At 71.6% G+C, this 57,298-nt stretch carries 53 protein-coding genes (1 of these 53 cut by a window edge); 28 read left to right on the top strand and 25 right to left on the bottom strand.

Annotation, left to right across the window (positions count from 1 at the left end; genetic code table 11):
- The 3 genes from IDM40_RS10770 to IDM40_RS10760 all read right to left on the bottom strand — a co-directional run.
- Positions 1-786, bottom strand: partial view of a TRAP transporter permease gene (locus IDM40_RS10770; protein WP_193121814.1) — the 5' portion only. 1,425 nt of this gene lie to the left of the window's left edge; 786 of the gene's 2,211 nt are visible here — the first part of the coding sequence; the start codon lies at positions 784-786; its stop codon lies beyond the left edge, outside the window.
- A gap of 66 nt (positions 787-852) precedes the next feature.
- Positions 853-1,362 (bottom strand): DUF1850 domain-containing protein, encoded by a 510-nt coding sequence (locus IDM40_RS10765; protein WP_193121813.1) that lies wholly within the window; start codon positions 1,360-1,362, stop codon positions 853-855.
- Between the two features lie 4 nt (positions 1,363-1,366).
- Positions 1,367-2,368, bottom strand: coding sequence for a TAXI family TRAP transporter solute-binding subunit (locus IDM40_RS10760; RefSeq protein WP_193121812.1), 1,002 nt, complete (start codon positions 2,366-2,368; stop codon positions 1,367-1,369).
- 218 nt (positions 2,369-2,586) lie between these two features.
- On the opposite strand from IDM40_RS10760, the gene IDM40_RS10755 reads away from it, so the two are divergent.
- Positions 2,587-3,588: a TAXI family TRAP transporter solute-binding subunit gene (locus IDM40_RS10755; RefSeq protein ID WP_193121811.1), complete on the top strand. Its 1,002-nt coding sequence runs from the start codon at positions 2,587-2,589 to the stop codon at positions 3,586-3,588.
- Here IDM40_RS10755 and IDM40_RS10750 read toward each other — a convergent pair.
- The 3 genes from IDM40_RS10750 to glpD all read right to left on the bottom strand — a co-directional run bounded on the left by IDM40_RS10750 (position 3,566) and on the right by glpD (position 7,503).
- Positions 3,566-4,942, bottom strand: coding sequence for a sensor histidine kinase (locus IDM40_RS10750; protein ID WP_193121810.1), 1,377 nt, complete (start codon positions 4,940-4,942; stop codon positions 3,566-3,568). The two genes, IDM40_RS10755 and IDM40_RS10750, sit on opposite strands and share 23 nt — an antisense overlap.
- A 5-nt stretch (positions 4,943-4,947) precedes the next feature.
- A complete protein-coding gene (locus IDM40_RS10745; RefSeq protein WP_193121809.1) occupies positions 4,948-5,670 on the bottom strand; it encodes a response regulator transcription factor in 723 nt (240 codons plus the stop codon).
- Positions 5,671-5,781: 111 nt separating this feature from the next.
- Positions 5,782-7,503: a glycerol-3-phosphate dehydrogenase gene (glpD, locus tag IDM40_RS10740; protein WP_193121808.1), complete on the bottom strand. Its 1,722-nt coding sequence runs from the start codon at positions 7,501-7,503 to the stop codon at positions 5,782-5,784.
- Positions 7,504-7,714: 211 nt separating this feature from the next.
- On the opposite strand from glpD, the gene IDM40_RS10735 reads away from it, so the two are divergent.
- Positions 7,715-8,098 carry a SpoIIAA family protein gene (locus tag IDM40_RS10735; protein ID WP_193121807.1) on the top strand — a complete coding sequence of 128 codons (384 nt, stop codon included), beginning with the start codon at positions 7,715-7,717 and terminating at the stop codon, positions 8,096-8,098.
- 74 nt (positions 8,099-8,172) lie between these two features.
- Here the strand turns inward: IDM40_RS10735 and IDM40_RS10730 are convergent, their stop codons facing one another.
- From IDM40_RS10730 to groES, 6 genes are all read right to left on the bottom strand, one after another.
- Positions 8,173-9,021, bottom strand: coding sequence for a lytic transglycosylase domain-containing protein (locus IDM40_RS10730; protein WP_193121806.1), 849 nt, complete (start codon positions 9,019-9,021; stop codon positions 8,173-8,175).
- Between the two features lie 115 nt (positions 9,022-9,136).
- Positions 9,137-10,243 (bottom strand): GuaB3 family IMP dehydrogenase-related protein, encoded by a 1,107-nt coding sequence (locus IDM40_RS10725; protein WP_193121993.1) that lies wholly within the window; start codon positions 10,241-10,243, stop codon positions 9,137-9,139.
- Positions 10,244-10,420: 177 nt separating this feature from the next.
- Positions 10,421-11,911, bottom strand: a complete 1,491-nt coding sequence (guaB, locus tag IDM40_RS10720) for an IMP dehydrogenase (protein WP_193121805.1) — start codon at positions 11,909-11,911, stop codon at positions 10,421-10,423.
- A 282-nt stretch (positions 11,912-12,193) separates the two neighbouring features.
- Positions 12,194-12,748 (bottom strand): sigma-70 family RNA polymerase sigma factor, encoded by a 555-nt coding sequence (locus tag IDM40_RS10715; RefSeq protein WP_193121992.1) that lies wholly within the window; start codon positions 12,746-12,748, stop codon positions 12,194-12,196.
- A gap of 305 nt (positions 12,749-13,053) precedes the next feature.
- Positions 13,054-14,655 carry a chaperonin GroEL gene (gene groL / locus IDM40_RS10710; protein ID WP_193121804.1) on the bottom strand — a complete coding sequence of 534 codons (1,602 nt, stop codon included), beginning with the start codon at positions 14,653-14,655 and terminating at the stop codon, positions 13,054-13,056.
- A 120-nt stretch (positions 14,656-14,775) separates the two neighbouring features.
- Positions 14,776-15,084, bottom strand: coding sequence for a co-chaperone GroES (groES, locus tag IDM40_RS10705; RefSeq protein WP_017616062.1), 309 nt, complete (start codon positions 15,082-15,084; stop codon positions 14,776-14,778).
- Between the two features lie 228 nt (positions 15,085-15,312).
- On the opposite strand from groES, the gene IDM40_RS10700 reads away from it, so the two are divergent.
- The 3 genes from IDM40_RS10700 to IDM40_RS10690 all read left to right on the top strand — a co-directional run bounded on the left by IDM40_RS10700 (position 15,313) and on the right by IDM40_RS10690 (position 20,074).
- Positions 15,313-16,566, top strand: coding sequence for a class I SAM-dependent methyltransferase (locus IDM40_RS10700; protein ID WP_193121803.1), 1,254 nt, complete (start codon positions 15,313-15,315; stop codon positions 16,564-16,566).
- Positions 16,567-16,911: 345 nt separating this feature from the next.
- The gene (locus tag IDM40_RS10695) at positions 16,912-18,984 is read left to right on the top strand and encodes a coiled-coil domain-containing protein (protein ID WP_193121802.1); all 2,073 of its coding nucleotides are present in this window, start codon (positions 16,912-16,914) and stop codon (positions 18,982-18,984) included.
- A 265-nt stretch (positions 18,985-19,249) separates the two neighbouring features.
- A complete protein-coding gene (locus IDM40_RS10690; RefSeq protein ID WP_328806988.1) occupies positions 19,250-20,074 on the top strand; it encodes a hypothetical protein in 825 nt (274 codons plus the stop codon).
- A 56-nt stretch (positions 20,075-20,130) separates the two neighbouring features.
- On the opposite strand, the gene IDM40_RS10685 is transcribed toward IDM40_RS10690, so the two are convergent.
- Positions 20,131-20,391 (bottom strand): Txe/YoeB family addiction module toxin, encoded by a 261-nt coding sequence (locus IDM40_RS10685; protein ID WP_193121799.1) that lies wholly within the window; start codon positions 20,389-20,391, stop codon positions 20,131-20,133.
- The gene (locus tag IDM40_RS10680) at positions 20,388-20,639 is read right to left on the bottom strand and encodes a type II toxin-antitoxin system Phd/YefM family antitoxin (RefSeq protein WP_193121798.1); all 252 of its coding nucleotides are present in this window, start codon (positions 20,637-20,639) and stop codon (positions 20,388-20,390) included. The genes IDM40_RS10685 and IDM40_RS10680 overlap by 4 nt, the downstream gene beginning before the upstream one ends.
- Before the next feature lie 128 nt (positions 20,640-20,767).
- Between IDM40_RS10680 and IDM40_RS10675 the strand changes: the two genes are divergently transcribed.
- Positions 20,768-21,079 (top strand): hypothetical protein, encoded by a 312-nt coding sequence (locus IDM40_RS10675; RefSeq protein ID WP_193121800.1) that lies wholly within the window; start codon positions 20,768-20,770, stop codon positions 21,077-21,079.
- A 56-nt stretch (positions 21,080-21,135) separates the two neighbouring features.
- Here IDM40_RS10675 and IDM40_RS10670 read toward each other — a convergent pair whose 3' ends face one another.
- Positions 21,136-21,396, bottom strand: coding sequence for a Txe/YoeB family addiction module toxin (locus IDM40_RS10670; RefSeq protein WP_193121799.1), 261 nt, complete (start codon positions 21,394-21,396; stop codon positions 21,136-21,138).
- Entirely contained in the window at positions 21,393-21,644 is a 252-nt protein-coding gene (locus tag IDM40_RS10665; protein ID WP_193121798.1) for a type II toxin-antitoxin system Phd/YefM family antitoxin, read from the bottom strand. The genes IDM40_RS10670 and IDM40_RS10665 overlap by 4 nt, the downstream gene beginning before the upstream one ends.
- A 128-nt stretch (positions 21,645-21,772) precedes the next feature.
- Between IDM40_RS10665 and IDM40_RS10660 the strand changes: the two genes are divergently transcribed.
- Entirely contained in the window at positions 21,773-22,084 is a 312-nt protein-coding gene (locus IDM40_RS10660) for a hypothetical protein (protein WP_193121797.1), read from the top strand.
- A gap of 156 nt (positions 22,085-22,240) precedes the next feature.
- Positions 22,241-24,199 carry an aconitate hydratase gene (locus IDM40_RS10655; RefSeq protein ID WP_193121796.1) on the top strand — a complete coding sequence of 653 codons (1,959 nt, stop codon included), beginning with the start codon at positions 22,241-22,243 and terminating at the stop codon, positions 24,197-24,199.
- A 9-nt stretch (positions 24,200-24,208) separates the two neighbouring features.
- Here the strand turns inward: IDM40_RS10655 and IDM40_RS10650 are convergent, their stop codons facing one another.
- The 6 genes from IDM40_RS10650 to alr all read right to left on the bottom strand — a co-directional run bounded on the left by IDM40_RS10650 (position 24,209) and on the right by alr (position 29,399).
- Entirely contained in the window at positions 24,209-25,171 is a 963-nt protein-coding gene (locus IDM40_RS10650) for a zinc-binding dehydrogenase (protein ID WP_193121795.1), read from the bottom strand.
- A gap of 281 nt (positions 25,172-25,452) precedes the next feature.
- Positions 25,453-26,487 (bottom strand): tRNA (adenosine(37)-N6)-threonylcarbamoyltransferase complex transferase subunit TsaD, encoded by a 1,035-nt coding sequence (gene tsaD / locus IDM40_RS10645; RefSeq protein ID WP_193121794.1) that lies wholly within the window; start codon positions 26,485-26,487, stop codon positions 25,453-25,455.
- A complete protein-coding gene (gene rimI / locus IDM40_RS10640; protein ID WP_328806998.1) occupies positions 26,484-26,954 on the bottom strand; it encodes a ribosomal protein S18-alanine N-acetyltransferase in 471 nt (156 codons plus the stop codon). Before rimI ends, tsaD begins: the two co-directional genes overlap by 4 nt.
- The gene (tsaB, locus tag IDM40_RS10635) at positions 26,951-27,628 is read right to left on the bottom strand and encodes a tRNA (adenosine(37)-N6)-threonylcarbamoyltransferase complex dimerization subunit type 1 TsaB (RefSeq protein ID WP_193121793.1); all 678 of its coding nucleotides are present in this window, start codon (positions 27,626-27,628) and stop codon (positions 26,951-26,953) included. The genes rimI and tsaB overlap by 4 nt, the downstream gene beginning before the upstream one ends.
- Before the next feature lie 11 nt (positions 27,629-27,639).
- Positions 27,640-28,146 carry a tRNA (adenosine(37)-N6)-threonylcarbamoyltransferase complex ATPase subunit type 1 TsaE gene (gene tsaE / locus IDM40_RS10630; protein ID WP_193121792.1) on the bottom strand — a complete coding sequence of 169 codons (507 nt, stop codon included), beginning with the start codon at positions 28,144-28,146 and terminating at the stop codon, positions 27,640-27,642.
- Between the two features lie 125 nt (positions 28,147-28,271).
- Positions 28,272-29,399: an alanine racemase gene (gene alr / locus IDM40_RS10625; protein WP_193121791.1), complete on the bottom strand. Its 1,128-nt coding sequence runs from the start codon at positions 29,397-29,399 to the stop codon at positions 28,272-28,274.
- Between the two features lie 91 nt (positions 29,400-29,490).
- Between alr and IDM40_RS10620 the strand changes: the two genes are divergently transcribed.
- The 4 genes from IDM40_RS10620 (at position 29,491) to IDM40_RS10605 (ending at position 32,852) form a co-directional block, all read left to right on the top strand.
- Positions 29,491-30,138, top strand: a complete 648-nt coding sequence (locus IDM40_RS10620; RefSeq protein ID WP_193121790.1) for a DUF6069 family protein — start codon at positions 29,491-29,493, stop codon at positions 30,136-30,138.
- Positions 30,139-30,428: 290 nt separating this feature from the next.
- Entirely contained in the window at positions 30,429-31,274 is an 846-nt protein-coding gene (locus IDM40_RS10615; protein ID WP_193121789.1) for a hypothetical protein, read from the top strand.
- Positions 31,275-31,383: 109 nt separating this feature from the next.
- Positions 31,384-31,812 (top strand): hypothetical protein, encoded by a 429-nt coding sequence (locus IDM40_RS10610; protein WP_193121788.1) that lies wholly within the window; start codon positions 31,384-31,386, stop codon positions 31,810-31,812.
- A gap of 113 nt (positions 31,813-31,925) precedes the next feature.
- The gene (locus tag IDM40_RS10605) at positions 31,926-32,852 is read left to right on the top strand and encodes a hypothetical protein (protein ID WP_193121787.1); all 927 of its coding nucleotides are present in this window, start codon (positions 31,926-31,928) and stop codon (positions 32,850-32,852) included.
- Positions 32,853-32,883: 31 nt separating this feature from the next.
- Here IDM40_RS10605 and IDM40_RS10600 read toward each other — a convergent pair whose 3' ends face one another.
- Entirely contained in the window at positions 32,884-34,116 is a 1,233-nt protein-coding gene (locus IDM40_RS10600) for an ROK family transcriptional regulator (protein ID WP_193121786.1), read from the bottom strand.
- Between the two features lie 115 nt (positions 34,117-34,231).
- Here IDM40_RS10600 and IDM40_RS10595 point away from each other — a divergent pair, with 115 nt between their 5' ends.
- The 16 genes from IDM40_RS10595 to IDM40_RS10520 all read left to right on the top strand — a co-directional run bounded on the left by IDM40_RS10595 (position 34,232) and on the right by IDM40_RS10520 (position 54,508).
- Entirely contained in the window at positions 34,232-35,383 is a 1,152-nt protein-coding gene (locus IDM40_RS10595) for a Gfo/Idh/MocA family protein (protein ID WP_193121990.1), read from the top strand.
- Positions 35,380-36,990 (top strand): sugar ABC transporter ATP-binding protein, encoded by a 1,611-nt coding sequence (locus tag IDM40_RS10590; RefSeq protein ID WP_193121785.1) that lies wholly within the window; start codon positions 35,380-35,382, stop codon positions 36,988-36,990. The genes IDM40_RS10595 and IDM40_RS10590 overlap by 4 nt, the downstream gene beginning before the upstream one ends.
- On the top strand, positions 36,987-38,090 hold the full coding sequence (locus tag IDM40_RS10585) for an ABC transporter permease (protein WP_193121784.1): 1,104 nt from the start codon (positions 36,987-36,989) through the stop codon (positions 38,088-38,090). The genes IDM40_RS10590 and IDM40_RS10585 overlap by 4 nt, the downstream gene beginning before the upstream one ends.
- Positions 38,087-39,145 (top strand): ABC transporter permease, encoded by a 1,059-nt coding sequence (locus IDM40_RS10580; protein WP_193121783.1) that lies wholly within the window; start codon positions 38,087-38,089, stop codon positions 39,143-39,145. Before IDM40_RS10585 ends, IDM40_RS10580 begins: the two co-directional genes overlap by 4 nt.
- Before the next feature lie 5 nt (positions 39,146-39,150).
- Entirely contained in the window at positions 39,151-40,350 is a 1,200-nt protein-coding gene (locus IDM40_RS10575; protein WP_193121782.1) for a substrate-binding domain-containing protein, read from the top strand.
- Complete coding sequence (locus tag IDM40_RS10570; protein WP_193121781.1) at positions 40,351-41,250, top strand: sugar phosphate isomerase/epimerase family protein; 900 nt, start codon at positions 40,351-40,353, stop codon at positions 41,248-41,250.
- A 173-nt stretch (positions 41,251-41,423) separates the two neighbouring features.
- Positions 41,424-45,530 (top strand): ThuA domain-containing protein, encoded by a 4,107-nt coding sequence (locus IDM40_RS10565; RefSeq protein ID WP_216630618.1) that lies wholly within the window; start codon positions 41,424-41,426, stop codon positions 45,528-45,530.
- 84 nt (positions 45,531-45,614) lie between these two features.
- A complete protein-coding gene (locus IDM40_RS10560) occupies positions 45,615-46,346 on the top strand; it encodes a hypothetical protein (RefSeq protein ID WP_193121780.1) in 732 nt (243 codons plus the stop codon).
- Between the two features lie 56 nt (positions 46,347-46,402).
- Entirely contained in the window at positions 46,403-47,557 is a 1,155-nt protein-coding gene (locus IDM40_RS10555; RefSeq protein WP_193121779.1) for an inositol-3-phosphate synthase, read from the top strand.
- A 61-nt stretch (positions 47,558-47,618) separates the two neighbouring features.
- Entirely contained in the window at positions 47,619-48,494 is an 876-nt protein-coding gene (locus IDM40_RS10550) for an SCO3242 family prenyltransferase (RefSeq protein ID WP_193121778.1), read from the top strand.
- A complete protein-coding gene (locus tag IDM40_RS10545) occupies positions 48,491-49,363 on the top strand; it encodes a sugar phosphate isomerase/epimerase family protein (protein ID WP_193121777.1) in 873 nt (290 codons plus the stop codon). Before IDM40_RS10550 ends, IDM40_RS10545 begins: the two co-directional genes overlap by 4 nt.
- Entirely contained in the window at positions 49,360-49,995 is a 636-nt protein-coding gene (locus IDM40_RS10540; protein WP_328806987.1) for an EboA domain-containing protein, read from the top strand. The genes IDM40_RS10545 and IDM40_RS10540 overlap by 4 nt, the downstream gene beginning before the upstream one ends.
- Positions 49,995-50,867, top strand: coding sequence for a TatD family hydrolase (locus IDM40_RS10535; protein WP_193121776.1), 873 nt, complete (start codon positions 49,995-49,997; stop codon positions 50,865-50,867). The genes IDM40_RS10540 and IDM40_RS10535 overlap by 1 nt, the downstream gene beginning before the upstream one ends.
- Positions 50,864-52,027 (top strand): metabolite traffic protein EboE, encoded by a 1,164-nt coding sequence (eboE, locus tag IDM40_RS10530; RefSeq protein WP_193121775.1) that lies wholly within the window; start codon positions 50,864-50,866, stop codon positions 52,025-52,027. The genes IDM40_RS10535 and eboE overlap by 4 nt, the downstream gene beginning before the upstream one ends.
- Positions 52,028-52,059: 32 nt before the next feature.
- Positions 52,060-53,460: an alkaline phosphatase family protein gene (locus IDM40_RS10525; protein WP_193121774.1), complete on the top strand. Its 1,401-nt coding sequence runs from the start codon at positions 52,060-52,062 to the stop codon at positions 53,458-53,460.
- Between the two features lie 43 nt (positions 53,461-53,503).
- Positions 53,504-54,508 carry a sugar phosphate isomerase/epimerase family protein gene (locus IDM40_RS10520; RefSeq protein ID WP_193121773.1) on the top strand — a complete coding sequence of 335 codons (1,005 nt, stop codon included), beginning with the start codon at positions 53,504-53,506 and terminating at the stop codon, positions 54,506-54,508.
- A gap of 73 nt (positions 54,509-54,581) precedes the next feature.
- On the opposite strand, the gene IDM40_RS10515 is transcribed toward IDM40_RS10520, so the two are convergent.
- Both IDM40_RS10515 and IDM40_RS28100 read right to left on the bottom strand, forming a co-directional pair.
- Positions 54,582-54,833: a hypothetical protein gene (locus IDM40_RS10515; RefSeq protein WP_193121987.1), complete on the bottom strand. Its 252-nt coding sequence runs from the start codon at positions 54,831-54,833 to the stop codon at positions 54,582-54,584.
- 1,376 nt (positions 54,834-56,209) lie between these two features.
- Positions 56,210-57,298, bottom strand: a 1,089-nt coding sequence (locus tag IDM40_RS28100; protein ID WP_407939957.1) for an HNH endonuclease signature motif containing protein, incomplete at its 5' end; no start/stop codon positions are given.

The raw sequence follows: 57,298 nt of genomic DNA, 5'->3' as shown, positions 1-57,298 counted from the left end.
CACGAACGTGACGACCACGCCGAGGGTCATCCCGTAGATACCGTCGTTGCCCAGGTAGCTGTGGGTGGCGATGCGCTGGATCGTCGCGCCGGTGTGCCCGAATTCTCCGGGGATCAGCGGTCCGAGCCAGGCGTAGTACATGAACAGCACCACGAGGATGACCATCACCCAACCGACCGCACGCCGGGTGGCCTCCAGGAGCACCAGGATCGCGAGCAGGCCCATGATCCAGTCGATCTCTTCGTAACCGCCCGCGCGCGAGGCCAGCTCCGCCTGGAAGACGATCGGGTAGAGGCTGGTGACCACGGCCAGCCCGATCGCGGCGGCGTCGATGACCAGCCCGATCACTCCGCGCGTGCGGTTGCCCGGGGTGTCGAGGACGCCGCCGTCCTCGTCCTTGGCCATCTTCAGCGGCGGCATGATGAGGAAGACCAGCAGCATCACGAACATCAGGTGCACGAGCCGCTGCTGGCGGGCGTCGACCCCGGCAGCCAGCGCCACGTAGAGCTGGAACGCGGTCAGTGCGGTGGCCAGCACGAGCACGAGGACGCCCACCACGTCGGCGGAGCGCCCGGCTCCCCAGCGTTCGGCGGCGATGCGGCGCCAGACGGGAGGGAGTTCCTCGTCGCGCCCCTCGACGTCGGGGAGGGCATCGGCGGAGGTCCCGGTCGTGTGGCGCCGGGTCCCGAACGCGGACCCGTGGGTGGCTTCCGCGGTGTCGGTCCCCTCGTCGGGGGCGGGGCCCTCGGGTACCTCGCCCCGGTCCTGTCTCGGGCTGTCGGTCATGATCCACCTCGGGTGGTTCGGCGGTTCGGGTCGTACGGGGGGCGGGGGTCGGGGGGGTCGGGGGGGTCAGCAGTCGGGCCGGGGCCCGCCGTCGAGCCAGAGGCGCAGGGTCGAGACCCGGACCGGTTCCACGGTGACGCGCTGCCCGGCCAGGCAGGGGGACAGCTCCACCTCGGTGCCGGGGACCCGGAGCCGGTGGTCGACCTCGGACGACCCGACCCTCAGCACCAGCTCGGGGCCGATGTCGCGGTCGAGGTCCTCCACGACCCACCACCGACCGTCGGCGCGGCCGTGTCCCTCTCCGGGGATCTGCCCCATCCCGGCACCGAACTGCCGGAGCCGGGTGGCGTCCACGACGAGGTGGCCGTCCTCGACGACGAGGTCCTCCTCTATGGGCAGCCCGTCGATGGAGTGTGTGTAGGCCACGGTCAGGGCCTCTCCCTCGGCGAGCGGCAGGTGGCCCAGGGCCCGGCCCTCGTCGCTGACACGCAACGCGGGCCGGGCCGGCCAGAGCAGGAGCGCCACGGCGGCGACGGCCACCGTCAGCGCCCCGGCCCGGATCCACCGGCGGCGCACGGTGTTATTCCTGCACGCCCTCGGGGACCTCGACGTCCTGCTCCTCGTAGAAGCGCTGGGCGCCGGGGTGCACCGGAACGGGGGCGTTCTCGATGGTCTCGGGCACCAGGTACTCCTCACCGGGGGCGTAGGCGCCGATGACGTCGTCGATGTTGTCGTACATGGCCTTGGTGATCTCGTAGGCCTGGTCGTCGTCGAAGTCCTCCGAGACCACGAGGGCGTTCCAGGTGGCGACGGTGGTGACGTCCTCGTCGACGCCCGGGTAGGTGCCGCCCTCGATGGTGTGCTCGGTGTAGTCGCCGTCGCCCTCGACGATCTGGTCGAGCTCCTCGTCGCACATGGGGATCATCGAGATGTCGTCGGTGGTCCCGAGTTCGACGATGCCGGAGTGGCCCTCGCCGACGACCCAGGAACCGGCGTCGAGCTGGCCGTTCTGGAGCGCGGTGGCGGTCTCGGCGTACCCGAGCTGGTCGAGCTCGATGTCGCCCTCGTCGATGCCGAGGCTCTCGAAGACCTGGTTGGTGGTGGTCTCGTTGCCGCTGCCGATGTCGCCGACAGAGTAGCGGGTGCCCACCACGTCGGAGAAGCACTCGTATCCCTGGGACTCGGCGATGGAGTCGAAGGTGACGGCGTGGAAGACGTTGGGGTAGAGCACCGCGAGCGTGCGGGTCTGGATCTCCTCGCCCTCGAAGTCGGCGGTGCCGCTGATGGCCTGGTCGGCGGAGTCACCCTGGACGATGGCCAGGTGGGCCTCGCCGGAGTCGATGAGGCGGATGTTCTCCACGCTGGCGCCGGTCGCCTCGACGGAGGCCTGGTGGCCCTCGAACTCGTTCTCGACGATCGTGGCCAGGACCCCTCCGATGGGGTAGTAGACGCCGCTGGTGCCCCCCGTGGCGATGCTGAGGTTCTCGACGGGGCCGTCGGTGTTGTCGGCCGGCTGTGAGCAGGCGGAGAGAAGGAGGACGCCGGCGGGGATCGCGGCGGCCTTCAACAGGGAGCGACGCATGGTCTGGGTCCTCTCGGAGGGGCGGGGTGTCCTGACGGGGGATGTGGCGCGTGCCACTCCGCTGTCGGAAACCTAACCGTCACGTGCCCGTCATCCGTAGTCCCCGCGCGGGGATTTGAGCCTCTTCTGAGGTGGCCGGCCCGCCGTCGCAGCGCAGGCGACGTTCGAGGTCAGGGCCGGTTCAGCCGGCCTCTTGCCCGACACCCTAGAGTGGCGCCATGCAACGGGCCCCCTCCCGCCGAGCCGGCAGAGTGATCCTGCTGGCCTCCACCGTGCTCGTGCTCTCCCTGGTGCTGACGCTGTCCCACCCGGAGGGCGCGCGAGTGCTGCGCGTCTCGGTCGGCACGGGCGGTGCCGGCGGGGTCTACCAGGTCTACGGCGACGGGCTCGCCGAGGTCACGGCCGACTTCCCCAACACCGAGGTCTCCACGCAGGTGACGGGCGCGAGCGTGGAGAACCTGGAACTGGTCGCCCGCGGCGAGCTCGACGCCGCCTTCACCCTGGCCGACGTCGCGGCGCTGTCGGTGGAGGGCGAGGCCCCCTTCGACGAGCCCCTGCCCGTGGCCGCGGTCGCGCGCCTGTACGACAACCACACCCACGTGGTGGTGCGGGAAGGCTCCCCCTACGAGGAGGTCGCCGACCTGGAGGACACCCCCGTCTCGGTGGGGGCGCCCGGTTCGGGGACCGAGATGATGGCCGAACGCCTGCTCGACGCGGCCGGCGCCGAGGAGGTGGACCGCCGCCGCCTGTCGATCGAGGGCTCCGCCGAGGCGCTGTCCGAGGGCCGGATCGAGGCGTTCGTGTGGTCGGGCGGGCTGCCGACCCGCGCGGTGGCCGACCTGGCCGAGGAGACGCCGATCCGCCTGCTCGACCTGGCCCAGCACGTACCCGACCTGGTGGCCGAGCACGGGGAGTACTTCTCCGAGCTGGCCGTGCCCGCACACACCTACGCGGGTGTGCCCGCGGTGCGCACGATCGGCGTTCCGAGCCTGCTCGTGGTGGGTGCGCACATGCCCGATGACGACGCCCGCGACCTGACCCGCGTGCTGTTCGAATCGCGCTCGGACCTGACCGGGATCCACCCGGTCGCGCTGCACCTGGACGCACGCTCGGCGATCGCGACGCTGCCGGTCCCGCTGCACCCGGGGGCCGCCCGGTACTACCGCTCGGTCAAGTACGCACACGACCCGTGGACGGTCACGGCGTCCCCGGGAACCTGATCCGCGCGTCGATGCCGTGCGGTTCGGCGGGGCGCAGCGTCAGGCCGCCGCCCTGCATCTCCAGCAGGGTGACCACGATCGACAGCCCGAGCCCGGAACCCCCGTGCCCGCCGTCGCGCCAGAACGGCCGGGTCGCCTCCGCAAGCTGCTCGGGCGGCAGTCCGGGACCGTCGTCGACGACCCGCACCGCGCCCGTGCCCTCCACCAGCACCCGGATGTGCACACCCTCGCCCCCGTACTTGAGGGCGTTGTCGATGAGCGCGTCCAGGGCCTGGTCGAGGGTGCCCTCAACGCAGTGCACCGTGGCCACGGCCTCGCCGGCGCACTCCAGGCGGGCCCCGGCGCGTTCGGCGATGGGCAGCCAGGCGGCGACACGGTCCTCGGCGGCCTCCCGGACGTCCTCCTCGACCAGGGAGTGCTCGGAGTCCTCGGTGCGGGCCAGGGTGAGCAGGCTGTCGCAGATGCGGGTGAGGCGGTCGACCTCGTCCAGGGCGAGGCGGTGCTCGCGGGTCCCGGCCTCGGGCAGGTGGCGGCCCAGGGACTCCACACGCAGGCGCAGCGCCGCGAGGGGGTTGCGGACCTGGTGCCCGGCGTAGGCGACGAAGGTGCGCTGGCTCTCCAGCATGGAGGAGATCTTGTCGGCCATCCGGTTGAAGGACTCCCCCAGACGGCGCAGTTCCATGGGCCCGTCCCCGGCCCGGACCCGCGCGTCGAGGCTGCCCTCGCTGACGGCGCGGGTGGCCTCGTCGAGGTGGTCGATGGGCCGCAGCACCCACCGGGTCAGGGGCCCGGCCGCGGCGATGCCCACGACCAGCACCGTCAGCGCCACGATCCACACGCCCATCCACTGCAGGAGGATCGCGCGGCGCAGCCCTCCGGTGGGCGACGCGGTCACGACCACACCCACGACCTCGCCGGAACCGACCGGTTCGGCGACCACGAGCGGGTCCGTGCTCCACGGCCACACGACGGCGTCCGTGCCGAGCCGCGCCCCCGCCAGGGCGGTACGCACCTCGCCGGGCAGGTCGGCAGGGTCGCCGCCGACGATCTCCTCCAGGCCGGTCCCCTCGAGGCCGTCGCGGGAGGAGGCCACGAGTCGGCCGTCGCGGTCCAGGACCACCCCGGCCACGCCGTAGAGCTCGTCGTAGGCGGCCAGTTCCCCGGAGAGTGTTCCGACCGAACCGGTGAGCACCGTCGGTTCGGCGAGCCCGGACAACCGGGCGGTGTCGTTGATGCGGTCGAGGAGCATCTCGGAGGTGCCACGGGCGGCGATGCTGCCGCTCAGCGGCCAGGCCAGCCCCAGGCACGCGACCACGAGCAGGGTCACGTACACCGTGGTCACACGCCGGCGCATCGTGGTCAGGACCGCCCGGTACGGACGGGCCCGGAGGCAGCGGTGGGGGCAGCAGCGTCGGCGGGGCCGGCCGCGGCGATCCGGTACCCCACGCCCCGCACCGTCTCGATGAGCCCGGGGACGCCGAGCTTGGAGCGCAGGGTCCCCACGTGCACCTCGAGGGTGCGCAGCGTGCCGGGCCAGGTGGTGCGCCACACCCGCAACAGGAGCTGTTCACGGGAGACGACGGCGCCCTCCTCCCGCACCAGGACCGCCAGCAGGTCGAACTCCTTGCGCGTGAGCTCGATGGGCCCCTCGGCCCCGGACACGGTGCGCGCGTCCAGGTCGAGGCGGAGGGGCCCCACCCGCACGGCCGGGTCGTGCCGGGGCCGGGTTCGGCGCAGGACCGCCTCCATGCGCGCGCAGAGCTCTTCGATGGCGAGGGGTTTGACCACGTAGTCGTCGGCCCCCGACCTCAGCCCGCGGATGCGTTCGCGCTGGCGGCCTCGGGCGGTGACCATGATGATCGCGGTGTCGCCGAAGTCGTGCCGGTCGCGCAGGCGGGCGCACAGCTCGATGCCGTCCATGTCGGGCAGGCCCAGGTCGAGCAGGACGACGTCGACCGGTGCGGCCTCGAGGGCCCCTGCGGCTGTGCGCACCTGGGCGACCTCGAAGCCGCTGGTCTCCAGCGCTCCGGCGAGGGCGTCGGCGAGGCGTACGTCGTCCTCGACGAGCAGCACCTTGATCATGGCGTCCGGATCCTCCGGTTACGTGGTGCGGTGTGTCGTTACCGCACCCCAGGGCGTGTTTCGTGCACACACTAGCCATGACCTGTGCCGTGGGCCACACGCGGCCCCGGATCAGCCCCGGCGGACCTCGGCCTCCGGGACGATCTCCGGGGCGCCGTGCTGTACGGCGTCGGCCTCCTGGTCGGTGTCCTGCTCCTGGGCGGCGCGCTCGGCCTCGATGCCCTTGCGGTAGTACTCGACCTCGCGCTCGACCTGCTCGTCGGACCAGCCCAGCGGTTCGGCCATGAGACGCGCGGCCTCCTCGGCGGCGGCGATCCCGCGGTCCCAGGTCTCGAACGTGATGCGGGTCCGGCGGGTGAGCACGTCGTCGAGGTGGCGGGCGCCCTCGGCCTCGACCGCGTAGACGATCTCCGCGCGCAGGTAGTCCTCGGCGGCCTCCAGCGGACGGCCCAGGTCCGGGCGCTCGCGCACCATCTGGAGCAGGTCGCGCGTGGCGGTGCCGAACCGCCGCAGCAGGTGCGTGACGCGGGAGACGTGCAGCCCCGAGTCGCGGGCCAGCTGGTGGCGCTGGTTGACCAGGGCCTGGTAGCCGGAGGCACCGACGAGCGGCAGCCGGTCGGTCACCGACGGCGGCAGGGCACCGCCCAGCCCGTGTGCGACGGCGTCCACCGCGTCCTTGGCCATGACGCGGTAGGTCGTGTACTTGCCGCCGGCGATGAGCACGAGGCCGGGAACCGGGTGGGCGACCGTGTGCTCGCGGGAGAGCTTGGACGTCTCGTCCGACTCACCCGACAGCAGCGGACGCAGGCCCGCGTAGACGCCTTCGACGTCGTCGCGGGTCAGCGGGGTGCGCAGGACCTTGTTGAGATGGTCGAGCACGTAGTCGATGTCGGCACGGCTCGCGGCCGGGTGCGCCTTGTCGAGGTCCCAGGCGGTGTCGGTGGTGCCGATGATCCAGTGGCGACCCCACGGGATCACGAACAGCACGCTCTTCTCGGTGCGCAGGATCATCCCGGACGAGGCCTGGATGCGGTCGCGCGGGACCACCAGGTGGATGCCCTTGGAGGCGCTGACGTGGATCTGACCGCGCCCGCCGACCATCTCCTGGATCTCGTCGGTCCACACACCGGCGGCGTTGACGACCTGGCGGGCGCGGATCTGCTTCTCCTCGCCCTTCTCCAGGTCCTCGACGGTCGCGCCGACCACGTGCTCGCCCTCGCGCAGGAACCCGACGGCCTGCACGCGGGAGGCGATGTGCGCGCCCAGGCCCGCGGCGGTGCGCAGGACCGTGCTCACGAAGCGGGCGTCGTCGACCTGGGCGTCCCAGTACTGGACGGCGCCGGCCACGGAGTCGCGCTTGAGCGCGGGGAACACACGCAGGGCGCCGGACCGGGACAGGTGCCGGTGCGAGGGGAGCCCGCGGTTGTTGCGGGAGGTGTGCGCGAGCGTGTCGTAGAGCGTCACGCCGGCGCCGATGTAGAAGCGTTCCCAGTGGTGGCTGAACGGGAACAGGAACGGCACCGGGCGGACCAGGTGCGGCGCGATGGTGGTCAGCAGCAGCCCGCGCTCCTGGAGGGCCTCCTGCACGAGCTCGAAGTCGAACTGCTCGAGGTAGCGCAGCCCGCCGTGGATGAGCTTGCTGGATCTGCTGGAGGTGCCGGAGGCGAAGTCGCGCGCTTCGATCAGCCCGACCGAGAGACCGCGCGAGACGGCGTCGAGGGCGATCCCCGCGCCGACGATGCCCCCTCCGACGACGAGGACGTCGAGTTCCTCGTCGGACATGGACGCGAGAGCTGCGTCCCGGCCCTTCGGTCCAAGCCACGTGGTCGCCATGCGGAAGTCCCTTCGATTCGACAGGTGTCCTGGAGGGCGCATACCCGCCGCGGGCCCCGTCCACCGGACCGTTCGACATCAGGCTACCCACGCCCCAGAGACCCCATACGACACACACGCTGCTGACCTGCGGCGACACGCGGGACCTGTGTCGGACCCCACCCGCACCGGGGCCCGCTTGGGCCCGGGAGCCCGCGGGTAACCAGCGGACATGTACCGGAAGTTGGGCAGCAGCCACGACAACGTCCTCGCCTACCAGGTCGAGGGCAAGATCTCCCAGGCGGAGATGGACGGCATGCTGGGCGAGGTGCGCGAGGAGGTCGACGGGCACGGGCGGGTGCGCCTGCTCCTGCGCCTGCGCGGGTGGCCGCACGCGGAGCTGTCCACGCTGCGCGAGCGGTTCCAGTTCCTGCGCGAGTACGGGGACGGGGTGGACCGGATCGCGGTGGTCTGCGACGAACGCATCCTCGGGTTCCTGGCCGACGCCGCCGACCGCGTCAGCGGCACGGACCTGCGCTCGTTCCGCGGCGGCGACGAGGACGCGGCGTGGGCGTGGATCGAGGCCGGTGCGGAGGAGCAGGACGGCGCCCGTTGACGCCGATCGGCCCGTAGGCCCAGGGCGTCCCGCAGCCCCGGCGGACCCGCAGGCCCCGGCGGACCCGGAAGGCTTCAGGAGGCGTCGGCGTAGGCGTGTGCGTAGGCCAGCACGTCGTCCACGTACTCGCCGGAGCGGTTGTAGGCCAACACCGCGGCCTCCCAGTCGTCGGCGGCGGTGAGGTCGCGCTGGTCGGCGCACAGGTACCGCGCGGCGGTCAGGGAGGCGTCGTCGATGTTGTGCGGGTCGGGTTCGCCGCCCTCCAGCGACTCGCCCCAGCGCTCCCAGGTCGCCGGGATGAACTGCATGGGGCCCACGGCGCGGTCCCACTCGGTGTCCCCGTCGTACTCGCCGTTGTCGGTGTCGGGGATCGCCTCGGTGTTGTTGGTGCCGTCCAGCGGGATCCCGATGACGTCGACGGTCGTGGTGCCGTCCTCGCCGATCTCCCCGCCGGCGAACGTTCCGTGCTGGGACTCCACGAACCCGATCCCGGCCAGGGTCGGCCAGGACAGTTCGCAGGAGGGGGTGTCGGCGTTGACGACCAGCTGGGCGCCGGCGTAACCCTCCACGGCACGGCGCGGGATCCCGGTGTCGTCGGAGACCTGGTCGATCCAGGCGTCGTCGGGGCGGGTCGCGGCGCTGTCGGGGGCGGCCTGTTCGTCGGCGTCGCCCTCGTCCTCGCCGGCGACCTCGGCCCGGTCCGGCGGACCGTCGATCTCACTGCGCGGCGGGGTCTCGATGGTGCCGTCCGAGGGTTCGACCGGCGCACCCGTGGGGGCTTCCCACTCACCCATGGCGGTGGAGACGCGGTCGACCACGAAGAGCACGCCCCCGGTGAGCACGAGGCACACCGCGAGGGTCACGCAGGCCGCGACGACCGGTCCCCGTCCCTTGCGGGCGGTTCCGGATGCACTGCCACCCATGCATGTCCTCCATCGAAGGGTCGTCCCCCGGGCTCTGACACGAAATCCCGCCCATGCTCGCACATCGGGCGCCCCCCGATGGTCGGGGGACGCCCGATGGACACGAACCGTGAGATCAGCCGTGGGGGTTGACCACGACCTCGACCCGCTGGAACTCCTTCAGGTCGCTGTAGCCGGAGGTGGCCATCGTGCGGCGCAGGGCACCCATGAGGTTCATGGAGCCGTCGCTGGTGGAGGCCGGCCCGTGCAGGATCGACTCCAGGCTGCCGATGGTTCCGACCTCGACGCGGTGGCCGCGGGGCAGCTCCTCGTGGTGGGCCTCGCTGCCCCAGTGGTAACCGCGGCCGGGCGCCTCGGTGGCGCGCGCGAGCGGGGAACCGACCATGACGGCGTCGGAGCCGCAGGCCAGGGCCTTGGCGATGTCGCCGCTGCCGGTCATGCCGCCGTCGGCGATGACGTGCACGTAGCGGCCGCCGGACTCGTCGAGGTAGTCGCGGCGGGCTGCGGCCACGTCACCGATGGCGCTGGCCATGGGCACGGCCACACCGAGAACGGAGCGCGTGGTGTGGCCCGAGCCTCCGCCGAAGCCCACGAGCACACCCGCGGCGCCGGTGCGCATCAGGTGCAGGGCGGCGGTGTAGGTCGCGCAGCCGCCGACCACGACCGGCACGTCCAGGTCGTAGATGAACTGCTTGAGGTTGAGCGGCTCGGCGCGGCCGGAGACGTGCTCGGCCGAGACGGTCGTTCCGCGGATGACGAAGATGTCCACCCCGGCGTCGACGACCGCACGGTGGTACTGGGCGGTGCGCTGCGGCGACAGGCGGGCGGCGGTCACCAGGCCGGTGCTGCGGATCTCCTCGATCCGGCGGCCGATGAGATCCTCCTGGATCGGAGCGGCGTAGATCTCCTGGAGGCGCTTGGTGGCGGCCTCCTCGTCGAGCTCACGGATCTCCTGGAGCAGCGGCTCGGGGTCCTCGTAGCGGGTCCAGAGGCCCTCGAGGTCCAGCACGCCCAGACCGCCCTGCCGACCGACGGAGACCACCGTCTCGGGCGAGGCGACACTGTCCATGGGGCTGACGACGAGCGGCGTCTCGAACCGGTAGGCGTCGATCTGCCACGCGATCGACACCTCTTCCGGGTCACGGGTCCGTCGGGCGGGCACGATCCCGATCTCGTCGAGCTCGTAGGCCCGGCGCCCGTTCTTGCCCAGCCCGATCTCCACCTGAGCCAACGCTTCGATCCCCTCTGACGTGTGTCGCCGGCCCTCGGGGCCGACGCAGGATTGCGCTGGTGAGTCTATCGGTCCGGGAGAAGGGAACGGCCGGGCCCGGTACACACAGCGGCAGGCGCCCGCCCCGTTCCCGGGACGGACGCCTGCCGTGATGAGTGCTGGGGGCCGTCAGCGCGTGTTGTAGTTGGGCGCCTCGACGGTCATCTTGATGTCGTGCGGGTGGCTCTCGCGCAGGCCGGCGCTGGTGATGCGCATGAGCTGGCCGCGCTCGGTCAGCTCCGGGACCGTGCGGGTGCCCGCGTACCACATGGACTGGTGCAGGCCGCCGGTGAGCTGATGCGCGACGGCGGAGAGCTGGCCGCGGTAGGGCACCTGGCCCTCGATGCCCTCGGGGATGAGCTTGTCCTCGGTGGAGACCTCGGCCTGCGCGTAGCGGTCCTTGGAGAAGGAGCGCCCGCGCATGGCGCCGAGCGAACCCATGCCGCGGTAGGCCTTGTACTGCTTGCCGTTGATGAAGATGAGCTCGCCGGGGCTCTCCTCGACGCCGGCGAGGAGGCTGCCGAGCATCACCGTGCTCGCGCCGGCCACCAGGGCCTTGGCGATCTCACCGGAGTACTGGAGGCCGCCGTCGGCGATGAGCGGGACCCCGGCGGGGCCGCAGGCGCGGGAGGACTCGAGGATCGCGGTGAGCTGCGGGGCGCCCACACCGGCGACCACGCGGGTGGTGCAGATGGAGCCGGGGCCCACGCCCACCTTCACGGCGTCGGCGCCGGCGTCGACGAGGAGCTGGGCGCCGGCGCGCGTGGCGACGTTGCCGGCCACGACGTCGGCGCGGGAGTTGGCCTTGAGCTTGGAGACCATGTCGGCCAGGCCGCTGGAGTGGCCGTGTGCGGTGTCGACGACGACGAAGTCGACCCCGGCCTCGACCAGGAGCTTGGCGCGCTCCTCGGCCTCGGCGCCCACCCCGACGGCGCCGCCGACGACCAGGCGGCCGTCGGCGTCCTTGGTGGCGTCGGGGAACTGCTCGCTCTTGATGAAGTCCTTGACGGTGATCAGGCCGCGCAGCCGGTTGCGGTCGTCCACGAGCGGGAGTTTCTCGACCTTGTACTTGCGCAGCAGCTCGAAGGCCTGCTCACGGGAGACGCCGACCGGGGCGGTGATGAGGCCCTCGGTCGTCATGACGTCGCGCACCGTGCGGGAGCGGTCGTCCTCGAAGCGCATGTCGCGGTTGGTCACGATGCCGACGAGCGTGCCCGTGCCGTCGGTGACAGGGACACCGGAGATGCGGTAGTGGGCGCACAAGCCCTCCACCTGGGCGAGGGTGTCCTCGGGCTGACACGTGACCGGGTCGGTGACCATGCCGGCCTCGGAGCGCTTGACGAGGTCGATCTGGTCGGCCTGGTCCTCGGCGGAGAGGTTGCGGTGGAGCACGCCGGCGCCGCCCTGGCGGGCCATGGCCACGGCCATGCGCGCCTCGGTGACGGTGTCCATGGCGGCCGAGAGGAGCGGGATGCGGAGCTGGATGTTGCGGGAGAGCTGCGTGGTGGTGTCGACGTCCCCCGGCTGGAGGTCGGAGTAACCGGGCACGAGGAGTACGTCGTCGTAGGTCAGTCCCGGAGGGAGCAGCTTGTCCCCGTAGTCGCTGTACTCCTGGACCATGACACAACCTCCGCTATCCGGCGTTCACTCGGCGGCAGCCCCGCGTGTCGTCTCATACTAGGACGTTCACCGGTGCTCCCCAGGTGAAACCGGATGTTCGACCGATCACTTCGGCGAACGTGCGTGTGCGGGCACTGTACGGACACACGAATGACCGTCGGCCGCCGGTTCGCGACGGGGGGTCAGCGGCGGGCGGGGGCGGTGCGGCCGAGGCGGCAGTAACCGCGGGGGCCGGTGGGGCGGGAGGGGCAGATGCGCCGGGAGCGTGCGCGGCGGGGCGGCTCAAGGGAGGAGGCGTTGCGCCACGGCCACCTTCCGAAGCCGAGCAATAGCCCGGTGCTGGGCAACCCGTACCGCTCCTGCCGACATTCCAAGGACATGTCCCGTCTCATCTGCTGTCAGACCGACGATCACTCGCATGACGAGCAGTCTTCGCTGCTGGTCGGGGAGCTCGTCGAGTAGTTCTCTGGCCTTCTGGGCCTCGATGACCCGGACCGCCGCCTCCTCCGGGCCGGGACCGTCGTCCGCGCGTTCGGGGAGCGTGTCGGTGGGCACCGTCTCCACCCGGCCCGCCACTCGGAGGGTGTCGGCGACCTTGTGGGCCGCGATCCCGTAGACGAAGGCGGCGAAGGGGCGGCCCCTGTCCTCGTACCGGGGCAGGGCCGAGAGCAGGGCGACGCAGACCTCCTGCGCCACGTCGTCGGAGTGGTGGGCGAGTCCGGAGACCCGGGCCAGTCTGGCACGACAGTAGCGGACCACCATCGGGCGGACCTCCCGGAGGAGGGTGTCCATGGCCCCGTCCTCACCCGCAACAGCGCGTGTTCCCAGGTGGTTCAGGCCCTGGTCGGGCGCGGAGGCCTCTCCGGCCCCGTGCGCTCCTGGCCGCTTCGCGGCAACGCCACCGTGGGCGCCTGCATCCGTCACGTCAGAAATGATGCCCCGCGTGCGGGACCCGACCGCTCCAATGGCACGCATCGGAATGGTTACGTTTCGCAAAAACCACCCGAAACCACCCACTGGAACCCTGTCGATCGTGTGTTCCCCGTGGTAGTGGACGGGGCGGGACACCCGGAGGTGCCCCGCCCCTGATCACTGTGCTCTGAGACGTCACAGTGCTTCGAAGCCTTCAGCGGCTGCCGCCACTAGTGGCTGTGCCCGTGGCCTTCCTCGTCCTCCTCGGGCTTGTCCACGACCAGCGCCTCGGTGGTCAGGAGCATGCCCGCGATGGACGCGGCGTTCTGCACGGCCGAGCGGGTGACCTTGACCGGGTCGAGGATGCCCTTGGCGGTGAGGTCCTCGTAGGAGTCGGTCGAGGCGTTGTAGCCGTGGCCGACCTCCAGCTCGGAGATGCGGTGCGTGACGACGTAACCCTCGGCGCCGGCGTTCTCGGCGATCCAGCGGGCGGGCTCGACCAGCGCGCGGCGCACGATGTCGGCACCGGTCCGGGCGTCGTCGTCCAGGCCCAGGCCCTCCAGGGACTTGGTCGCGTGCACCAGGGAGGCGCCGCCGCCGGCGACGATGCCCTCCTCGATCGCCGCGCGGGTCGCCGAGATGGCGTCCTCGAGGCGGTGCTTCTTCTCCTTGAGCTCGACCTCGGTGGCCGCGCCGACCCGCAGGACGGAGACGCCGCCGGCCAGCTTCGCGAGGCGCTCCTGGAGCTTCTCGCGGTCCCAGTCGGAGTCGCTGTTCTCGATCTCGCTGCGGATCTGGCGGACGCGGTCGTCGACCTCGCTCTGCTCGCCGGCACCGTCGACGATCGTGGTGTCGTCCTTGGTGACGGTGATGCGGCGGGCGCGGCCGAGGGTGTCCAGGCCGGCGTTCTGCAGGGTCAGGCCCACCTCTTCGGCGATGACCTGGCCGCCGGTGAGGACGGCGATGTCCTGCAGCATGGCCTTGCGGCGCTCGCCGAAGCCGGGCGCCTTGACGGCGGCGACGTCGAGCGTGCCGCGCATCTTGTTCAGCACCAGGGCACCCAGGGCGTCGCCCTCGATGTCCTCGGCGATGATCAGGAGCGGCTTCTTGTTCTGCAGGACCTGCTCCAGCAGCGGGAGGAGGTCGTTGAGGCTGCTGATCTTGCCCTGGTGGATGAGGATCAGCGCGTCGTCCAGGACCGCCTCCTGGCGGTCGTTGTCCGTGACGAAGTACGGGGAGACGTACCCCTTGTCGAACTGCAGGCCCTCGGTGAAGTCGAGGTCGAGCCCGAAGGTCGGGGCCTCCTCGACGGTGATGACGCCGTCCTTGCCGACCTTGTCGAAGGCCTCGGCGATGAGCTCGCCGATCTGGTCGTCCTGGGCGGAGTTGGTCGCCACGTAGGCGATGTCCTCGCGCTCCTCGATCGGCACGGCGCGCTCGACCAGGGTCTTGGCGACGTGCTCGGCCGCGGCGTCGATGCCCTTCTTGAGGGACATCGGGGACGCACCGGCGGCCACGCTGCGCAGGCCCTCGCGGACGAGGGACTGGGCCAGCACGGTGGCGGTGGTCGTGCCGTCGCCGGCGGCGTCGTTGGTCTTGGTGGCGACCTCCTTGACCAGCTGGGCCCCCAGGTCCTCGTAGGGGTCGTCCAGCTCGATCTCACGGGCGACGGTCACACCGTCGTTCGTGATGGTGGGGGCGCCGAACTTCTTGTCGATGACGACGTTGCGGCCGCGCGGGCCCAGCGTCACCTTGACAGCGTCGGCGAGGCGGTCCACGCCGCGCTCGAGCGCACGGCGGGCATCGTCCTCGAACTCAAGAATCTTGGCCATGGGTGTGACTCCTCGTCGGGCCGGTGGTGAGAAGAAAGAAAGCATCCCGCCCCGCCCGGCAGAGGGCCGACCGGATGCGGGATGCGTGATCCGTGGTGCGGCGCGTGGCGCCGCAGCGGCTTACTTCTCGACGACCGCGAGGAGGTCGCGCGCGGAAAGAACGAGGTACTCCTCGCCCTCGTACTTGACCTCGGTGCCGCCGAACTTGCTGTAGAGAACGACGTCGCCGACGTTGACGTCGAGCGCGACGCGGCTGCCCTTGTCGTCGAGCTTGCCCGGGCCCACGGCCAGGACCTCGCCCTCCTGGGGCTTCTCCTTGGCGGTGTCCGGGATGACCAGGCCGGACGCGGTGGTCTGCTCGGCTTCCAGGGTCTTGACCACGACGCGGTCCTCGAGCGGCTTCAGCACGGTCTTGGTGGCGGTCGACACTGTGTGACCTCCCCCTTCACAGGTTCTGGTGACTTGCACTGCGGCCCGCGGGGACGCGGACCGTCTACGAGAAAAAGGGGCGACCGCGGCGGCCTGTCGTCGCGGGTGCCAGACCGGCCTCGTCGCGGTTAGCACTCTACCCCCGAGAGTGCCAGAATGGAAATGTGACCGTGATCCCCGACCGGGGACCCGCTTCCACCACCACAGACACCGCCCACGGGGGGATCCATGCACGCGGCCGCGTTCGAGGCGTTGCTCACCGAGGCGGGGCGGGAGGTCCTGGGAGGGATCGACCCGGCTGAGGCGGCGAAGGACCGGCTGGCGGTCGCCTCGCGTCTGCGCACGGAGCCCGCCGTCACGGCGCTGGCCCCGGGCCTACCCGTTTCCGACCTGGTCAACGCACTCCTCACACAGATCACCCTCCGTGAGCGCGCGCGGGCCAAGTTCGGGGACCGGGCGGCCTCGATGTTCTTCACCCCCGACGGCGCCGAGCAGGCCACCCGGGCGAGCGTGGCCGACTACCGGGCCGCGCGTACGGCCGCCGCGGGCGTGGAGCTCCCCGGTTCCCACCCGGCCGGGGACCTGTGCTGCGGCATCGGCGCCGACCTGCTCGCCCTCGCCGAACGCGGGGTTCCGGTCGAGGGCGTGGACCTGGACCCGCTGACGGTGGCGGTGGCGCGCGCCAACATCGCGGCGCTGGGCCTGGAGGACCTCGCCTCGGTACGGCAGGGCGACGTCACCGCCGTGGAACCGGGGCGGTACCCGGCGCTGTTCTGCGACCCCGCGCGCCGGGGCGGGCGCGGGCGTGTGTTCGACCCCGACTCCTACTCCCCGCCGTGGGGCACGGCCGTGGAGCTCGCGCAGGGGTCGGAGGCGGCCTGCCTCAAGGCCGCGCCGGGGATCCCCCACGAGGTACTGCCGGAGGACGCCGCGGCCGAGTGGATCTCGGTGGACGGCGAACTCAAGGAGGCCGCGCTGTGGTTCGGGGCCCTCTCCGGGGGCCCGCGGCGGCGCGCGACGGTGCTGCACGAGCGCCCGGGCCTGCGCGAGCGCGAGGGGGAGATCGCCCACGTGGAGGCCGACCCCGACGCCGGACCGGCCCCGGTGGCCGCGGCCCGGCGGTTCCTGTACGACCCGGACCCGGCCGTGGTGCGCTCGCACCTGGTCGCGGAGGCGGCGGCGAAGGTGGAGGGCGCCCTGCTGGACGAGCGCATCGCCTACTTCACCGCCGACCGGGCCGAGGTCTCCCCGCTGTGGCGGGTGCTGGAGGTCGACGCGGTCATGCCGTTCTCCCTGAAGAAACTGCGGGCGGCCCTGCGCGAACGCGGGGTCGGGACTCTGACGGTCAAGAAGCGCGGGTCGGCGGTGGACACCGAGCGGCTGCGACGCGACCTGAAACCGTCCGGCCCGGAGGCGGCGACGGTGGTCCTGACCCGGGTCGGCGACCGCCCCTGGGCGCTGGTCTGCCGCGAGGTGGAGTGAGGCCGGGAGGCCCTGGGGCGCGGGCGTTCCGGATCGTTATGCGAGAAGGCCGTAAGTTCCTTCGTCCCCTGGGGCTGGAGGGCCCGCGTTGGTTAGGCTTGGACACGAACCCTTCCCTTCTCATGGATTCCCCCGGAAGGCCCCATTGAGCGACCCGCGACGCGGTTCGACCGGCTCAGTCACCCTGCCCGCACTTAACACCCTCAGTCACACTTGCGTCACGGTGCGGCAGTATCTGTGCGGGGCGGAGCCCGCCCCGGGGAGCATCGAGAGTCCCGACCGCCCGGACCATCGTCCACTCCCCCGGGCGTGTGCGGGAGCGCCGAAACCATAAGGAGCACCTCGGTGGAACAGACCAATCACAACTTCCTCAACGGGGGAGGTCAGGCCGGGATCTCCGACCGGATGCGCGACCTTCTCTCCCAGGCCGCGCAGGAGCACACTTCCGAGCAGAAGTCCCAGGGGGCCGTCAGCGAGGAGATGCGCCAGCGGTTGGAGGGCATGGAGTGGCTGCTGCGCGAACTGCGCGAGCGCGAGCTGAACTCCCTGGCCGAGTCGATCGACAAGGTCGACGGCCGCATCGACGACTTCCTCGCCCGTCCCCCCGAATGGGCCGAGACCCTCGCGGAGCACATCGAGCTCGTCGGACAACAGGTCAAACCCCTCGCTGACCTGCCGTCCCTGCGGGCCGACACCCACCGCGTCGCCGGACACCTGGACACCGCCCTCACGCGTCTGCAGCGCATGGCCGAGACCGGCAACAAGACCGCCGAGCAGGTCGACGCGCTCGGTGAACGGCTGTCCGGCCTGAGCGAGACCGTCGAGACCCGTCTGACCTCCCTGGACGAGGCCCTCGCCGCACTGTCGGAGCGCACCGAGGCGGTCGAGGCCACCCTCAACACCCTCAGCGAGTCCTCCGGTGAACGGCACGAGGCGCTCACCGAGACCCTCGCGCAGAACAAGGCCGCGATCACCGAGTCGCTGACCAGCGGCAAGGACGAGCTCGCCGAGGCGGTCAAGGAGGGGCGCGAGGCGCTGTCCACCGCCCTGGCCGAGGCCCGCGACGCCCTGTCGGCGGCAGGCACCCAGCTGGGCGAGGACGTCACCGGCAAGCTCGACACCGCCGCCGCGGAGCTGCGCACCTTCGTCGAGGAGCGCACCGCCGAGCAGCACTCCACGCTGCTGGAGCGCGTGCAGGAGAACACCGGAGAACTGGGCGAGCGCACCACCAAACTGGCCGAGGAGCTCGAGGCCCTCTCCACCGCCGAGAAGGAGCGCCACGAGGCGCTGCGCACCGGCCTGGACGAGCGCGCCGAGGCCGCCAAGGAGCGCCACGACCGGCTCGCCGAGAGCGTGGGCGAGCTCGGCACCCTCGCCGAGGAGAACCACGCCGAGTCCACCGCCGCCGTCGCGGACCTGACCGGTTCGCTGGCCAAGATCCGCCAGACGCACGAGTCCTCCTTCAACGACCTGCGCTCGCACCTGCGCCAGCGCCTGTCCGAGGTGACCGAGCAGATGGAGCTGGCCCGGACCGAGGCCCGCGAGCAGGACGAGGCCGCCGCCGAGCGGCTGCGCGAGACCCTCACCGAGCGCACGGACTCCCTGTCCGCGCGGGTCGCCGGGGACGCCGAGAAGGTGGCCGCCGACCTCGCCGAGCTGCGCACGTTCGTGGAGGAGCGCACCGACCGTTCCGCGGACGAGGACGCCGAACGCCACCGGTCCCTGACCGAGGCGCTCACCGAGCAGGTCGAGACGCACCGCACCGCCCTGGACGAGCGGCTGGAGCGCCAGCGCGAGTCCCTCACCGGCAAGGTCGACTCGCACCTGTCGCAGATCACCGGCAAGGTCGACCACGAACTGGGCCGGCTCACCGACCGCTTCGACACCTTCGAGGGGCACTTCGAGGGCAGCTTCGAGGCGATCGAGGGCAAGCTCGACCGGGTCGACGGACGTCTGGACGGGCTCAACGGGCGCGTCAACGGTGTCGAGGGCCAGTTCGAGGGTGTCAGCGGGCACTTCGAGGGCGTCGACGGGCGTATGGAGGCCATCGACGACCGGCTCGAGGCCCTCAACCAGCGCCTCAACCAGCTCCCGCAGACCATGGAGGTCAGCGAGCTGCACCGGCGCCTCACCGAGCTGGTGGAGCGCCCGCTCGTCGACAACACCGACAAGCTCGACGAGATCGACTCCCACGTCACCTCCGCCGTGGATCCCGTCCTGCGCGAGCTCAAGCAGCGCCCGGACCGGCGTGAGTTCGAGGAGACCGTCAGCGAGGCGGTGGAGAACTCCCACGACGACATGAGCAAGCGCCTGGCCTCCCTCGAGGAGACCGTGCTCGCGCTCGCCGAGGCGCTCCTGCGCCCGGGCCGCGACGGCAAGAAGAAGCGGCGCCGCGACGACGACGAGGACGACGAGTAACCACCCTCGACCGACGGGGCCCGGCCGCACCGCGCGGCCGGGCCCCGCCTTTCTGCGACCGGTTTCCGCGTTCTCATGCGCACGGCGCAGCGTTCTCGCTAAGCTCCGCGGAGCGGACCCTCACCCAACGGCCCTCGTGCCCCTCGCGCGGTCCCGATCCCTGAACGACGACCACCGGTCGTCCGCCCTTCCATACACAAAAGGGGGTCCCGTGCCGGGTGAAGAGCACGAGATACCACTGAAACTCCTCAGGAACGCACCCCACGTGGTGCCCGCACTGCTCGAACAGATGACCGGGCATCCGCTGCCCGAACACCATGAGGTCCTCCTCAGTTCCACCGAGTGCACCGACAGCAAACCCCGTGCCTACACGGCGGACGGGGCGATCGTCCTGCGTGCGTCGGGCAGGAACGTCACGGCGGTGGTGATCGAGCACCAGAACGGCTGGGACGCGGACAAGTACTGGACCTGGCCCGTCTACCTCACCACCGTCCGCGCACAACTCAAGTGCCCGACCTACCTGCTCGCGCTGTGCCCGACCGACGAGCTGGCCCAGAAGTTCAACGGGGTGATCCCCTTGGGGGATCCGGACAGCCGGGTCTTCCCGATCGTCATGGGGCCCGCGCAGATGCCGGTCGTCGTCGACCCGGAACAGGCTCGCGCGATGCCGGAACTGGCCGTGTTCTCGGCCAGGGCTCATGCCGACCGCGAGCCCCGGACGCTGAACGCACTGATCGGCGGGTTGAAGACCATCATCGACCAGGACCGCCGTGCGTTCTACTATGACTACGTGTTGGCCGGCCTCGGCGAGGCCGCCCTGGAACAGCTGGAGGGCTTGATGTCCGTGGACACCCCCGAGTGGCAGAGCGAATTCGCCCGTACAATCGCAGCCCGAGGCCGCGAAGAGGGCCGCGAGGAAGGCCGCGAGGAAGCTCTCGTGCAAAGCATCCTGTCGGTCCTGAACGCACGCGGCCTCACCGTCCCGGACTCCGCGCGCGAGCGCATCGAGAACTGCCGGGACGTTCCGACCCTGGAAACCTGGGTCGAGCGGGCCGTCACCGTCGCGGGCCCCGAAGACCTCTTCACCTGAGCCCCAACGCACCCGTTCCTCACGGGCCCGGCCGCACCGCGCGGCCGGGCCCCGTTCTATTTGCCGTAGTGATAACGGCAGGCCGCGATGCGGATCTCCTCACCGCTGACCTTGTACACCAACCGGTGCTCGGTGGTGATCCGCCGCGACCAGTAACCCTGGAAGCCGTGCCGCAGGGGCTCGGGTTTACCCATCCCCTGGTTTCCGTTGCGATCGATGTCCTGGATCAGTGCATTGATCCGTTTCAGAATCTTCCGGTCCTGACCCTGCCACCAGAGATAGTCCTCCCAGGCGGATTGGGACCAGACGAGCCTCATTCGGCCAACCCGCGTTCGATCCCTTGGTCACCCTCGAGTTCCTCGATGGACGTGACCAGGCGGCGAGCGTTCTCCGGGCTGCGCAGAAGGTAGGCGGTCTCCTTGAGCGCCTCGTACTCGGAGAGTGCAAGCATGACGACCGGTTCCCGGCCGGATCTGGTGATGACGACCTCTTCGCGGTCGTTGACGACAGCGTCGAGGGTGTCGGCGTAGTTCGCACGGGATTCCGAGTAGCTCATGGTCTTCATGGCGCACCTCCGAGGACGATCGAGAGCCTCTTCCCGATTGTACGTGATCTTGTACGTCCGCGCTCAGGGGTTTCGGGTGGACGTTCACGTCGGAAAACCAGGACCGCCGTGCGTTCTACTATGACTACGTGTTGGCCGGCCTCGGCGAGGCCGCCCTGGAACAGCTGGAGGGCTTGATGTCCGTGGACACCCCCGAGTGGCAGAGCGAATTCGCCCGTACAATCGCAGCCCGAGGCCGCGAAGAGGGCCGCGAGGAAGGCCGCGAGGAAGGCCGCGAGGAGGCTCTCGTGCAAAGCATCCTGTCGGTCCTGAACGCACGCGGCCTCACCGTCCCGGACTCCGCGCGCGAGCGCATCGAGAACTGCCGGGACGTTCCGACCCTGGAAACCTGGGTCGAGCGGGCCGTCACCGTCGCGGGCCCCGAAGACCTCTTCACCTGAGCCCCAACGCACCCGTTCCTCACGGGCCCGGCCGCACCGCGCGGCCGGGCCCCGTTCTATTTGCCGTAGTGATAACGGCAGGCCGCGATGCGGATCTCCTCACCGCTGACCTTGTACACCAACCGGTGCTCGGTGGTGATCCGCCGCGACCAGTAACCCTGGAAGCCGTGCCGCAGGGGCTCGGGTTTACCCATCCCCTGGTTTCCGTTGCGATCGATGTCCTGGATCAGTGCATTGATCCGTTTCAGAATCTTCCGGTCCTGACCCTGCCACCAGAGATAGTCCTCCCAGGCGGATTGGGACCAGACGAGCCTCATTCGGCCAACCCGCGTTCGATCCCTTGGTCACCCTCGAGTTCCTCGATGGACGTGACCAGGCGGCGAGCGTTCTCCGGGCTGCGCAGAAGGTAGGCGGTCTCCTTGAGCGCCTCGTACTCGGAGAGTGCAAGCATGACGACCGGTTCCCGGCCGGATCTGGTGATGACGACCTCTTCGCGGTCGTTGACGACAGCGTCGAGGGTGTCGGCGTAGTTCGCACGGGATTCCGAGTAGCTCATGGTCTTCATGGCGCACCTCCGAGGACGATCGAGAGCCTCTTCCCGATTGTACGTGATCTTGTACGTCCGCGCTCAGGGGTTTCGGGTGGACGTTCACGTCGGAAAACCAGGACCGCCGTGCGTTCTACTATGACTACGTGTTGGCCGGCCTCGGCGAGGCCGCCCTGGAACAGCTGGAGGGCTTGATGTCCGTGGACACCCCCGAGTGGCAGAGCGAATTCGCCCGTACAATCGCAGCCCGAGGCCGCGAAGAGGGCCGCGAGGAAGGCCGCGAGGAAGGCCGCGAGGAGGCTCTCGTGCAAAGCATCCTGTCGGTCCTGAACGCACGCGGCCTCACCGTCCCGGACTCCGCGCGCGAGCGCATCGAGAACTGCCGGGACGTTCCGACCCTGGAAACCTGGGTCGAGCGGGCCGTCACCGTCGGGGGCCCTGAGGACCTCTTCACCTGAGCCCCAACGCACCCGTTCCTCACGGGCCCGGCCGCACCGCGCGGCCGGGCCCCGCGTGTGTGGGGCCACCCGGGGGACGAGGCATCCCCGGCGGGGTGAGCGGGTAAGGACCCGGACCAGCCCCTCACACCACCTCGGCGGTAGGGAGGCGCGCACATGGCACGCACCGTCGCGCACAAGCTCATCGGCGACCACCTGGCCTGGGGCGAGGCAGTACCCGGCGAGGAGATCGGGATCGCCGTCGACCAGACGCTCACCCAGGACGCGACCGGCACCCTGGTCATGCAGGAGCTCGAGGCGCTCGGCCTGGACCGGGCGGCCACACAGCGCAGTGTCCAGTACGTGGACCACAACCTGCTCCAGGCGGACGAGAAGAACGCCGAGGACCACACGTTCCTCCACTCGGGCTGCCGACGCTACGGGCTCTGGTACTCCAAGGCCGGCAACGGGGTGTCCCACCCGACCCACATGCAGCGGTTCGGGATCCCGGGCGCCACGATGGTCGGCTCCGACTCCCACACCTGTGCAGCCGGTTCCCTCGGCATGCTCGCGATCGGGGTCGGGGGACTGGAGGTGGCGATGGCGATCGCCGGCCGCCCGCTGCGCCTGCGCATGCCCCGCATCTGGGGTGTGTACCTCGACGGCGAACTCCCCGACTGGAGCTCGGCCAAGGACGTGATCCTGGAGATGCTGCGCCGGCACGGGGTCTCCGGCGGCGTGAACCGGATCATCGAGTACCACGGGCCCGGGGTGGAGACGCTCACCGCGATGGACCGCCACGTCATCGCGAACATGGGCGCGGAGCTCGGCGCCACGACGACGGTGTTCCCCTCCGACGGTGCGGTGCGGGCGTTCCTGCGCTCGCAGGGGCGGGAGGACGACTTCCGTGAGCTGGCCGCCGACGAGGGCGCCGAGTACGACGACCACGAGCACATCGACCTGTCGGGGATCGAACCGCTGATCGCGGCGCCGTCCTCACCCGGCAACGTGGTTCCGGTGCGCGAGGTGGCGGGCCGGGAGGTCAGCCAGGTCGTCATCGGGTCGTCGGCCAACCCGGGCCACCGCGACTTCGCCGTCGCAGCGGAGATGCTGCGCGGGCGGCAGACCGACAGTTCCGTGAGCTTCGACGTCAACCCGTCGTCGCGGCAGACGCTGTCCGACCTGACCAAGGCCGGCGCGGTGCTCGACCTCATCAACGCGGGCGCGCGCATCCACCAGGCCGGCTGCTTGGGCTGCATCGGGATCGGCCAGGCCCCTGCGGTGGGCCGGAACTCGCTGCGCACGTTCCCCCGCAACTTCCCGGGGCGTTCGGGGACCAAGGAGGACTCCGTCTGGCTGTGCTCACCCGAGACCGCGGCCGCCTCGGCGCTGACCGGTGCCATCACCGACCCGCGCGACCTGGCGGCCGAACTCGGGATGGAGTACCCGCGCCCCGAGCAGCCGGACCCGGCGACGGTGAACCCGGCGATGTTCGTGCCGCCGCTCCCGCCGGAGGAGGCCCGCGAGCAGGAGCTGGTGAAGGGGCCCAACATCTCCGCCCTGCCCGACCTGCCCGAGCTCCCGGACCGCATCGAGGCGCCCGTGCTGCTCAAGACCGGGGACAATGTCTCGACCGACGAGATCTCCCCGGCCGGGGCGCGGGCGCTGCCGTTCCGGTCCAACATCCCCGAGCTGGCGCGGTTCACGTTCACGCAGATCGACCCGGACTACCCGCAGCGGGCGGCGGAGATCGCGGACACGACCGGCCACATCATCGTGGGCGGGGAGAACTACGGCCAGGGGTCCTCGCGCGAGCACGCCGCCATCACACCCCGCTACCTGGGTCTGCACGCTGTCATCGCGAAGTCGTACGCGCGCATCCACTGGCAGAACCTGGCCAACTTCGGGGTGCTGGCGCTGGAGTTCGCCGACCCGGCCGACCACGACCGGATCTCCGCCGGCGACGTGCTGGTCCTGGACGGCCTGCGCGACGCCCTGGCCTCGGGCGGGCCGCTGACGGCGGTGGGACGCGACTCGGGCGAACGCTACGAGCTGCGCCACAACCTCTCCCCCCACCAGGTGGACGCGGTGCTCGCCGGCGGCGAGATCCCCCTGATGAGGAGAGAGCTGAGCTGATCCCGCGGGTCAGGCGGTGAAGACGACCTTGCCGAAGAGCTCGCCCTCGGCCATGGCCCGGAACCCTTCCTCCGCCCGCTCCAGCGGCAGGACCCGGTCGATGCCGGGGCGCAGGCCGGTGGAGGCGAGCATCTGCGTGAGGGCTTCCAGCTCCGGCTTGGTGCCCATGGTCGACCCGATCACCCGCAGCTGCAGGAAGAAGACCCGCGTCAGCTCCGCGGAGGGGGCGTCACCGCTGGTCGCGCCGCAGGTGATGATGGCGCCACCGGGCTTGACGGCGCGCAGCGAGTGCTTCCAGGTGGCCTGGCCGACGGAGTCGAAGACCGCGTCGACCCGCTCGGGCAGGCGCTCCCCGGAGGCCAGCACGGCGTGCGCGCCCAGGCCCTTGGCCCGTTCCCGCTTCTCCTCGCTGCGGCTGGTCACGTACACGCGGTGCCCGACGTGCGAGGCCAGGGTGATGAGCGCGGCCGAGACCCCGCCGCCTGCACCTTGCACCAGGATCGGGGAACCGGGGTTCAGGTCGGCCTTGCCGAAAAGCATGCTGTAGGCGGTCAGCCAGGCCGTGGGCAGGCAGGAAGCCTCCTCGAAGGAGAGCTCCGGGGGTTTGGGCACGAGGTTCTGGCGGGGCACGAGCACCTTCTCGGCGAACGTGCCGTCGTAGACCTCGGAGAGCAGGGAGGGCTTCACGCCGGCCTCGACACCGCCGGCCGTGGGGTCGCCGACGAGGCCGTGCACGACGACCTCGTTGCCGTCCTCGTCCACCCCGGCGGCGTCGCAGCCCAGGACCATGGGGAGCTGGTCCTCCTTGATGCCCACCCCGCGCAGGCTCCACAGGTCGTGGTGGTTGAGGGAGGCGGCCTTCACGCGGACGGTCGTCCAGCCCTCGCGCGGTTCCGGGTCGGGGCGCTGCCCGGCCTCGAGCGCGGAGACCGGGTCCTCGGTGTCGAAGCGTGCTGCTGTGATCGCGAACATACCGGCACCCCATCACACGCCCGCGAAGCGCTCCAGGCCCGGGGGGATCCGGCGTGAACACACGGACACCCGCCGGAACACGGCACGCGTTCCGACGGGTGCTCCGGTCACTTCTTCCTCTTGGCCTGCACGCCGCTCATGACGGCGATGAAGACACAGAGGGTGATGATGATCAGCAGTACGGTGCTCACGTCTGGGGTGTGCTCTCTTCTCCGGTTGCTGCAGTGCGGGGCGGCCCGTGCTGGTCAGGGCTGCCCCGATGGTGTCAGAGACCGGGCCGATCAGACCGCAAGGGGCATGGAGACCGGCAGCGAGGTGTCGGTGGCCAGGTCCAGCGACGACGGCGGCAGCCCGGCGGCCACGACTTCCGCACCCAGGGCGGCGATCATCGCACCGTTGTCGGTGCACAGGCGCGGGCGCGGGATGCGCAGTTCGACGCCGGCCTCGGCGCACCGCTGCTCCGCCAGAGCGCGCAGCGCGGAGTTGGCCGCGACACCGCCGCTGATGACGAGGGTGCTGACGCCGTTCTCCACGCAGGCGTCGACGGCCTTGCGGGTGAGCACGTCCACGACCGAGTCCTGGAAGGCCGCGGCGATGTCGGCGACCACGAGCGGGCTCCCGGACCGGTCGGCGTCCTCGACGTGGCGGGCCACGGCGGTCTTGAGCCCGGAGAAGGAGAAGTCGTAGGTGCCGTCGCCCCACTTGCCGCGTGGGAACCGCAGCGCCGAGCTGCCGCCGCGCTGCGCGGCCTTGTCGATGTGCGGGCCGCCCGGGTAGGGCAGCTCCAGCAGGCGGGCGACCTTGTCGTAGGCCTCGCCCGCGGCGTCGTCGACGGTGTCGCCGAGCGAGACCACGTCGGTGGCCACGTCGTTGACCTGCAGCAGCGACGTGTGCCCGCCCGAGACCAGGAGCGCGATCGCCGGCTTGGGCAGCGGCCCGTGCTCGAGCTGGTCGACGGCGACGTGGCCGACGAGGTGGTTGACGCCGTAGAGCGGCTTGCCGAGCGCCATGGCGTAGGCCTTGGCGGCGGAGACCCCCACGAGCAGGGCGCCGGCCAGCCCCGGGCCCGCGGTGACGGCGACGGCGTCCACGTCGGCGGCCTTCACACCCGCGGAGTCGAGGGCCCGCTGCACGGTGGGCACCATCGCCTCCAGGTGGGCGCGGCTGGCGACCTCGGGCACGACCCCGCCGAAGCGCACGTGCTGCTCGACGCTGGAGGCGACCTGGTCACCCAACAGTTCGTGTCCGCGCACCAGACCGACACCGGTCTCGTCGCACGAGGTCTCGATCCCGAGGATCAGCGGGTGGTCGCTCATCGGTCCTCCTCCTGGCCGGAACCGGCCTCGTCGACGCGGCGCATGACGATCGCGTCGGCGCCGTTGTAGTAGCCGCGCCGTACCCCGATCCGGGCGAACCCGAAGTCGGTGTAGAGCTTCTGGGCGCGCGGGTTGTCGTCGCGCACCTCCAGGAACATGTGGGTGATGCCGCGCCGCCCGGCCTCGTCGAGGAGCTCGGTGAGCAGGGCTCGGCCCACGCCGCTGCCCCACAGGTTCCGGTCGACGGCCATGGTCTGCACGTCGCCGTCGGGCGCGACCGCGCGCAGGCCCGCGTAACCGACGATCCCGCCGTCGGACTCGGCGACGACGTAGTGGCGGCCGGGTTCGGCGAGTTCGCCGAGGAGGACGTTCTGGCTCCAGGCGTCCTCGGGGAACAGGGCGGTCTCCAGCGCCATGACGGGGCCGACGTCGGCGAGGGTCATGGGGCGCAGGTGCACCGGGCTCACTTCACCCACTGGCGCACCTTCTTCGGTCCCGCGGGGGCGGCGGCGTCGGGGCGGCGCAGGTACAGCGGCCGGGGTTCGGGCAGCGACTCGCCGCGGTGCAGGCGGTCCAGGGCGAGCTCGGCCATGGCGGCGGCGTCGGGCAGCAGCGGCTCGGGGTGGGCGGCCGTGTCACCGAACACGTCGGCGTACATGCGCGCGCCGTCCCCGACCAGCGGGAGCCCGCCGGTGTCGAGCTCGGCGGGCTTGGCGACGGCGACCTCGCCCACGCGGGTGCGGTGGTCGTCGTAGCGGGCCCAGAACACCTCCTTGCGGCGCGCGTCGGTCATCGCCACGAACGGCTCGGTGCGCCCGGTGGCCAGGGCCAGGGCGTCGAGGGTGGCGACCCCGTGGCAGGGGATGCCGAGCCCGTCGGCGAGGGCGTGCGCGGTGGCGAGCCCGACCCGCAGGCCGGTGTAGGGGCCGGGGCCGATACCGACCGCGATCGCGTCGAGGTCGGCCAGGGTCAGGCCCGCCTCGGCGGTGATGTCGCGGACGGTGGGCGCGAGGAGCTCGCCGTGGCGGCGCGCGTCGACCGAGGAGGCCGAGGCGCGCATCGTGAAGGAGCCGTCGGGGGCGCTCTCACCGATCGCCGCGGTGACCGCCGGCGTGGCGGTGTCGAAGGCCAGGAGCAGCACGGGTGACCTGCCTATCCGTTCCCGGGTTCGCCGGGCAGCTCGGCACCGGTCCAGCGGGCGCCGACGGGGCGCAGGTGGACGGTGCGGGTGTCGTCGGGGTGGCGTTCGATGTCGATCTCGAGCCGTTCCTCGGCCAGGCCCTCGGCGACGTCCTCGCCCCACTCCACGACCGTGACGGAGTCGGGGAGGGTCATGTCGAGGTCGATGTCGTCGATCTCGTCGGCGCCGGAGAGGCGGTAGGCGTCCACGTGCACGAGTGCGGGACCGCCGACGAGGGACGGGTGGATACGGGAGATGACGAACGTGGGTGAGGTGACCGACCCGCGCACGCCCAGGCCTTCGCCGAGGCCCTGGGTGAGGGTGGTCTTCCCGGCGCCGAGGGGGCCGGAGAGGATGAGCAGGTCGCCCGGGTGTGTCAGGGCGGCCAGGTCGCGGCCCAGAGCGCGCATGGCGTCGTCGGTGGCGGCGCCGACCGTGCGCGCGTGGGCCCCGTGTGCGGTGGATGTCGCTTCTGTCATGGGGCTCGCTGCTCGTGTCGGATGTGTTCGGGAGGCGGGTTCGGGCCGGTGCGGCCGCGGTTCGCGCCCCCGATCCAGGTTATGGCGGGTCCGGCACCTGTGCGGACGGTTCGCCGGGTCCGGGCTCAGGGGAGCGCCGTGTACTCGCGCGGGACGCGGACGCCGACCCTGGTGACGATCTCGTAGGGGATCGTGTCGAGCACGGTGGCCCAGTCCTGCGCGGTGGGGGCGCCGGGTTGCCGGGAGGGGTCGCCGAAGAGGACCGCGTACTCCCCCGCCGACACGTCGTCGTCCCCGACATCGACAACGAACTGGTCCATGCAGACTGTTCCCGCGATGGTGCGGGCCCGGTCACCGAGCAGGACGGGGCCCCGGTTGGTGGCGGCGCGGGGCACCCCGTCCGCGTATCCGAGGGGCACCAGGGCGAGGGAGGTCTCGCGGTCGGTGACGTAGCGGTGGCCGTAGGAGACGCCGCTGCCGGCCGGGACACGCTTGGTGAGGGCGACGCGGGACTCCAGGGTCATCGCGGGCCGCAATCCGGGCACGTCGAGATCCGGGATCGGGCACAGACCGTAACCAGCGATCCCGGCGCGCACGAGGTCGAAACGGGCCTCGGGCAGGGTGAGCAGCGCCGCGGAGTTGGAGATGTGGCGCACCTCGGGCTCCAGCCCGGCCTTGTCGGCGGTGGCCAGGGCCTCGTGGAAGGCGTCCAGCTGCGCGGCGATCGAGGGGTGGCCGGGTTCGTCGGCGCAGGCGAAGTGCGACCAGACGCCGCTGACCTTGATGAGCCCGTCGGTCTCGGCGCGGGCGGCGGCCGCCACGACACGTTCCCAGTCGCCCGGGGAGACCCCGCCGCGGTTGAGCCCGGTGTCGGCCTTGAGCTGGACTCGGGCGGTGCGGTCGAGGCGGCGGGCCTCGGACACGACCGTCTCCAGGACGGCCATGTCACTCACGCCGAGGTCGAGGCCGGCCGCGATGCCCTCGCCGACCGGTTCGCCCGGCGGGATGATCCAGGACAGCACGGGCGCGCTGATGCCGGCCCGGCGCAGCTCGAGGCCCTCCCCGATGTGGGCCGTGCCCAGCCAGGTCGCGCCGCCGGCGAGCATGGCGTGGGCGGCCTGCACCATGCCGTGCCCATAACCGTCGGCCTTGACGACCCCCATGAGCGGGGTGCCTCCCGCACGCTCCTTGAGGAGCCGGGCATTGCCGGAGAGCGCCCCGAGATCGACGCGGGCGCGCGCGAAGTGTGCCATGCCCTCCAGTCTTCCACGCCTGGATTACCTCTGAAGACCTGCGGGTATGTGCCTTTCGACCGAATTCCACACCCTGAAGAGGGAAATCGGTATGAGCGAAATCGGAAGTGAACGGGCCGTCAACGTCTCTCGGCTCTGGTCCGGAGGGCTCGCCACCGCGGTCGTCGCGGCGCTGGTGATCCTCGCGGGAACGCTCGTCTTCCGCGGCGTCTTCGACATCCCCGTCCTCGCTCCCGAGGAGGCCGGGTATCTCGGTGACACGAGCACCGCCGCCTACGCTCTCCTGGCAGGTGTGATCGCGCTCGTCGCGACCGCCCTGCTGCACATGTTGCTGCTGTCGGCGCCGCGTGCGCTGACCTTCTTCGGTTGGATCATGGGCCTGGCCGTGGCCATCGCCGCCGTCACGCCGTTCAGCCAGGTCGCAGAGGTCCCGAGCCAGCTTGCGACCGCCGTGATCAACCTGGTCGCCGGTATCGCGATCGTGACGCTGCTGCGCAGTGTGGGCCGGACCGCGGTCGTGCACTCCCCGGCAGCCGCCGAGGAGAAGTCGCCGACCACTGCGCCCAACGCCCCGGCCGACCCCGAGGGGTTCCCGAACCAGGCCGAACAGGGGCCCGCGCTGCAGCAGGAGGGCATCCTCCCCGACGTGAGCCAGGAGGAGTACCGTGCCGCGGAGCTGCGTGCCCGGCGCCAGGACGCCGAGGAGGAACGCGCCAAGGACGGCCCCCGGCCCGAGTGAGGCAGGGGGACGTACCCGACACGTGAGAGGTGGGGGTGGAGCCGGCCGGCTCCGCCCCCACCGTCGTGTGCGGGGCCGGTTCAGAACCCGCGCGGCGCCGCGTGCGTCACACGGGACACGACAGGGCGTGGTCGCCGCTCTCTGTCGCCGGCCCCGAACCTGACTGTGACTGGACCCTCATGGACACATCCCCGGAACCCCCCGGTCCGCAGCCCGGCCTGCCCCCCGAAGCTCTCGACGCTCGGAGGAAGCTGGCCGAAAGAAGCGAGGAGCTTCTGCGCTGGGCAGGTGTGGACCAGGAAGACATCGACGCTCTTCGGGGGGACCGAGACCGTTCGGATGGCGAATGGACCCGTTTCTCCAAGACCGTCGTCGACAACCAATTCCCGTCCATGGGCGCGACCGACGCCAAAAAGCAGAGCGGCCGCGACATGATCGACGCCTCTCGATCATCGATGCACGCTTGCTTCAAGTTCGCCGAAGCCGGCGATGACTCGAACCCTCGGTTGTGCGCTTACCGATACGAGTACTTCAAGTCTCTGTACGATGAAGAGAAGCGAAATCTCTCGCTGGAGGAGAAACAGCTTTACAAGCCAGAACAAGAGAAGCTGGCACTCTCCAAGCTCGGCCAGGACCAGGAGAAGGTCGGAGAGACACTGGAGCATGACCTGCAACGCGTGCGTGCGGACGGCGCACAGGAGGTTGAGGTATCTCTGGACCGCCCCACGGACGAGATCGTCTCCTCTGTCCGCGATCAGGCTGACCAAATCGGCATGGGGCACGAACTCTCAACGGCTTACCATTCCCGAAAGCACCAACGGGATCTACCCCCTGAAGAGCGCCAGGGCGAGGCCGTTGACGACTATTTGAGCAGCGCCAGAAAGACGATCAAGGAGGGTGAAGTAACCTCGACCGAGAGACTCGATGACGGAGGAATGAAACTCTCTTTCGAGCGGGCACTCCAGCAGGGCCAGGCCAAGTCGAAGACAGGGACTGCGAGCACCGCGAGCCCAGGTGGTGAGCAACCTGCCGAGAGCCGGATCCAGGCCCCGGTCTGGATCCGCGGTCACACCGGCGCAGTCATGAGCACATACGGAAGGGTGAATCAAAATCAGCGCAGCCGAGGCAAGGGCTGAGGAAGGCCGCAAGGTTCTGCGCCTGCTGGAGCTCAACGACGACGAGCGGGACGGCCGTGCCGCGACCGAACGCCTCGAAAAGGCCCTGGAGAGCATGTTCGGGTGGTGGTTGAACACCGATTCCGGCCAACAGTGGTGGCCCCCGGGGTTCAGGGAGAAGGCGGCGCCGTTGCTCCGGCGCTTCAGCAACAGGGGCGGCTTCGGCGGCTACCTGACCGAGTACGAGATCCGCATGCTGCAGAGCCAGGCCGACGGTTTCCTCCTCGCCTGCGAGATGCGCAGCCGCATCGAGGTCCTCACCGAGATCGTCGCCTTCGAGGACCTGGTGCACCCTGCCGATGCGGAGGCGCTCGAGGACCTCGACGAGCAGCTCCGGAGCTTCCACAACGACATCCCGCCCCCGCAAGAGGGAGAGGTCCCCGACTGGGTCCCGGACAGCCACTGGTGGTGGTACGTCCCGAGCCGCCACGACATGCCCTGGCGCGAACGGGAGGAAAGGCTCAACGACTACTTCCCGGAACTCTGGACACACGACTGAGACGCTCCCTCCCCGGCCGAGACCTGTCGGCGTGACGGCGCCACAATGCGGGCGGGATACACGAGACACACCATGCTGGACACCCACCAGCACGACGATTGGACGATCGACCGATGCCCTCAGATTCCATCCACTCGGAGATCGAACGGCGCCTGCAGGAGGACGTGGCCCGGATCGACGCGCTCGGGCGCGACGGCGTGGACGTGGGCCCCGGGAGCACGCCCCAGGACGCCGTCGCGACTCTGCGCGGATCCGCCGACCATCTGGGGTTCGCCTCTCCGATCGATGCGGCGACGCACGTCAAGCGGCACCTGGACGAACTCCCCGCCGCCGAGCGCACCGAGGGCACACCCGAGCACGCCTACCATGCCTCCGCCTCACGCACGGTGCGTGAGGGCTCGTGGCACATCGACGGAGCAGGTACGGACGGCCCGGAGCTGGTCTTCGACCGTGTCGCCGCCGATCCGCCGTTGGCGGGTGTCACGCTCCGCACCAGGGTGGCCGTGGATTCCGAAGGGCAGTCCCACCTGACCGGCCATGGATGGCCCGCGGTGCCGTCGGTCCCGGTCCACTCGTTCACCGGGACCGCGGAGGAGCGGTTCCGGCAGGCACATGCTGACCTGACCGACCGCGCGGTGCCGTTCGACCGCGGCATGCTCATGCTCTGGGGCGTGCGGCTCGCCTCGGACGAACCGGTGGGTGAGAAGGAACCCCGCGTCCAGATCGCGGAGAACGCGGTGTACCGCAGGGAGGAGCTCCTCGCGCATTTCTCCCGGGCCGGTCTCCTCGCCGAACAGGCCGGCGGTGCGTCCTGGTACGCGGCCTGCCTGTACCGGTCCGAACTCGAGAACCTGTTCGAGCGCTTCCTCGGGGCCGTCACCTTCTCACTGGTCACGCCCGAGAGCATCGGCGAGCTGGACGATGAGCTCGCCGAACAGCTTCCCCACGCCGGTTCGAACGGCTTCGCCCTGCCCGGCGCGGTCCCCCCGGGCGTCCCTGACGGCCACTGGTGGTGGCGGGCGCCGTTCGAGGGCGCTTGATCCCACGGCGCACCGGAGGGGTGCCCCCGGCTCAGGCGCGGGTGACGAGGGCGTCGGCGTAGCCGGGGCTGAGGCAGTGCTCGATGACCATGACGGCGGCGCCCACGACGCCCGCGCCCTCCCCCGCGGTGGAGGAGACGATGCTCAGGTGCTCGGTGGCCAGGGGCAGCGAGCGCTGGTAGATGATCTCGCGGACCCCCGCGAGCAGGTGGTCGCCGGCCAGGGCCATGGCGCCGCCGATGACGATCACCGACGGGTTGAACATGTTGACGGCCGCGGCGAGGACCTCGCCGACGTCGCGGCCGGCCTGGCGCAGGGCGCGCAGTGCCGGGACGGAACCGCTGCGGGCCAGGTCGACGACCTCGCGTGCGCCGGAGGCGGGCACACCCTGCTCGGTGAGCGCCTCGGCGAGGGCGGCGCCGGAGGCGACGGCCTCCAGGCAGCCGGTGTTGCCGCAGCGGCAGGGTTTGTCGGAGCCGCTGGGCACGAACACGTGGCCCATGTCGCCGGCCGCGCCCTGGGCCCCGCGGTAGACGCGTCCCTCGCTGACGATGCCGCAGCCGATGCCGGTGGCGACCTTGACGAACATGAGGTGGCTGGCGGCCGGCCAGGACGCGTGGTGTTCGCCGACGGCCATGATGTTGACGTCGTTGTCGACCAGGACCGGGACGTCCAGGCGTGACTTGACGTAACCGGGCACGTCGAAGTGGTCCCACCCGGGCATGATCGGCGGGTTCACGGCGCGGCCGGTGGCGTGCTGGACCGGCCCGGGCAGGCCCAGGCCGATGCCGAGGAGCTCGTCCTCGGAACGTCCGGCGCGGTCGATGAGGGTGCGGCCGTGCTCGACGACCCAGTCCAGGACGGTCTCGGGCCCGGCGGCGATCTCGAGGTCGATGCCGTCCTCGGCCAGCACCGCCCCGGACATGTCGGTCAGGGCCATCCGGGTGTGGGTGGCGCCGAGGTCGGCGGCCAGGACGACGCGGGCGCCGGGCCGGAAGCAGAAGGTCGTGGGCGGGCGACCGCCGGTGGAGACGGCCTCGCCGGAGGGCCCGATGAGGCCGCTGGCCAGAAGCGCGTCGACACGTTGGGTGACGGTGGAGCGCGCGAGCCCGGTCACCGAGGCCAGTTCGGAGCGGGTGCGGGGGCGCCCGTCGCGCAGCAGGCGCAGCAGGGTTCCGGCCCCTGGCGCCGTCGTCGCGGGCACGGCGGCTCGCAGCTCCGTCACGGCCCTGTCCCCCGTTCCAGTCAGCGTGTCTTCCGTCATGCGACCAGTGAAGCACAGGATCTATTGATCGGCCGCCATGGATCTATTTTGCCTGGAACCGACAACTTATGCTTGACGCTCGACATAAGTCCGGCGTAATCTGCCGGACATGTCAGTGAGAAAGGTCACAAGCCTGGGCGAAGCCACCGATTCCGCCGTGGCGGCCGTACCGGAGACCTACCGGGCGGCCGTGGTCGGCACGGGCTTCATGGGCCGGACCCACACCCACGCCGTCCGGGCCACCGGCGGCGAGGTGGTCGGGGTCGCCGGCTCCTCGGCCGACAAGGCCGCGAGCTTCGGCGCCGCCCACGGCATCGGCCGCACCCACGCCGATCCCCTCGAACTCATCCGCCGCGACGACGTCGACGTGGTGCACGTGTGCACCCCCAACCACCTGCACGCACCGCTCAGCCTGGCCGCGCTCGAAGCGGGCAAGCACGTGGTCTGCGAGAAGCCGCTGGCCACCGAGTCCTCCATCGCCCGCGAACTGGTCACCGCCGCACACGAATCCGGGCGAGTGGCCGTGGTCCCCTTCGTCTACCGCTTCCACCCCATGGCGCGGGAGGCCCGGGCCAGGGTGGCCGCGGGGTCGGTCGGGCGGCTCACCCTCGCCCACGGCGGATACCTCCAGGACTGGCTGCTCGACCCCGCCGACGACAACTGGCGCGTCGACCCCGTGCTGGGCGGACCCACCCGGGCGTTCGGCGACATCGGGTCCCACTGGTGCGACATGCTCGAGTTCGTCACCGGCGACCGCATCACCGCGGTCAGCGCCCAGACCTCCCGCATCTCCGAGACCCGCGGCGCGGGCTCCCGGCCGGTGACCACCGAGGACCTCGTGGCCTTCCAGTTCTCGACCGCGGGAGGCATGGTCGGCACCTCGGTGATCAGCCAGGTCTCGCCCGGCCGCAAGAACCAGCTGGTGCTGGAGGTCAGTGGTACCGAGGGGTCGCTCGTCTTCGACCAGGAACGCCCCGAGACCCTGTGGGCCGGCGGCCGCGAACGCACCGGGATCGTCTCCCGCGACGACCCCGGGCTCAGCCCCGACGCCGCACGCCTGGTCAAGGTCCCGGTCGGCCACCCGCAGGGGTACCAGGACTGCTTCAACGCCCTGGTCGCCGACACCGGCGCCGCCGTGGCCGGGGGCTCGCCCGACGGGCTGCCGGTCTTCGCCGACGGCCTGCGCACCGCGGTGCTGGCCGAGGCGGTCCTGGAATCGGCCCGCGCACGCGGGTGGGTCGACGTCCCGGGGGTGGAGGACCCGTGACCGACCGGCCCCTGCTCCGGATGAAGGGCATCACCAAGTCGTTCCTCGGCGTGCGTGTGCTGCACGGCGTGGACCTGGACCTGTACCCCGGCGAACTGCACGCGCTCGTCGGTGAGAACGGGGCGGGCAAGTCGACCCTCATGAAGGTGCTGGCCGGCGTCCACCGTGCCGACGAGGGGGCCGTCGAGCTCGACGGCACACCGGTCTCCTTCGACCACCCGGTCCGGGCGCAGCGGGCGGGGGTCGCCACCGTCTTCCAGGAGTTCAACCTCCTGCCCGAACGCACCGTCGCCGGCAACGTCCACCTGGGCCGGGAGATCCGGCGCCGGGGGTGGGTCGACGTGCGTGCGATGGAACGCGCCACCGGCGACCTGCTCGACGACCTGGGCCTGGAGGGCATCTCCCCCCGGGCCAAGGTGCGGTCGCTGTCGGTGGCCGAACAGCAGGTGGTCGAGATCGTCAAGGCGCTGTCGCAGGACGCGCGCATCATCTCCATGGACGAACCGACCGCTTCGCTGGCCGACCACGAGGTCGAGGTGCTCTACCGCCTCATCGCCCGGCTGCGCGAGCGCGACGTGGCGCTGCTGTACGTCTCGCACCGGCTCAAGGAGATCTTCGACCTGGCCACCACCATCACGGTGCTCAAGGACGGCCACCGGGTGGACACGGTCGCGGCCGGGGACATCGGCCCGGCCGAGCTGGTGCGCACGATGGTGGGCCGCCCGGTGTCGCAGGTCTTCCCCGACCGTGTGGAACCGCGCGGCGAGCGGGTCGGCGAGGTCCGCCTGGACGTGCGGGGCGGCGGGAACGAGCAGGTCGACGGCGTGGACCTGACCGTGCGGGGCGGCGAGATCGTGGGACTGGCCGGGCTCCAGGGGTCGGGCCGTACCGAGATCGCCCAGGCCCTGTTCGGTATGGAACGCTTCACCCGCGGCGAGGTCCGCGTGGACGGCCGGCGGGTGGACCCGCGGTCGCCCCGGCAGGCGGTGCGCTCGGGTGTGGTCCTGGTGAGCGAGGACCGCAAGACACAGGGGCTGGCGCTGAACCAGTCGATCCTGGCCAACGGCCGCCTGGCGCTGGACGCGGTGTGGCCGCTGGGCGCACGCCGCCGCTCCCGCCGCATCCCGGGGATCCTCGAATCGCTGGAGCTGGTCGCACGCGGCGGCCACGGCCAGGAGGTGCGGTTCCTGTCCGGCGGCAACCAGCAGAAGGTCGTGCTGGCCAAGTGGCTCGCCGCGGACCCGGGGGTCATGGTCCTGGACGAGCCCACCCGCGGCATCGACGTGGGCGCCAAGCAGGCCGTGTACCGGCTCATGCGGGAGCTGTCGGCCGAGGGTGTGGCGATCGTGCTCATCTCCTCCGAGCTGCCGGAGCTGATCGGCATGTCGGACCGGCTCGTCGTGCTCGACGACGGGCGGGTGGCCGGCGAGCTCCCGGCCGACTCGAGCGAGGAGGCGGTCATGGCGATGGCCACCGGTGCCCCGCCGGACGAGGCACCCGAACAGGACCCCGAACGCCACGACCCGCGCACGCTGGGCGGCGGCCCGCCCGTGAGCGACCCACCCGAGAACGGCCCGCGTTCGCACCCCGAGGAGGCCGCGCCGTGACCCGTTCCCCCGTCTCCCCCTCCCTCCTGGATCCCCGCTCCCTGCCCACCCGTATCGGCACGACCGCCCTGGTCTACGCGGCCCTCGTGGTGATCCTCGCCGTGAGCGCGGTGCTGGTGTCGGCGCAGGGCGCGAACCTGTTCACCCCCGCCAACACCGTCGACCTGCTCACCCGCTCCAGCCTCCTGGGGTTCCTGGCGATCGGGATGACGCTGGTGATCCTGTGCCGCTCGCTCGACCTGTCGGTGGGGTACGTGGCGGCGCTGTCCACGGTCGTGGCGGCCACCGTCATGGCGGGCGACCCCGGACGGATCGCGCTGGGCGTGGGCGCCGCACTGGGTGTGTGCGCGCTCATCGGCCTGGCCAACGGGCTGGTCGTCACCAAGCTCCGGGTCAACCCCTTCATCGCGACCCTGGGCATGGGGCTGATCATCAAGGGCTACCTGGACACCAACTTCCAGGGCCCCGCCGGCGACGTGCCCTCGGCGTTCCAGGTGTTCGGGTACGCCCGGATCGGACTGCTGCCGGTCTCCACGGTCGTCATGCTCGTGCTGGCCGCCGTGGCGATCTGGGCCCTGGCCCGCACCCGCCTGGGCCACCACATGTACGCGGTCGGCGGCGACGCGGAGGTCGCGCGGCTGTCCGGCGTGCGGGTGGCCACCCCGGTGGTGACCGCGCACGTGCTCTGCTCGGTGCTGGCCGGCGTGGCCGGACTGCTGCTGGCGGCGCGCTTCGGGACCGGCAACGCCCTGGTGTACGGCAACGGTTACGAGCTCGAGGCGATCGCAGCGGTCGTCCTGGGCGGCACCTATCTGCTCGGCGGCCGCGGGGGCGTGGCCGGGACGATCGCGGGCGTGCTGATCCTGGCCACGCTCGACACGGTCTTCAACGTGCTGGCCGTGGACCCCTTCGTCAAGGACGTGCTGAGGGGCACGATCGTCATCGCCGCCGTGGCCCTGTACGCACGCGGCCAGCTGTCGCGGGCGGCGGTGCGGGTGCGGTTCCCGTCGGGCGGGACACCGCCGCCGGAGGATCCCCCCGATCCACCGGGCGGTCCGAGCCCGCGTGACCCCGAACCCGCCGTGGGAGGTGCACGATGAGCACGACCCGACCGGCGGCCGAACGGACACCCCGCCGCAACCCGCTGTCGATGCTGTCCGGCGGCACGGCCACGGTGGCCCTGCTCCTGGCGGTGGTCTTCGCCGTCATCGCGACGCAGAACCCGTCGTTCTTCGAGGGCCCGCCGCTGATGTCGTTCGCCCGCATGGCGGCGCCGCTGGTGCTGCTCGCGATCGGACAGTACTTCGTGATCGTCTCCGGCGAGTTCGACCTGTCGGTGGGCTCGCTCGTGGGCGCACAGGTCGTGATCGCCGCCCGCCTGATCGACGGCGACCCGTCCCGGACCCTGCCGGTCCTGGCGCTCATGCTCGTCTTCGGCCTGGTGGTGGGGCTGGTCAACGGGCTGGTCACGACCGTGCTGAAGGTGCCGTCGATCATCACCACGCTCGGCACGATGCTGATCCTGTTCGGCGCCGTGCGGTACTGGACCGGAGGGGCCCCCACCGGCGAGCTCTCCGAGGCGTTCCGGCTCGCGGGCCGGGGCGGCATCGAGGGCGTCCCCTTCCTGGGCCAGCTGCCGTACGCGCTGATCATCGCGGCCGCGGCCACCGCAGGGGCGGTCTGGCTCATGCGTTCGTCCTACGGCCGCTCCCTCATGGCGACCGGCGACAACGACGTCGCGGCCGCGTTCTCGGGCGTGCGGGTGTGGCGGGTGCGCACCACCGCGTTCGTCCTGTCCGGGCTCATGGCCTCGGTGGCCGCCGTACTCATCGGCGGGTTCTCCGGGGTCACCGCACAGGTCGGCGACGGTCTGGAGTTCACCGCCATCACCGCCGTGGTGCTCGGCGGGGTGGTCCTGGGCGGGGGCCGCGGCACGGTCGTGGCAGCCGTCCTGGGAGCGCTCACGGTCGAGGCCCTGTTCACCCTGTTCACGCAGCTGTACCTGCCGGCGACGATCCAGCCGACCGTGCAGGGGCTCATCATCATCGCCGCCGTCGCCTACGCCTCGCGCCGCGGCGACCTTCGACTACCGGAGCGCCTGCGACGGCGACCCGGGCACCCGACCGAGCGCCCGCTCGGCACTTCGAGGAGGTAAGAACCATGCACGTCCCCCGCGTGCTGTTGGCCGGTGCCGCCGGCCTGGCCCTCGTCCTGTCCGGCTGTACCGGCGACGCCTCGGACGGCGCCGCCGACGGCAACGGCGCCGACCTGACCCCCGAGGAGGAGTGGTTCGACCAGGAGGAGTTCGACCGGCAGCTCGCCCAGCGCGACATCGAGCCGGAGGGCCCCGAGGACGAACCCTGGATGCAGGCGATCGAACCCGAGTGGATCGACACCTCCGAATGGGAGTTCGACGACCCCGGCGAGGCCACGGTCTGCTTCTCCAACGCCTCGGTGTCCAACCCCTGGCGCGTCACCGGCTTCATCACCATGGAGCAGCAGGTGGAGGCGTTGCAGGAGGCCGGCGAGATCGGCGACTTCCAGGTCTCGGACGCCTCCGACGACGACAACCAGCAGATCTCCGACATCCAGGCGTTCGTGGACTCCGGTGACTGCGACGCCATCATCATCTCGCCGTCGACCACCGCGACCATGACCCCGGCGGTGGAGACGGCCTGCGAGAGCGGTGTCCCGGTCGTGGTCTTCGACCGCGGCGTGAACACCGACTGCGCGGTCACCTTCATCCACCCGATCGGCGGTTACGCCTACGGGGCGGACGCGGCCGAGTTCCTGGTCGACAGCCTGGAACCGGGCTCGCGGGTGCTGGCGCTGCGCATCCTGCCGGGCGTGGACTCGCTGGAGCACCGCTGGGCGGCCGCGCAGACCGTCTTCGACGACAGCGACCTGGAGATCATCGGCTACGAGTTCACCGACGGTGACGGCGCCCAGATCAAGGACCTGGTCTCCCAGCACCTGCAGCGCGGCGCGGTCGACGGCATCTGGATGGACGCCGGCGACGGGGCCGTGGCGGGCCTGGAGGCGTTCGAGGACGCCGGCCAGGAGTACCCGGTGGTCTCGGGCGAGGACGAGCTCAGCTTCATGCGCAAGTGGCAGGAGGAGGAGCTGGAGGCGATCGCCCCGGTCTACTCCAACTTCCAGTGGCGCACCCCGGTCCTGGCCGCGAGCATGATCCTGCAGGGCGAGGAGGTGCCCGAGGAGTGGGTGCTGCCGCAGGAAGCGGTCACCGAGGAGACCCGCGACGAGCTGCTCGAGGTCAACTCCGGAATGCCGTCCCTGCACTACGCCCGCTTCGGCGGCGAGGACCTGCCGGGCTTCCCCGAGGCGTGGGAGGACCGCTAGATGGAACGCGCGCTGGGGGTCAACACCTGGGTCTGGACGTCGCCGCTGACCGACGCCGCGCTGGAGCGCCTGGCTCCGCGCGTGGCCGGCTGGGGCTTCGACACCATCGAGCTGCCGGTGGAGAACGCCGGCGACTGGGACCCCCGGCGCGCCCGCACTCTGCTGGACGGCCTGGGGCTGTCGGCGACGGTGGCCCTGGTCATGAGCCCTGGCCGTGAACTGGTCCTGACCGACGCCCCCACACGCACCGCGACCCGGGACTACCTGAGGCGGGTCGTGGACGCGGCGGAGACGGTGGGTTCACCGGTCGTCGCGGGCCCGGCCTACGCCTCGGTGGGCCGCACCTGGCGCCTGTCCCCGGCCGAACGCGCGGGCCTGCCCGGCGAGCTGGCCGAGGCGCTGTCCCCCGTGGTCGAGCACGCCTCGGCCGCGGGGGTGGCGGTGGCCGTGGAACCCCTGAACCGGTACGAGACCAGCGTGCTCAACACCGTCGACCAGGCGGTCGAGGCCCTGGCCGAACTGCCCCGCGAGCACTGCGGTCTGGCGCTGGACCTCTATCACCTCAACATCGAGGAAACGGACATCGCCAATGCCATCGAGCGAGCGTCCGGAATGCTGAGGCACGTCCAGGTCTGCGCAAATGATCGCGGGACCCCCGGTACCGATCACCTGGAATGGTCACGCATCGTGACCGCACTGGACAGAACAGGTTACTCGGGCCCCCTAGTCATCGAATCCTTCACTTCTGACAATGCCAGCATCGCCGCGGCCGCGTCCGTATGGCGGCCCCTCGCCGCCACCCAGGACGCGCTCGCGGTCGACGGCCTGGCGTTCCTGAGAGGGCTGCACACCCGTGCACCCGATGTCCCTGACCCGACGAGAGGAGCCCCTGTGGACTGATGCACCGATGAGGCGGCCACACCCGCTTCCCGACCCTGATAGCAGGAACACCCCGACGACCCCGGTCACAGCCGCTCCGGGCCCGCCCGGACGGGGACCAGGGATCCTGCCGTCGGCGCCGGCACGCCGCACGGAACTCATCGACTCACTCCCACCCCCAGGTGAGGTTCTGCATGTTCCACAGACCGTTACTACGACTGGGCGCGCTGGTGTCCGGCGTCGCGTTGGCCATGGGGCTGACCGCGCCCGTGGCGCACGCGCAGGAGGAGAACGAGCAGGACTCGTTCAACGTCCTGATCTTCTCCAAGACCGCCGGCTTCCGGCACGACTCGATCCCGTACGGCGTCTCCCTCATCGAGGAGCTGGCCGACGAACACGGGTTCACCACCGAGCACACCGAGGACTCCTCCGTCTTCAACGAGGAGGACCTGGCCGAGTTCGACGCCGTCGTCTGGCTCTCGACCACCGGTGACGTGCTCAACGAGGACGAACAGGCCGCCTTCGAGAGCTACGTCCAGGACGGCGGCGGGTTCACCGGTGTGCACGCCGCCTCCGACACCCACTACGACTGGGAGTGGTACGGCGATCTCGTCGGTGCCTACTTCGCCAGCCACCCGCCCGGCACTCAGGACGCCGAGGTGATGGTCAACGACCGTGTGCACCCCTCCACGGAAGGCCTGCCGGCCCTGTGGGAGCGCCACGACGAGTGGTACGACTTCGACCTGTCCCCGCGCGGCGACGTACACGTGCTGGCGGGGCTGGACGAGGAGTCCTACGAGGACGAGGTCGACCCGGCCGGCCAGATGGGCTGGGACCACCCCATCGCCTGGTGTCAGGAGTTCGACGGCGGCCGGTCCTGGTACACCGGCGGCGGCCACACCATCGAGTCCTTCTCCGAACCGGAGTTCGCCGACCACCTGCTCGGCGGCATCCAGTGGGCGGCCGGCGATGCCGAGGGCGACTGCGGCGCCACCCAGTGGGACAACTTCGAGAAGGTCACGCTGGCCCAGGGCGAGGAGCAGATGGGCGAGCCCATGGGTCTGGCGGTCCTGCCGGACGGGCGTGCCCTGCACAGCGCGCGCGACGGCGAGGTCGGCCTGTGGGACCCCGAGACCTACGCCACCGAGACCATCGCCGAGATCCCGGTCTACAACCACGACGAGGACGGGCTCCAGGGCGTGGCCGTGGACCCGGACTTCGAGGAGAACGGCTGGGTCTACACCTATTACGCGCCGGTGATCGACGATGTCCCGGGGGGTGAGGCGCCCTCGGACGGCGATCCCGAGGAGTTCGAACCCTACGAGGCGCACAACAACCTCTCCCGGTTCCAGCTGGTCGACGGCGAGGACGGACCGACCCTCGACCTGGACAGCGAGGAGGTGATCCTCGAGGTCGAGGCCAGCCGCGGCATGTGCTGCCACGTGGGCGGTGACATCGACTTCGACGCCGACGGCAACCTGTACCTGTCCACCGGCGACGACACCAGCGCGTTCGACTCCGACGGGTACACGCCCATCGACGAGCGCGAGTCCCGCAACCCGGCCTTCGACGCCCAGCGCAGCTCCGGCAACACCAACGACCTGCGCGGCAAGCTGATCAGGATCGACGTCAACGAGGACGGCAGTTACGAGATCCCCGACGGCAACCTCTTCCCGACCGAGGAGTACGGCGACGAGGACACCCGCCCGGAGATCTTCGCGATGGGTCTGCGCAACCCGTTCCGGTTCTCCGTCGACCAGGAGGACGGCACCGTCTACCTGGGCGACTACGGCCCGGACGCCATCGAGGAGGACCCCGACCGCGGTCCGAAGAACACGGTGACCTGGCACGCGCTCGACGAGCCGGCCAACATCGGGTGGCCGTACTGCATCGGCAACAACTTCCCCTACGTCGACTACGACTTCGAGGAGGAGGCCTCCGGGGAGCCCTTCGACTGCGACGCCCCGGTCAACGACTCCCCGCGCAACACCGGGCTGACCGACCTGCCCCCGGTCACCCCCGCGATGATCTACTACGACTACGACGAGTCCGAGGAGTTCCCGCACCTGGGCGAGGGTTCCGGTTCCCCGATGGGCGGCCCGGCCTACCACTACGACCCCGAGCTGGAGTCGGACACCGCGTGGCCCGAGTACTACGACGGCATCCCGCTGATGTACGAGTGGGACCGCAAGTGGATCAAGCAGATCCACCGCGACGACGAGGGCGAGCTCCTCGACATCACCGAGACGGTCGACGACATCGAGCTGGCCAACCCCATGGACATGGAGTTCGGCCCGGACGGTTCGCTGTACGTGCTGGAGTACGGCTCCGGCTACTTCGGCGGCGCACCGGACTCGGCGATCTCGCGCATCGACTACACGGGCTCGGGCGACACCCCCGTCGCCGACCTGGAGAGCAGTGCCAACTCCGGCCCGGTCCCCCTGGAGGTCGAGTTCTCCGCCGAAGGGTCCGAGCACCCCGGCGGGCTGGACATGACCTACGAGTGGGACTTCGGTGACGGCACCACCTCCGACGAGGTCGCACCCACCCACACCTTCGAGGAGGAGGGCCAGTACACGGTCGTGCTGACCGTGACCGACGAGGAGGGCGCCACCGGCGTCGCCACCACGAGCGTGACCGCCGGCAACAGCCAACCCGACGTCTCCTTCGACACCCCGCAGGACGGCCAGTACTTCCACTGGGGTGACGAGATCCCGTTCGAGGCAGCGGTGGACGACGCCGAGGACGGCTCGATCGGCGACGGCGTCGAGTGCGACGACGTCGAGGTCACCTCGTCGCTGGGCCACGACGACCACGCGCACCCGTGGACCCAGTACGACTCCTGCGAAGGGGTCACCGAGACCGAGACCGACGGCGGCCACGGGCACGACATGAACATCTTCTGGGTGCTCCAGGCCGAGTACACCGACTCCGGTGCCGGGGACGCTCCCCCGCTCACCGGGTCCGACGGGCTGCGCCTGAACCCGGCGCGGACCCAGGCGCAGTACTTCTCCGACAGCGAGAACGTCACGACCGAGACCACCGAGGACGACGAGGGCGGCCTGGTCAACCTGACCGGGATCCAGGACGGCAGCTGGACCTCCTACGACCCGGTCAGCTTCTCCGGTGTGGAGGAGATGGAGTTCCGGGTGGCCTCCAGCGGCTCCGGCGGCACCATCGAGGCGCGCCAGGACTCCCCCGACGGGGACGTGCTGGGCACCGTCGACGTGGAGTCGACCGGCGGCGGCCAGGACTGGGAGACCGTCACGATGCCGGTCGATGACCCCGGGGAGACCTTCGAGCTGCACCTGGTCTTCAGCGGGGACGACCCCGGTGAGGAGGGCCTGTTCAACCTCAACCACTTCGAGGCCGTCATCGAGGGCCACGAGCCCCCGGAGGAGGACCCCGAGGAGGGTCCCGAGACCGAGCTGGCCAACCCGGAGGACGGCGCGTCCTTCGAGGCCGGCGAGGACGTCCCGCTGGCCGCGGAGGTCACCGACCACGGTGACGCGGGTGTCGAGGAGGTCGAGTTCCTCGTCGACGACGAGGTCGTGGCCACCGCCGACGAGTCCCCCTACGAGGCGGTCTGGACCGAACCGGAGGAGGGCGAGTACTCCGTGAGCGCCGTGGCCACCGACGGCGACGGCAACACCGGAAGCTCCTCGTCGGCCACCGTCACGGTCGAGGAGGGCGCCACCGAACCGGAGGAGCCCGCCGACTGCACGCCGCCCGAGGTGGACGACGGTTACACCGAGCTGTGGGACGGCGAGTCCCTCGACGGGTGGAACCAGGCCGGTCCGGGCGGCTTCGAGGTCGTCGAGGACGACGAACACTGCTCGCTGCAGACCGACGGCGGCATGGGGCTGCTCTGGCACGAGACGGAGCTCGACTCCTACCGCCTGAAGCTCGACTTCCTGACCCCGGACGAGCAGGACAACTCCGGTGTCTTCGTCGGCTTCCCCGACCCCGACGACGACCCGTGGGTGGCCGTCGACGAGGGCTACGAGATCCAGATCGACCCCTACGGCGCCCCGGACGGGGAGCCGATCACCCAGACCGGGGCGGTCTACCAGTTCCAGGCGGCCGACTCCCACCCGGCGGAGATCGGTGAGTGGAACACGATGGAGATCGAGGTCGACGACCCCGTGATCCGGGTGTGGATCAACGGCGAGCTGGTCAACGAGTTCGAGAGCGAGGCCCCCGACCGGGACCTGGCCTCGGGCCACATCGGACTGCAGAACCACGGTGACGAGGACGAGGTCCGCTTCCGTGACGTGCAGGTCCAGGAACTGCAGGAGTAACGACCGAACGGGCGGGGCCGGTGCACGCCGGCCCCGCCCCCATCCCCCGTTCCCCGTTCCCGGCCCCCAGGAGGAGGTGTCACGGTGCCCACCGAGAAGAGGCGGTCCACGCCCGACACGACGGAGGAGGTCTCCCCAACGCCCGCCGGACGGTCCGCCTGGTGGCTGACGGGCGGGGCGATCGTGGCCGTCGGAGCGATCGTGGCCGCGGTCGTCTTCTACTTCACCGGCGACGACACGGTCACCCCGGACGCCGGACGGGTCGCAGAGCTCGAGGCCTCGGCCGGCGAACGCGACCTGGAGCAGGTCGAGGAGCTGGTGCACCACACGCGCGCGGCGCACGAGGAGCTGCTCCCGCTGGTGGAGTCGCTCGACGAGGTCGTGCCCGCGGACGGTTCGGAGCCCGGGCGCGAGGACCCCGGTTCCGACGAGCTCGAGGGCTGGGTCGGGATCGCCGAGGAGGCCGTCGGGCACTTCGAGGACGTGCCCTCGGGCGAGACCGACTACAACATCGCCCACGCCGGGCTGGCCAACTCCGTCGACCTGCTCGGGTCCTCGGTGACGGCCTACGCCAACGCGCTGGAGGCCGAGGACGAGGCCCTGCGCGAGGAGATGACCGAGCTCGCCGGCGACCTGCGCACCCAGGCGGTGCGCTCCTGGTCGGTGGCGGCGACCCAACTGGACGTGCTGAGCATCGACGCAGGCCACGGCCACGTCCATCTCTATCTGCCCGCGGCGCCCGGAAGCGGCGCCCTGGAACCCGATCCCGCCGAGGACGGCGACGAGGCCGTCGAGGGCGGGGGCCACGACCACTGAGCACCGGCCCCGGGGCGCGGACCGTGCCCCGGGGCCCTCACGAGGAGGGACCACAGATGGGGCGGACAGGTGTCTGGCTGCTCGGGGCACGCGGATCGGTCGCCACGACCGCGGTCCTGGGCGCTTTTGCGGTGCGGGAGGGTTCGGCCGCGCCGACGGGGTGCGTGACCGCGCGCCCGGAGTTCGAGGGTGCGGGGTTGCCCGGGCTCGAGGAGCTGGTCTTCGGCGGGCACGACCTGTCCGACGTCCGTCTGTGCAAGACCGCCGAGCGGTTGGCCCGTACGGGTGTGCTGCCCGCGCACCTGCCGGGGGCCTTCGCCGACCGGCTGGGCGAGGTGGAGGGTGCGCTGCGTCCGGGGGTCGTCGCGGAGGGCGGCCGGGTCACGCGCGCGGACGTGGACCGGCTGGAGCGCAATCTGCGCGAGTTCGCCGAGCGCGAGGGCCTGGAGCGCACGGTCGTGGTCGACCTGACCAGCACCGAGACGCGCCTGGAGGCCCACCCCGAGCAGGAGGGCCCGGAGGCGTTGGAGGCGGCGCTGGACTCCGGCGGGGCACGCATCCCCGCCAGCTCCGCGTACGCGTACGCGGCCCTGCGCGCGGGGTGTGCGTTCGTGGAGTTCACCCCCAACACCGGTCCGCGGCTTCCCGCGCTGCGGGCGCTGGCCGAGCGGGAGGGCCTGCCGTGGGCGGGGTGCGACGGCAAGACCGGGGAGACGCTGGTCAAGAGCGCGCTCGCCCCGATGTTCGCGGCGCGGGCGCTGCGGGTGCGTTCGTGGTCGTCGGTGAACCTGTTGGGCGGCGGTGACGGGGAGACGCTGGCCGACCCCGAGCACGCGGAGAGCAAGACCGACAGCAAGGCCCGGGGCCTGGAGCACATGCTCGGCCAACCGGTGGAGGGGCCGCTGCACATCGACTTCGTCCCCGACCTGGGGGACGCCAAGACCGCCTGGGACCACGTCTCGTTCGAGGGGTTCCTGGGCGCGCGGATGACGCTCCAGTTCACCTGGGCCGGGCAGGACTCGGCGCTGGCGGCGCCGCTGGTGCTGGACCTGGCCCGGTTGGCCGCGCTCGCCCTGGGTCGTGGGACCACCGGACCCGTCACCGCGCTCGGGTTCTTCTTCAAGGACCCCGCCGACAGCGACGTGCACGGGCTGGTGGAGCAGTGGCAGGCGCTCACCGCCTGGTCCGTACCCGAGGGAGGGGGCACCTGATGTTCCCCGACACGGGTCCCGCATCGGTACCGGTTCATGCGTTCGGCTTCGGAGGAGGGCCATGAGATTCACGGACCTGGCGCGGCTGGTGCGCCTGCCGGCCGCGCTGAGCGTGCCCGGCGACACCCTGGCGGGCGCCGCAGCGGCCGGGCGCCTGGGCAGGCCGGGCACATGGGCGCTGCCCGCCGCCTCGGCCTGTATGTACTGGGCGGGCATGGCCCTGAACGACTACGCCGACCGCGAGCTCGACGCCGTGGAACGCCCCGAACGCCCGATCCCCTCGGGTGCCGTACGTCCCGGCGAGGCCCTCGCGGTCGCGGCGGGGCTCACCGCGGCGGGCGTGGGTGTGGCAGCGGCCGGCGGCGGACGGCACAGCGCCGCGGTGGCGGGCGCCTTGGCCGCAACGGTGTGGGGTTACGACCTGGTGCTGAAACCGACGCGCCTCGCACCGCTCGGCATGGCCGTCAACCGCGGCCTGGACGTGCTCATGGGCGCCGGCGACCGCCCCGGCGCTGCTCTGCGCCCGGCCCTGGTGATGGCCGCGCACACCTACGGGGTGACGGCCCTGAGCAGGGGCGAGGTGTACGGGACCCGCCCATCGGTGGCGGTCGGCGCGCTCGCCTGCACGATGGGCAGCGCCGCCGCGGCGGCCGCCCCGACCGGGCCGGAGCCCTGCACGCGCCGCGGTGCGTGGGGCGAGGTCCTGTCCGGCCTGTACGCGGGTGTGTTCGCCACACAGGTGGGGCGGGCCCAGGCGCGCGCCGTGGCGAAACCGGTCGCCGCGAACGCCGGGGCCGCGACCGGGACCGGGATCCGGGGCATGATCCCGCTCCAGGCCGCGCTGCTCGCGCGTTCGGGCGCCCCGTGCACCGCGACCGGCCTGGTGGTGGGCGCTCCCCTGGCCAAGGCCGCCTCCCGGAAGGTGGCGATCACATGAGGTTCGGTTACGGCACCAACGGGTTCTGGGACCACCGCCTGGACGACGCCCTGGCGATCATCGCCGACCTCGGGTACGAGGGTGTGGCGCTCACCCTCGACCACCCGCACCTGGATCCCTTCGCCGACGACGCCCCGGAGCGCGTCCGCCGCATCGGGGCGCGCCTGTCCGACCTGGGCCTGGCGGTCGTCGTGGAGACCGGGGCCCGCTACCTCATGGACCCGCGCCGCAAGCACGAACCGACCCTGGTCTCGGGCACGGGACGGGAACAGCGCGTGGAACTCCTGCGCCGGGCCGTGCGCATCGGCCACGACCTGGGCGCCGAGGCGGTCTCGTTCTGGTCGGGCATCCTCCCGGCCGGGGTGGGCCCGGACGAGGGCTGGTCCCGGCTGGTCGGCGGGGTCGAGCAGGTCCTCCCCCTGGCCGACGAGCTCGGCGTGGACTGCGCGTTCGAGCCGGAACCGGGCATGTTCGCCGAACGCCTCGAGGACGTGCTCGAGCTCCGGTCCCGCCTGGGTTCCCCGCCCCGGTTCCGGGTCACCGTCGACGTGGGGCACGGGGTCTGCAACGAACCCGACGGCCCCGAGGGCACCGTCCGCCGCGCGGGCGGGCTCATCGCGAATGTGCAGCTCGACGACATGCGCCCGGGCGTGCACGACCACCTGGAGTTCGGCGACGGCGAGATCGACCTGCCCGGGGTCCTGGGCGCCCTGGAGGAGGTCGGCTACCAGGGCCTGGCCTGCGTGGAACTCCCCCGCCACGGCCACGCCGCCCCGCTCGTGGCGGAACGGTCGATGCGCGCCCTCACCGACGCGCTCATGGTCGCCCACGCGCGCCGCACACCGCGCCACGAGGGGGTGATCCGGTGAACGACGGGTTCCTGACCGGCGAGGACGCCCGCCGTGCGCTGGCCGACCTGGTGGCACGGGTCCACGATCAGCCCGACCGGATCGCGGTGCTCTTCCCCGCCGCCGCCCGCCGGGTGTCACGCGGCGCGGGCCCCTCGGGCGACCCCGACGGGGTGCTCGGCCCGACCCTGGAGGACCTCGTGCGCCTCGAGCTCCTGCGCGCCTGCGCGGCGGCGACGGCGCCCGGGCCCTTCGCCGACGAGGTGTCCGACCTCTACCACCACGGGGACTCCGGGGAACGCCGCGCCGTGCTGCGCGGCCTCGGCCTGCTCGACCCCGCCGCCGCACCGCTCGCCCGCGAGCTCATGGCCGACGCCCTGCGCACCAACGACACCCGCCTGGTCGCCGCGGCCGTGGGCGGGCCCGCCGCCGACCTGCTGGATCTCCACGCGTGGCGGCAGGCGGTGCTCAAGTGCCTGTTCACCGGGGTTCCTCTCGCCGGGGTGCGCGGTGTGCCCGAGCGCGTGGACGCGGAGCTCGTGCGCATGTGCGCCGACTACGCGGAGGAACGCGAACGCGCCGGACGGCCGGTGCCCGACGACGTCCACCTGGTCCTGGGGCACTCCCCCGACGACGAGCACACGGAGGCGTGATGCGCATCTTCGACCCGCACATCCACATGACCTCGCGCACGACCGACGACTACCGCGCCATGTACGACGCCGGGGTGCGCGCCCTGGTGGAGCCGGCGTTCTGGTTGGGCCAGCCCCGCACCGGGGTGAGCTCGTTCCGCGACTACTTCGACGGCCTCGTCGGCTGGGAGCGTTTCCGGGCCGAGCGCTTCGGCATCCGCCACCACTGCGCGATCGCCCTCAACCCGAAGGAGGCCAACGACCCGCGGCTGGCAGGGGTGCTCGACCTGCTGCCCCGGTACCTGGCCAAGGACGGGGTCGTCGCGGTCGGCGAGGTCGGCTTCGACTCGCAGACCGCCGAGGAGGAGAAGGCGTTCCGGTACCAGCTGGAACTGGCGCGCGAGTTCGAGCTGCCGGTCCTGGTGCACACCCCGCACCGCGACAAGGCCGCCGGCACCCGCCGCACGCTCGAGCTGGTCGCCGAGTCCGGCCTCGACCCGCGCACCGTGCTGGTCGACCACCTCAACGAGACGACGGTCGGGATGGTGCACGAGTCCGGGTGCACGATGGGTTTCTCCATCTACCCGGACACGAAGATGAGCCCGGACCGCATGGTGCGCATCCTCCAGGAGTGGGGCACCGAGCGCATGATCGTGAACTCGGCGGCCGACTGGGGCCACAGCGATCCGCTCACCACCCTGCGCACCGGCGAGGCGATGCTGGCCGCGGGGTTCTCCGAGGCCGAGGCCGAGCGGGTGCTGTGGGACAACCCGGTGGAGTTCTACGGGCAGAGCGGGCGCCTGGTGCTGGACGAGATCGGGGCCGCGGACGTCTCGGAGACCTTCTCGGGCAACTCGATCCTGCGCGGCCAACCGGACGGGGGTGCGCGGTGAGGTTGCGCCACCGGGACGGGACCGTCGTCCACCTGGGGTACTGCACGAACGTGCACCCGGCCGAGGACCTCGACGGGGTGCTGCGCCAGATCCGGGTGTTCGGCGGCGGGGTGCGCGAGCGCCTGGGCGCCGACCGCCTCGGGCTCGGGTTGTGGCTGCCGGCCCCGCTGGCCCGGGAGCTCGCGGACGACCCCGCGCTGGTCGACCGGCTCCGTGCGGGGCTGGACGAGGCCGGGCTCGAGACGGTGACCCTCAACGCGTTCCCCTACCGCGGGTTCCAGGACCCGGTGGTCAAGCACCGCGTCTACCACCCGGACTGGACCGAGCGGGCGCGCCTGGACTACACGGTCGACTGCGCCCGGGTCCTGGCCCGCCTCATGCCCGACGACGCCGCGCGCGGGAGTGTGTCGAGCCTGCCCCTGGCCTGGCGCGAACCCTGGGACCCGGGGCGCCTGGACCGCGCCCGGCGCCACCTGGTCGAGCTCGCCGGTGTGCTGGCCGAACTCGACGAACAGGGCACCCCCGTCCGGGTGGGGCTGGAACCGGAACCGGGGTGCGTGGTCGAGACGACCAGGGACGCCGCCCGCCTGCTGTCAGGGCTGCCCCCGCAGCTGGGCGTGTGCCTGGACACCTGCCACACCGCGACCGGGTTCGAGGAGGCCGGGCCCGCCCTGGACCGGCTCGCCGAAGCGGGGCTCCCGGTGGTCAAGACGCAGGCCTCCGCCGCCGTCGAGGTGCCGGACCCGCGCGACCCGCACGCACGGGAGGCGCTGTCCGACTTCGCCGAGGACCGGTTCCTGCACCAGACACGCGAGCTCGTGGGCGTGCGGGCGCGCGGGCGCGACGACCTGCCCGAGGCGCTGGCCGGCCCCTACCCGCTGCCGGCGCGGGGACCGTGGCGCACCCACTTCCACGTGCCGTTGCACGCCGAGGCCCGGCCGCCGCTGCGCATCACCCACGGGCACCTCACCGACGTGCTCGGCCGCCTCTTCGGGGGCGAACGGGCGCTGACCGACCACGTGGAGGTGGAGACCTACACCTGGTCGGTGCTGCCGGAGGACCGCCGCCCCGCCGACGAGCAGGCCCTCGTGTCCGGGATCGCCGCCGAGGTCGCCTGGGCCCGCGACCGCCTCACCGAACTGGGTCTGGAGCCCGTGTGAGCACCGACGCCGCCCCCGACGGAAGGGATGCCATGTCCTCAGCCGAACCCCGCCTGCTCGTGGTCGACGCGGTCGGGCTCACCCCCAACCTCCTGCAGCACGCGCCCCGGCTGCGCGCCCTGGCCGAGCGCGGGTGGCAGGCCCCGCTGGACACAGTGCTGCCCGCGGTGACCTGCACCGTGCAGTCCACGTTCCTGACCGGGCGCACCCCGGCCGGGCACGGCGCCGTCGCCAACGGGTGGTTCTTCCGCGACCTGGGCGAGGTGTACCTGTGGCGCCAGCACAACCGGCTCGTGCAGGGCGAGAAGGTCTGGGAGACCGCGCGCCGCCACCGGCCGGGGCTGAAAGTGGCCAACGTGTGCTGGTGGTACGCGATGGGCGCCACCACGGACTGGACCATCACCCCGCGGCCGATCTACCACGCGGACGGGCGCAAGTCCCCGGACTGTTACACCCGCCCGCCCGAACTGCACGACGAGCTCACCGAGGAGCTGGGCCCGTTCCCGCTGTTCAACTACTGGGGACCGACCGCCTCGCTGGCCTCCACCGAGTGGATCGTCGCGGCCACCCGCCGGCTCATGCCGCGCGCCGACCTGACGCTGTGCTACGTCCCGCACCTGGACTACGACCTGCAGCGCCACGGCCCCGATTCCCCGCAGGCCCGCAAGGCCGCGCGGGACATGGACGCCGCGCTCGCACCGCTCCTCGACGACGCCGAGGCCGCCGGGGTTCGGGTCGTGGTGCTCAGCGAGTACGGCATCACCCCCGCCACGACCCCGGTGGACGTCAACCGGGAGCTGCGCCGGGCGGGGCTGCTGGAGGTCTACACCCAGGCCGGCATGGAGTACCTCGACCCGTGGGCCTCGCGCGCCTTCGCCGTCAGCGACCACCAGTGTTCCCACGTCTACGTGCGCGACGAGCAGGACGTGCCCGCGGTCGCCGGGCTCCTGGAACGCCTCGAGGGCGTGGACCTGGTCCTGGACGAGAAGGGGCAGGCCGAGCACGGCCTGGACCACGAGCGTTCCGGCGAGCTGACCCTGGTGGCCGAGCCGGGCGCGTGGTTCACCTACTACTACTGGCTCGACGACGCACGTGCCCCGGACTTCGCACGCGGGGTCGACATCCACCGCAAGCCCGGCTTCGACCCGGCCGAGCTCTTCCTCGACCCGAAGGACCGGCTGGTCAAGGCCCGGGCCGCCGCCAACCTGGCCCGCAAGAAGGCCGGGCTGCGCTACACGATGAACGTCGTCCCCCTGGACCCGTCGCCGGTGCGCGGGACCCACGGGCGCCGCACCGAGGACCCCGACGACGGTCCTCTCCTGATCTGCACCGACCCCGGGTCCGCCCGGGACACCATCGCCGCCACCGAGGTGCGCGACCTCCTGCTCGGCCTCGTCGGGGTGCCGGACCCGGCGGGGCCGACCCCCTCCTGAGCCGGCACCGGCCACACACCCCCCATCGACCCCGGAGGTCACGATGACCCGACCCGTCACCCTGTTCACCGGCCAGTGGGCCGACCTGCCGTTCGAGGAGGTGTGCTCGCTCGCGTCCTCGTGGGGTTACGACGGCCTGGAGATCGCCTGTTGGGGCGATCACCTCGACGTCACCCGCGCGGCCGTGGACGACGACTACGTGCGCGACCGCCTCGACATCCTGAAGCGCCACGGCCTGGGTGTGTGGGCGATCTCCAACCACATGGTGGGCCAGGCGGTCTGCGACGACCCGATCGACCACCGGCACAAGAACATCCTGCCCTCGCGCCTGTGGGGCGACGGCGATCCCGAGGGCGTGCGGCAGCGCGCGGCCGAGGAGATGCGCACGACCGCGCGCGCCGCCGCGAAGCTGGGTGTGGACACCGTCGTCGGGTTCTCCGGCTCGGCCAACTGGAAGTACGTGGCGATGTTCCCGCCGGTGGGCGCCGACGTCATCGAGGCGGGCTACCGGGACTTCGCCGACCGGTGGAACCCGATCCTGGACGTGTTCGAGGAGGTCGGGGTGCGGTTCGCCCTGGAGGTGCACCCCTCGGAGATCGCCTACGACTTCTGGACCGCCCAGGCCGCGCTGGAGGCGGTCGGGCACCGGCCCTCCTTCGGGCTCAACTGGGACCCCAGCCACATGGTGTGGCAGGACGTCGACCCGGTCGGGTTCCTGTACGACTTCCGCGACCGCATCTACCACGTGGACTGCAAGGACGCCCGGATGCGGACCGGGGGCGGGCGCAACGCGCGCCTCGGGTCTCACCTGCCGTGGGGCGACCCGCGCCGGGGATGGGACTTCGTGTCGACGGGGCGCGGGGACGTGCCGTGGGAGGCGTGCTTCCGGGTGCTGAACTCGATCGGCTACGAGGGCCCGATCTCGGTGGAGTGGGAGGACCCGGGGATGGACCGGCTCACCGGCGCGGCCGAGGCGGTGCGGTTCGTGCGCGCGAACATGTTCGACCCGCCCGAGGCCTCCTTCGACGCGGCGTTCTCCTCCGACTGACGCCGGAGGGCGGGCCGTCGGGGGCGGCCCGCCCGGGTCGCGGGGCGGGCCGCACGGCGGGGTATCGGCGCCCTCACATCATGGGCGCGATGACCACGCGGTAGCGCTCCCCGTCCCCGACCGTGACGTCCTGGCGGAAGTCGTTGACCCGGTTGACGGAGCTCTGCACGTCCTCGTCGGAGACGGCCTCGCCCCCCGCCCCGGGCGAGAGCTCCGGCAGGAGCCCGCGCACGGCACGGACCGCTTCGTCCACGGACAGCGCGGTCTCGTGCCGGACGGGGGTGATCCGCCGGTTATCCACGCGGCTGATGGCGATCCGGAACATACCGGTCTCCCTGAGGGGTTGGGGGTCGTCACCGGCATTCTGCCTCACCGCCCCGAACCGTAGGAGCCGATCGCGCTCCGGTTGTGTGCCGGGATCCGGACAACTTGTCCCGGGCCAGGACCGTTTCCTGCCTTGACGCGTTCGTGTATCGGCGGCGCCGACAAGACGAGGACCGCCTGGATCGTTGATGAGGGTGTGCGTTGCGGGTTCGGGGGTTCGGGGGTTCGGGGGTGGAGTGGGCTAGGACGCTGGTTGTGCTGTGGGGATGGGGTCGGGGGTTCTGGGGGGTGGGGCGGGTGTTCTGTGGTGTTGCCTCGGGGGTGGTGGTTCGTCGGGGCCGGATCATAGCCCGGCCGGGCCTTCCCGCAACCCACGTCGGCGCCACCCCCGGCCCTTTCTCTGAGTGGTGATGGTGGCGGGTGGGGTGGTGGGTTGAGCACGGCGCCTCGGGGTGTGCGTTCCGGCCCTGTTCGCCGGGCTGACCCGACCCGCATCGACGAACCACCCGCTCCCCCGAGGCCCCCTGGCAGCAGCCAAAAGAACGGTGGGCAGAGCTGACGGCAACTACCTCACCCCCTGGGGTACTTCATTGCGGTCAACGGTCCAGGTGTGGGGGTGGTGGCTCGCTCCTGCGACAGCAACGGCACAGGCACGGCACGCCCCGCACACTCCCGGCAGGGCATTGAGTCCCGGGGTGGCAGGTGTGCGGGTGTCCTCCGGGCCCCGGCACTCCCGGCAGGGCATTGAGTGTCGGGGGTGGCACGTGTGTGGATGGGCCCGGGCCTCGCGCACTCCCGGCGGGGCATTGAGTCTCAGGGGTGACACGTGTGCGGGTGAGTCCCGGGTGGACCTGGTCTGGGCGGTCCGCCCCTGGTTGCGTGGCGCTGGTGGGTCCGGTGGGGCAGGTGTCCGGGTCTGTGGCGTTGTTAATGCTCATTTAGGCACTGACAACGTTTTCCGGTGCTCAATTGGGCACTATCAACCGCTGGGAAGGGCCGCTCGGTCCAGGAGCAGGCTCACGTGCGATCGGGTCGAGTGGGGCCAGAGTGCGGGCCGCCGCCGTGGGTGGGTATGTGTTGGGCCTTCGATGGAGATTCTCCAGAAGCGGTGCCCGGTGCCCGGTGCGTGGTGCCTGGTGCCCGGTGCGTGGTGCCCGGTGCGTGGTGCCTGGTGCCCGGTGCGTGGTGCCTGGTGCCCGGTGCGTGGTGGGCGGTGGGCCGTGGGTCTCGGCGGGGCCGGTTGCGGCAGTCGCCGTCCCAGCGTGCACCACTGGATCCGGTCCTGAAGGTTCTCTGACGGCCAGAGCTGGGCTCGGCAGGGGGATCGGCAGGGGGATCGGGCCTGGGGCGGGCGGCCTGTGGAAGGGGCCTGCTGGTCTAGCCGGTGCCGGTGGTGTCGGTGGTGCCGGTGCCTTCGGCACCCGAGCCGCCGTTGGCGCCTTCGGGACCGCCGGTGGGGTTCTTGCCGTTCGAGCGGCGGTACTTGGCGCGGTTGTGCGTGGAGCACAGGGGCTGGAGGTTGGTGGCCTTGGTTTCGCCGCCGTGGGTGAACTCGGTGATGTGGTCGGCCTCGCACTGCGAGACCGGCACGTCGCACCCACCCGACCATGCGCAGGTGGTGTGCCCGGCGAAGGCGGCGGTGCGCAGGTAACCGGGCGCCAGGCGGTGGGCGCGGCCCAGGTCCAGGGGCAGGCCGGTGCGGTCGTCGAAGATCAACCGGCGGATCTGGGCGGTGGGCAACATGGCGCGCACCGCCGACAGGGCGAGCACGTTGCCGTCCTCGGTCACCGCCAACCCGGAAGAGACCACCGAGCCGGGGCCACCGGGAGAAACGGGGTTCCCGGAGGAGCCGGGCGGGCCGGTGTTGGTGTTGGTGGCGCCGTCACCGGTGCCGCCGCCGGGGTCGGGGCCCGAGCCCGGCTCGGGGCCGGGGGCGGTGGTCGCCCCGGTGTTCCCGGTTGCCCCGGTGGTGTTGGCGCCACCTGCGGTGGCGGCGCCCGCGGCCCCAGCGGCGCCGGGGTAGGCGACGCCGTCGGCATCGTTGCCGGTGTCGGTCTCGTTCTGGTTCTTGAAGGCGAAGCCGAAGCCGAGCAGCGCCGACAGCGGCACGGTGATGTTGATGACGGCCTTGGTGCCGGGCGGCTGCGAGCAGCCACCACCAGCGGTGGCGCCACCAGTGACAGCGGCAGCGGCAGAGCCGCCAGCGCCATCGGCGTCACCGTCGACAGCGCCGTCGGCGTTGCCGACGGGGCCGGTGCCAGCGTCGGCGGCGGCACCTGCGGTGCCGGTGCCGGTGCCGGTGCCGTTGGTGGTGTCGCCAGCGGCGCCACCCGCGTTGGCGTTGGTGCCGTTGGTGGTGTGGCCGTGGTGGCCGTGTGCGAACCCGGCCGCGGAGATCAGGGCGTCGTAGGTACGCGCGTAGCGCGAAGTCACCGACTCACCCGCAGGGATCAGGCCGAGGTCGGC

The sequence above is a fragment of the Nocardiopsis coralli genome (assembly GCF_014892575.1).
GTDB lineage: Bacteria > Actinomycetota > Actinomycetes > Streptosporangiales > Streptosporangiaceae > Nocardiopsis > Nocardiopsis coralli.
The sequence above is the reverse complement of the archived record's forward strand: the minus strand, read 5'-3'. Positions and strand labels throughout refer to the sequence as shown.

Excerpts from the sequence above, each read along its gene's own strand:
- IDM40_RS10760 (WP_193121812.1), bottom strand. The coding sequence starts at position 2,368 with ATGCGTCGCTCCCTGTTGAAGGCCGCCGCGATCCCCGCCGGCGTCCTC.
- IDM40_RS10755 (WP_193121811.1), top strand. The coding sequence starts at position 2,587 with ATGCAACGGGCCCCCTCCCGCCGAGCCGGCAGAGTGATCCTGCTGGCC.
- IDM40_RS10750 (WP_193121810.1), bottom strand. The coding sequence starts at position 4,942 with ATGCGCCGGCGTGTGACCACGGTGTACGTGACCCTGCTCGTGGTCGCG.
- IDM40_RS10745 (WP_193121809.1), bottom strand. The coding sequence starts at position 5,670 with ATGATCAAGGTGCTGCTCGTCGAGGACGACGTACGCCTCGCCGACGCC.
- glpD (WP_193121808.1), bottom strand. The coding sequence starts at position 7,503 with ATGGCGACCACGTGGCTTGGACCGAAGGGCCGGGACGCAGCTCTCGCG.
- IDM40_RS10735 (WP_193121807.1), top strand. The coding sequence starts at position 7,715 with ATGTACCGGAAGTTGGGCAGCAGCCACGACAACGTCCTCGCCTACCAG.
- IDM40_RS10730 (WP_193121806.1), bottom strand. The coding sequence starts at position 9,021 with ATGGGTGGCAGTGCATCCGGAACCGCCCGCAAGGGACGGGGACCGGTC.
- guaB (WP_193121805.1), bottom strand. The coding sequence starts at position 11,911 with ATGGTCCAGGAGTACAGCGACTACGGGGACAAGCTGCTCCCTCCGGGA.
- groL (WP_193121804.1), bottom strand. The coding sequence starts at position 14,655 with ATGGCCAAGATTCTTGAGTTCGAGGACGATGCCCGCCGTGCGCTCGAG.
- IDM40_RS10700 (WP_193121803.1), top strand. The coding sequence starts at position 15,313 with ATGCACGCGGCCGCGTTCGAGGCGTTGCTCACCGAGGCGGGGCGGGAG.
- IDM40_RS10685 (WP_193121799.1), bottom strand. The coding sequence starts at position 20,391 with ATGAGGCTCGTCTGGTCCCAATCCGCCTGGGAGGACTATCTCTGGTGG.
- IDM40_RS10680 (WP_193121798.1), bottom strand. The coding sequence starts at position 20,639 with ATGAAGACCATGAGCTACTCGGAATCCCGTGCGAACTACGCCGACACC.
- IDM40_RS10670 (WP_193121799.1), bottom strand. The coding sequence starts at position 21,396 with ATGAGGCTCGTCTGGTCCCAATCCGCCTGGGAGGACTATCTCTGGTGG.
- IDM40_RS10665 (WP_193121798.1), bottom strand. The coding sequence starts at position 21,644 with ATGAAGACCATGAGCTACTCGGAATCCCGTGCGAACTACGCCGACACC.
- IDM40_RS10655 (WP_193121796.1), top strand. The coding sequence starts at position 22,241 with ATGGCACGCACCGTCGCGCACAAGCTCATCGGCGACCACCTGGCCTGG.
- IDM40_RS10650 (WP_193121795.1), bottom strand. The coding sequence starts at position 25,171 with ATGTTCGCGATCACAGCAGCACGCTTCGACACCGAGGACCCGGTCTCC.
- tsaD (WP_193121794.1), bottom strand. The coding sequence starts at position 26,487 with ATGAGCGACCACCCGCTGATCCTCGGGATCGAGACCTCGTGCGACGAG.
- tsaE (WP_193121792.1), bottom strand. The coding sequence starts at position 28,146 with ATGACAGAAGCGACATCCACCGCACACGGGGCCCACGCGCGCACGGTC.
- alr (WP_193121791.1), bottom strand. The coding sequence starts at position 29,399 with ATGGCACACTTCGCGCGCGCCCGCGTCGATCTCGGGGCGCTCTCCGGC.
- IDM40_RS10620 (WP_193121790.1), top strand. The coding sequence starts at position 29,491 with ATGAGCGAAATCGGAAGTGAACGGGCCGTCAACGTCTCTCGGCTCTGG.
- IDM40_RS10605 (WP_193121787.1), top strand. The coding sequence starts at position 31,926 with ATGCCCTCAGATTCCATCCACTCGGAGATCGAACGGCGCCTGCAGGAG.
- IDM40_RS10600 (WP_193121786.1), bottom strand. The coding sequence starts at position 34,116 with ATGACGGAAGACACGCTGACTGGAACGGGGGACAGGGCCGTGACGGAG.
- IDM40_RS10580 (WP_193121783.1), top strand. The coding sequence starts at position 38,087 with ATGAGCACGACCCGACCGGCGGCCGAACGGACACCCCGCCGCAACCCG.
- IDM40_RS10575 (WP_193121782.1), top strand. The coding sequence starts at position 39,151 with ATGCACGTCCCCCGCGTGCTGTTGGCCGGTGCCGCCGGCCTGGCCCTC.
- IDM40_RS10570 (WP_193121781.1), top strand. The coding sequence starts at position 40,351 with ATGGAACGCGCGCTGGGGGTCAACACCTGGGTCTGGACGTCGCCGCTG.
- IDM40_RS10565 (WP_216630618.1), top strand. The coding sequence starts at position 41,424 with ATGTTCCACAGACCGTTACTACGACTGGGCGCGCTGGTGTCCGGCGTC.
- IDM40_RS10555 (WP_193121779.1), top strand. The coding sequence starts at position 46,403 with ATGGGGCGGACAGGTGTCTGGCTGCTCGGGGCACGCGGATCGGTCGCC.
- IDM40_RS10550 (WP_193121778.1), top strand. The coding sequence starts at position 47,619 with ATGAGATTCACGGACCTGGCGCGGCTGGTGCGCCTGCCGGCCGCGCTG.
- IDM40_RS10545 (WP_193121777.1), top strand. The coding sequence starts at position 48,491 with ATGAGGTTCGGTTACGGCACCAACGGGTTCTGGGACCACCGCCTGGAC.
- IDM40_RS10535 (WP_193121776.1), top strand. The coding sequence starts at position 49,995 with ATGCGCATCTTCGACCCGCACATCCACATGACCTCGCGCACGACCGAC.
- IDM40_RS10525 (WP_193121774.1), top strand. The coding sequence starts at position 52,060 with ATGTCCTCAGCCGAACCCCGCCTGCTCGTGGTCGACGCGGTCGGGCTC.
- IDM40_RS10520 (WP_193121773.1), top strand. The coding sequence starts at position 53,504 with ATGACCCGACCCGTCACCCTGTTCACCGGCCAGTGGGCCGACCTGCCG.
- IDM40_RS10515 (WP_193121987.1), bottom strand. The coding sequence starts at position 54,833 with ATGTTCCGGATCGCCATCAGCCGCGTGGATAACCGGCGGATCACCCCC.